Here is a 56,463-nt window from a genome sequence, read left to right on the forward strand (position 1 = left end):
CGGAACACCGGCCGCGCACCCCTGGGCAAAACGGGATCGTTGCGGTGGAACAGGTACGGCAGCACGGACAGCAGCAGGGCGGCGGCGCACAGCCAGTAGCCCACCATGAAATTTCCGGCCACCACAGCGCCGAACACCGCGCCGGTCAGGATCCCCAGCGTCTGGCCCATGGCCGCCAGGCCACCCACTCCCCCGCGCTGCTTCACCGGAACCCGGTCAGGGACGGCGGCAGTGATGGCGGCGTACGCTGCATTTGCCCCGAGCTGGAGGAGGCACCAGAAAAGCACCATCAGGGCCACAGATGCAGCTCCGGACATGGCCAGGAGCGCGGCAGTGCCCAGCACGGCACCAGCAAGGACCCATGGTGTGCGGCGGCCGAAGCGGGATGTGGTGCGGTCCGAGAGGGCTCCGAACAGCGGGTTGGCCACCAGGGACACCGCAGCACCGCACGCCGTGACCAGGGAGAGGATGGCTTCCTTGTTGGGCGCATCGATGCTGATCGCCTGCTGGCCGATCAAGACGTTGATGGGACCAAAGAACGCGGCGTTGATGCCCACGTTCACCAGCACCAGACCGGTAACCCAGCGCGCGGTGACCTTCCGCGTGGGCTCGGCGAGCGCCGCTGTCGGACCGTCCTGCCCGGCGTCGTGGTCCAGGGGAGCGGGAGTATCGGACAGGCTCATGACGTGTTCCCCCGGGTACGGCTGATTGGCGACGGAATCAGACTATCGTGGGCGGTACCGGGCCGCCTTGTCTACGGCGGCCGGACCATCCACAGCGGTAGCCCGAGCATCGAGGAGAACCATGAGCGCAGCGTCAACTCCGGCGGAATGCACCGCCGTCAACACCGCAGACCTCTACGACGAGCGCGGCGACGAACTGGCATCGGTGCCGCTGCAGTTCCAGTCCCTGGGCGGCCGTTCACACTTCAGCGGGCAGGTCCGCACCATCCGCTGCTTCCAGGACAACGGCCTGGTGAAGTCCACCCTGGCAACCCCGGGCAACGGCAACGTGCTGGTGGTGGACGGCGGCGGCTCACTGGGGACAGCCCTGATGGGGGACATGATCGCCGAAAGCGCCGTGGCGAACGGCTGGGCCGGCGTCGTTATCAACGGAGCAATCCGGGACCGCGAGGCGATCGCGGCACTGGACCTCGGCGTGAAAGCACTGGGCAGCAACCCGAAGAAGAGTGCCAAGGCCAGCGCCGGCGAGGTGGACGTGGACGTGGTGATCGACGGGGTGACCATCCGGACCGGGGCCATGATCTGGTGCGACCCGGACGGCATCCTCGTGGAGCGCTGACTACCTCACCGCAGGAATGCGCTCCGGTTCCGGCCTCGTGACCGGCCACGCAGTAGCTGAAGACGACGACGGCGGCGCATCCCGCCGTCGTCGTCTTTCCGTTGTGGGGCGCATGTTGCCCAAGTGGAACCGCGGCCGGTGACGTGCCACACTGTTTACCGCGTGTGCGCCGGCCATCTGGACCGGTACCGCAGCCGACGACGTCCGCACCGCATCCATCAGACCCCCCAAACCCAGGGAGAACCATGCCCACTGCACAGGAGCAGACGACCGCCCGGATACCGCAGCGGGTGATCTGGCTGGCCCTCGCAGGGGCGGTGGGCGGATTCCTCTTCGGCTTCGATTCTTCCGTGGTCAACGGCGCAGTGGATGCGATGAAGGATGAGTTCGCCCTCTCCGAAGCCCTGACCGGCTTCGCCGTTGCCATTGCCCTGCTGGGCTGTGCCGCCGGCGCCTACCTCGCAGGCAAGCTGGCCGACCGGTACGGGCGCATCCCCGCCATGAAGCTCGGCGCGCTGCTCTTCCTGGTCAGCGCCCTGGGCACCGGGTTCGCCTTCAATGTGTGGGACCTGATTTTCTGGCGGCTGGTGGGCGGGCTCGGGATCGGCCTGGCGTCCGTGATTGCTCCGGCGTACATCTCCGAAATTTCGCCGCGCAAGGTCCGCGGCCGCCTGGCGTCGCTGCAGCAGCTCGCCATCACCACCGGCATCTTCGCCGCGCTCCTGTCCGATGCGCTGTTTGCCACCAGCGCCGGCGGCGCCGACCAGGCGTTCTGGCTGGGTATCGAGGCCTGGCGCTGGATGTTCCTGGCCGCTGCCCTCCCGGCCGTGGTGTACGGCTGGGTGGCGTACACGCTCCCCGAATCGCCCCGCTTCCTGATGTTCCTTGGCAAGGAGGACGAGGCACGCAAGGTGTTCGACTCGATCGCTCCGGCAGAGGACACCGACCGGCACATCCGCGAAATCCGGGACGCCATCGAGGAGGACAAGCTGGCCGGCCAGAAGGGCTCGCTGCGCGGCAGGACCTTCGGCCTGCAGGCAGTGGTCTGGGTGGGCATCATCCTCTCCGTCCTGCAGCAGTTCGTGGGAATCAACGTGATCTTCTACTACTCCACCACGCTGTGGAAGGCCGTGGGTTTCCAGGAGAAGGACTCGCTCACCATTTCCGTGGCAACCTCCGTCACCAACATCCTGGTCACCCTGGTGGCCATCGCCCTGGTGGACCGGATCGGGCGGCGGCCCATCCTGCTGGCCGGTTCCGTGGGCATGGCCGTATCCCTGGCCACCATGGCCCTGGCCTTCTCCTCCGCGGTCGGGTCCGGCGCCGGGATCACCCTGCCGGGCGCCTGGGGACCTGTCGCCCTGGTGGCCGCGAACGTGTTCGTGGTCAGCTTCGGTGCCTCATGGGGCCCGCTGGTGTGGGTGCTCCTGGGCGAGATCTTCCCGTCGCGGATCCGCGCCCGCGCACTGGGGCTGGCGGCCGCAGCCCAGTGGGTGGCGAACTTCGCCATCACGCTCAGCTTCCCGGTGATGGCAGCCGGTTCACTGGCGCTGACCTACGCGATGTACGCATTGTTCGCCGCGGCGTCCTTCTTCTTCGTCATGTTCAAGGTGCCGGAAACCAACGGGATGTCCCTGGAGCAGGCCGAGACACTTTTCGTGGCCAAAGGCTCCGCAAAGGTCTAGAGGGCGAGCTTCATGCCTTCATGGCTGGCCTCGAAGCCGAGCCGTTCATAGAACCTGTGGGCCGCGGTCCGGGTCTTGTGCGTGGTGAATTGCATCAGGGAGCAGCCCCGCCGCCGCGATTCCTCTATGCTCCACCGCACCATCAGTTCGCCGATGCCGCGGTTCCGGTGGCGCGCGTCCACCCGCACGCCTTCGATCTGCGAGCGCCAGGCGCCCTGGCGTGAGATGCCGGGCAGGAAGCTGAGCTGGAAGGTGGCAACAACGGAACCCTCCGCTCCCCCGGCCGGTACCAACTCCCCCACTATGAGCAGGTGGGCCGGGTCGGCGTCGATCGCTGCGAAGGCCTGCTCGTAGGGTGCCATGTCCGCCCCCGCTTCCCGCCCGGCACCCAGGGCGTCGTCAGCCAGCAAGCCCACGATGGCCGGCAGATCATCCCTGGTGGCGGGGCGGAGGCGGAAGGTTCCGCCGTCGACGTCGGCAGCAAGCAAGGGGGACGGGGCATCAAAGTTTGTGGTCACCACTCCAGCATTCCACGCGGAAAGTGGGAGAGCGTCTGGCTCAAAAGGGCGAAAGGTGGGAGAGCGTCGGAGTACTTCGTTGCCTCGTGGCCCTGAGCCAATAGGCAAGGGAAGGCTCACACGGCACGACGCCGGCACTTGGGGAAGTGCCGGCGTCGTACTTTTGCGGTGCGTCGCGCCTGTTGCAGGCCGTTCTGCCGGGAGGGACCAGGTCAGGCGGGGGTGCGCGCCTCCTCTGCCTGCCGTTCCTCCACGAGGGTGGAGACGGCGTTGAACAGCGGGTGGCCGGGCTCCAGCCCGGTGATCCTCGCCGTGGCATCCGCCGGGCTTGAGGATGCGAGGATGCCTGCCAGTTCCGTCGCTTCGGCGTCCGAGGGATCGTTGAAGCGCAGTGCAGCAGCAATGGCACCCAGGAGCGCTTCGGGCACCACGCCACGTTCGGCGAGCTGGGCAGCGGGCCCGATGAACCGCTCGTTCCGGCTGAGCTTCCGCAGCGGGGCGCGGCCCACCCGGGTCACCGTGTCCGGCAGGTACGGGTTGGAGAACCGGACCAGGATCTTCTGGACGTAGGCTTCCTGCTCATCGTTGCTGAAACCGTGCTTGGAAACCAGGAGCTGCTTGGTTTCCTCCAGGACCGCCCGGACGTCCTCTGCCACGTCCTGGTCGGCCATGGCGTCGGAAATCTTCTCCACCCCGGCCTCGAACCCGAAGTAGGCTGCGGACGCGTGGCCGGTGTTCACCGTGAACAGCTTCCGTTCGATGTATGGGGAGAGGTCATCCACGAACGTGGCGCCCGGGATGGCCGGGGCTGCCCCTGCAAAGGCGGTCCGGTCGATGACCCACTCGTAGAAGGTCTCCACCGTGACATCCAGGCCCTGCCCTGCTTCCTGGTTGGGCACGATCCGGTCCACTGCGGTGTTCGCGAACACCGCAGCGGACTGCAGGGCGCCAAGGGCGTCGTCCCACAACGCTGCGACCTCGTCCCGCAGGATATCGGTCGCGTTGATGGCGTTCTCGCAGGCCATCACCTGCAGCGGCACGAGCCCTGCTTCCCTGGCCGCGATGCCCTTGGCGATGGCCGGCGCAACGAACTTCAGGATGTGCGGACCCACCGCTGTGGTGACGATGTCCGCCGTCGCAATCTCCGCAATGAGCTCCGCTTCCTGCGTGTTGGAATTGAGGGCCCGGAAGTTGCTCACGTTCCGCACCGCCGGGTTCTCGCCCACCTCGTGCACGGCGTAGCTGTCCGCCTTGGCCAGCTGGGAAATGAGCTCCTCGGCGACGTCGGCGAACACCACCTCATAGCCGGCGTCGTGCAGGAGCAGGCCAACGAAGCCCCGCCCGATGTTCCCCGCACCAAAATGTACAGCCTTCACTATGCGTTGACCTTTCCGAAGAGCTCCAGGACCTCGTCCTCGGACGTGGCAGCCTCCAGCCGGGCCACCTGTTGCTTATCCGTGAAGACCTTCGCGATGGCGGACAGGATGTGCAGGTGTTCGTTGTTCACGCCGGCGACGCCCACCACGAACTTGACCTGCTTGCCGTTCCAGTCGATGCCTTCCGGATAGCGGATCACGGATACCGCGGACTTCCGGATGTGGTCCTTTGCCGCGTTGGTTCCGTGCGGGATGGCCAGGAAGCTGCCCATGTACGTGGACACCGATTCCTCGCGCTCATGCATGGCCGCAATGTAGTCCTCATCCACGGCGCCGCGGGCCAGCAGGAGCCTGCCTGCTTCGTCGATGGCAGCGTCCCGGGTGGTGGCGGAACCGTTGAGCACCACACTCTCCCGGGCCAGGATCTCGGAGCTGCCGGTTTGGCCGGTGCCGGGTGCTGCGTCCACCGGCGCGTCGGCGGCATGGGCGCCGTGGGCAGCGCCTGCCGCGGCTCCTGCGGCAGTGCCCACACCGGACCCGCTGCCCGGCGTCGCGTCGTCGGGCTCTGTTCCGATGCCACCCTCGGTATTGCTCTCCCGAACCAGCTCCACGATGTCGTCGTAGCGGGGGCTGTTCATGAAGTTGTCCACGGAGTAGTGCGCCGCGCTGGACGTGACGGGCTTGGCCCGTTCGGTGAGGTCCTGATGAGTGACCACAATGTCGTAGTCATCGCTGAGGTTGGCGATGGAGGCGTTGGTGACCTTCACATCCGGGAAGCCGGCAGCCTTGATCTTGTTCCGCAGGACGGAAGCTCCCATTGCGCTGGACCCCATGCCGGCGTCGCACGCAAACACGATGTTCTTGACGGGCCCGGCAAGGACAGCAGTGCCTGCGGTGCCTGCGCCGGTCAGGGCAGTGGAAACGGAGCTCTTCTTGCCCTTCATGGTTTCCATGCGGCTGGTGGCCGCGTTCAGGTCGCCCTCATCGCTGTGCCTGGTGGTCTTCATGATGATCGAGGCCACGAGGAAGGACACCACGGTGGCCAGCAGGACCGAGAGGATCACGCCGATATAGCTGTCCCGCGAGGTCTGGGCGAGCACCGCGATAATGGACCCCGGAGCCGCCGGTGCCACCAGGCCGGAGTTGGTGACGGCCAGCGTGGCGACCCCCGTCATCCCGCCTGCGATCGCGGCCAGGATCAGCAGCGGGCGCATCAGGACGTAGGGGAAGTAGATCTCGTGGATGCCGCCAAGGAAGTGGATGATCGCGGCGCCGGGTGCTGAAGCCTTCGCAGCACCACGTCCGAACAGCATGTAGGCGAGCAGGATACCGAAGCCCGGTCCGGGGTTGGCCTCGAGCAGGAACAGGATGGACTTGCCCTGGTCGAGCGATTGCTGGATGCCCAGCGGAGTCAGCACGCCGTGGTTGATGGCGTTGTTGAGGAAGAGCACCTTGGCCGGCTCGATAAAAATGCTGGTGAGCGGCAGCAGGCCGTTGTTCACCAGGAACTGGACGACGTTGCCTGCCGCCGTACTGAAGGCCGTGACCAGCGGGGAGATGCCATAGAAGCCAAGCATCGCAAGAAGCCCGCCCCAGATGCCGGCGGAAAAGTTGTTGACCAGCATCTCGAAGCCTGGGCGGATCTTGCCGTCCCAGATCGAGTCGATCTTCTTCATGGTCCAGCCGCCCAGCGGGCCCATGATCATGGCACCGATGAACATCGGGATTCCGGCACCCACAATCACGCCCATGGTGCCGATGGCGCCCACGACGCCGCCGCGGACGTCATAGACCATCCTGCCGCCGGTGTAGGCGATCAGGAGCGGCAGCAGGTAGGTGATCATCGGCCCCACCAGGCCGGTGTTCGCCACGCCGTCCGTCTCACCGAAACCGCCCAGCTGCGGAACAGGGAACCAGCCCTTCTCGATAAACAGCGCGGTGATGAGGCCCCAGGCAATAAAGGCGCCGATATTGGGCATGATCATGCCGGACAGGAATGTCCCGAACTTTTGCACGTGCACCCGCGCGCTGGTGCGGGGTTTTGCAACTGTCTCTGTTGCCATGTGATTTCCTAACCGTGTGTCCTGCTGCTCCGCAGGATGGTCTGTTACTTACGACGACGTACTGCTGGTGGAACCGGTTACGCACAAAGTGGTGCTGGCCTACGCCGGGCTGGTGGAGATCCGGTGCAGCCATTCGAGGAAGAGTTTGAGTTCCGAGCTGGAGAGCTGGTCTGAGTGCGAGGCCTGAAGTGCGGCGTTCAGGGCGATCGCTGCCACCACCACCGAGGATCTTCCGGTGTCCTCCGGGGCCTGGCCGCTGGCCGGCTCGGCGGACACCGCAAAGATCATGGCATCCCGGGTCATGGTGGACAGTTCGAGGTTCCGTTCGGAGGCGGGCTCCGCAATCAGCATCAGCGTCACGCCCACGTTCGCCGCCAGGATGGACCTGGCCGCTTCCCGGGGCTGGACGTTCAGCTGGCCCGCCGCCGCTGCCTTGTTCAGCATCTCCTCCATCAGGGCCTCCGCATCGGCAACGATGGCGGGGCGGCTTTCAGGGCGGATGTTGCCGAACATCACCAGGTACAGTTCCGGCTGGTTCAGTCCGAACTGGACATGGTTGTCCCACATTCTCCGGATGTCCTCAAGGGGATGTCCGGAGGGGGCGAAGTCCCTTTCGCCCGCGACATATTCTTCGAATCCCGCGGCGACGACGGCGTCGAAAAGACCTTCCTTGTCACCGAAGTGGTGGTACAGCGTGGGAGCTGTCACTCCCGCCAGCTGGGTGATCTGGCGGGTGGAGACGGGGGATCCCCCGGAGTTTGCCAGCAACTCCGCGGCAGCACGGAGCAGCCGCATTTTCGGGGGAAGCTGGCCATCCAAACTCATAACCGCTACCCTAGCACCTATAGCATTGCTATATGAACTGAATCACATACAATTTTTTTCAGGCACGTTCCCGCCTCCGGATGTAGCAGTCCTCCGGCGGACCCGGCATGGCGTCGGACATATCGGCGGGCCTGGCAACCGGCAGAGAATGAGGACCTTCAGTGCAGAACTTCCCAGGAGTAGGCGTCAGCCCGGGCCGCGTTATCGGCACCATCCGCAAGATGCCCAAACCGATCAGCGAACCTCCTGCCGGCGAACAGCTCCCGGCAGGCACTTCCGCCGAGGAAGCCACAGCAGCACTGAAGGCAGCCGCCCAGTCGGTGCACGACGAACTGAAGTCGCGTGCCGCCCACGCCTCCGGCGACGGCAAGGCGGTCCTTGAGGCCACCGCACTCATGGCCAAGGACACCATGCTGATCAAGGGTGCCGCCAAGCTGGTGGCCCGGGGAACATCTGCGGAGCGCGCCATCTGGGAATCCGGCTCCTCCGTCTCCGAAATGCTCCACAACCTCGGCGGCTACATGGCCGAGCGCGCCACGGACGTCCTGGACGTGCGCGCCCGGATCGTCGCCGAGCTGCGCGGCGTGCCCGCTCCCGGCATCCCTGCCTCAAGCACACCGTTCGTCCTGGTGGCCGAGGACCTGGCTCCGGCCGACACCGCAACCCTGGACCCCAACAAGGTCCTGGCACTTGTCACAGCAGGCGGCGGCCCCCAGTCCCACACCGCCATCATCGCCCGCTCCCTCGGACTTCCCGCCGTCGTTGCCGCGGTAGGTGTGGACGAGCTCCCGGACGGCACGGAAGTGTATCTGGATGGCGCCGCCGGCGCTGTCACCTCCGAGCCGGACGAATCCTTGCATGCGGCAGCGGAGGCCTGGGCGGCCACGGCTTCCCTGCTGGCCGAGTTCAGCGGTACCGGCGCGACGGCGGACGGCCACCTGGTGCCGTTGCTCGCCAACGTGGGCGGCGGCAAGGACGCTGAGGCCGCTGCCAAGCTCGGCGCCCAGGGCGTAGGCCTCTTCCGCACGGAGTTCTGCTTCCTGGAACGGGATACCGAACCCAGCGTCGAAGAACAGGCCACTGCGTACAAGAAGGTTTTTGACGCCTTCCCCGGCAAAAAGGTTGTCCTGCGCACGCTCGACGCCGGCGCCGACAAGCCGCTTCCGTTCCTGACTGATTCAACTGAACCCAATCCTGCCCTCGGCGTCCGCGGCTACCGCACCGACTTCACCACCCCCGGCGTCCTGGACCGCCAGCTGGAAGCGATCGCGCTGGCGGAGAAGCAGTCCGAGGCGGATGTGTGGGTCATGGCCCCCATGATCTCCACGGCGGAGGAAGCGGCCCGCTTTGCCTCCATGTGCGCGGACGCAGGCATCAAGACTCCCGGGGTCATGGTTGAGGTTCCCTCCGCAGCCCTCACTGCCGAAGCCATCCTGCGCGAGGTGGGTTTCGCGAGCCTGGGCACCAACGACCTCACCCAGTACGCCATGGCAGCCGACCGCCAGCTCGGCCCGCTCGCCAACCTGAATACGCCGTGGCAGCCTGCTGTCCTGCGCCTGGTGGGACTGACGGTTGAAGGATCCCACGCGGAAGGCAACAACAAGCCCGTGGGCGTCTGTGGTGAGGCCGCAGCGGACCCGGCCCTCGCCGTCGTCCTCACCGGCCTGGGCGTGAGCACCCTGTCCATGACGGCACGCTCCCTCGCGGCGGTCGCGGCAGTGCTCAAGACGGTGACGCTTTCCGAGGCGCAACAGCTGGCGAAGCTTGCGCTGTCCGCACCGAGCGCAACAGAGGCCCGGGCCTGGGTGCGCGAAAAGCTCCCGGTCCTCGAGGAACTGGGACTCTGACGCTGCCGGACCCCGTCGTGCCGGCGGGGTCCGTCAGGCCGTTACGTCGAATCCGTTCACGGCACGGACCCAGCCGCTGATGGCCTGGGCCGCGACCTGCGGAGCGGTGTGCTGGAAGACGTGGCCCTGGCCCAGGATCTCGGCCATGGTGCCCTGGCCAGCCACTGCAGCGAGGTTTTCGCACCAGGGGCGGCGGGCAATGGGATCCCTGGTGCCGCGGAGCACAAGCACGGGCTGGCTGACACCCGCCAGCCGTTCCTCCAAGGGGTATTCCATCATCACCGGAAGCTCCGTGAGGTACCAGCGGGGGCCGGCCCGGAAGTAGTCGCTGAATACGGTGGCGTTGGAGGACAGGGACTCGCTGAACATTGCGTCCCTGGTCAGCGCCAGCGCCTGCCGGGTTACCGACTTCCGGCCGGTCTCCACCACCGGGCCCATCAGGACTGCAGCGGCAACCAGCTCCGGCTGCTGCAGTGCCAGTTCCACCGCGAACTGGGTGCCCATCGAATGGCCTATGGGTACGTAATTGGAAACTCCGGCCTGCGCCAGGACGTCCCCCACAAACGCCGCGAATTCCTCAACCTGCAACTGCCGCCCGGGGGTGGACGACTTCCCAAAACCGGGCAGGTCGAAGGAGTAGACGTCCGCTTCATTTGCCAGTTCACAGTGCAGCCGGGCAAGGTAGCGGTGGGAGACCCCGATGCCGTGCAGCAGCACATAAGTTGGCCGCGCTCCGGCCTCCGCCGGCTGGACGGAGGCGTAAAGCTTTCCCTGCAAACCGCCGGACTCCACGTCCAGGCCACCAGATAATGCCATCAGCCGAGCATACCGCGCAGCCGGGGGGCGCAAAGGTAGGCTGGGGCCATGGCACTGATTGCTCCCAGGATGGCCGGCGCCCTCCCGCCGGAGGAGGCCGGGAAACTCCAGCAGGCCCTGGCCGGCAGTGACGACATCACCGTTTTCGTGGACGGCACCGTCCACCGGCTGCCGCCTCTGGCGAGGGACGCCGTCGTGGACCTCCTGCAGCGGTTCAGCCGCGGCGAGGCGGTGACCGTCAGCAGCGTCGAGGAAATGCTCACTACGTCGAAAGCGGCGGAACTGGCCGGCATTTCGCATACCTACCTGCGCAACATGACCGACCGCGGCGAGATCCCGGTGGAATACCGCGGCAGCCACCGGCGGATTCCGCTGGCAGCAATCATGGCCTGGCTGGACCGGCAGAAACTGGAGCAGCAGAAAAAGGACGCCCAGAAGAAGCCCGACACTCAGGAAACTCCTGGCCGGCAGGACCGGGAAGGCTAGATTCTGGGGCGGGCCGACCAGCGCCGCATCTTTAGAGCGGCATGGAGCTCCAGGCGGGGCAACCCCTTGAGTGGGTCGACGCCCAGGAGCTGGCGGATCCGGCCCAGCCGGTTGTAAATGCTGCTGCGGTGCAGGTGGAGCCTGGCGGCCACGTCCTGGACCGAGCCGTCGTTGTCGTACAGGAGCTCCAGGACCGGAATGAGTTCGCCGTTGCGGTCGTGGTCCTCCAGCATCCGGAAGTAGACGGAGCCCGAGTCCGCCCACGCGCCTACCCCTCCCCCCGCCGAGGCGAGCAATTGGTAGACCCCCGTGGCACGGCAATCCACCAGCTCGCCGAGTTGCGGGTCCACCGCCGCCGCCTGCGCCGCCAGTTTCGATTGCCGGTACGCCTCGGACAGCTGCCGGGTCCGGCTGAAGCCTTCACTGAGCCCCAGGATGATGCGGTGGACCGGACGGCCCGAACGTTTGGCGAGCTCCAGCTGATAGTGCACCAGGACCTGGGCATGGCTTGCCCGCCCCGTCGATTCCCGGAACAGCACCACCGAGTGCGTTTCGGTGCCGGCGCTGAACAGGGCGGCGTCCACCCCCACAGTGGCCTGGAGAGCCGTCGAGCGGTGGATCAGGGTGGATGCAATGGGATCCGGGCCGCCTGCCCAGCCGTCGGCGTCCAGGACTGTGACCATCTGCCAGGGCCCCTTGCCCTGGACTTCCTTCCACCCGGCCACGGCGGCCACCGCGTTCGGTTCACCGGCACACGCTGCCAGGAACTCACGCTCCCGCCCACGCCGGAACTCGGACTCGGCCGTGTTGGAATCCAGCAGGAGCCCGGACAGCATTTCCAGCTCATGGCTGACGGCCGGCAGCTGGGTGAGGATCGCCGTCGGGTTTTCGTCGGCGGAGTCCTGCTGCACCCAGAGATACCCCACGCGGAATCCGCGCACCATCAGCGGAACGCACACCCTGCCCAGCATGCCCAGATCCGGATTCGCAGGGACCACCACCGGGCGGACAGCCGTTGAAATGCCATGTGAAAGCTGCCATACGCTCACATCAGCAGGCACTTTCTTGCTCAGCAGGAAATTCACGCGCACCCGGTCAGCATGGGACTGGTTTGAGCTGTAGGCCAACAACACACCGTCCAGGTCCTCAAGCGAAAGCCCGCGGCCCAGCTTCTGCGCCACCTGCTCCACGAGCTGCTCCACACCCTGCTGCTGCATGGGCCAACACTACTGCTTCGGCGCCTCCCCGTCCGAACGGACACGAGGCGACACTTGACGCTTGCCGGCTCGACACTTGTCGAGTAGAAGGATGCAAAATCCGCGGAATCACGCGATTTCCTGACGTCGTCGATCCTTTACCATGTCAGCTGGCTCACAACGGGATTTATCGTGGAAACACAAAATCCTTCCGCACCTTCCGGCTGATCCGGCCGAGAACCTGGAGTCCACGATGATCATCGGCGTCCCCAAAGAAATCAAGAACAACGAGTTCCGGGTGGCCATCACCGCCGCCGGCGTCCACGAATTCCGCACCCACGGACACACGGTCCTGGTGGAGCGCGGGGCGGGACTCGGTTCAGGCATCACGGACGAGGAATACTCCATCGCCGGTGCCGAGATCGTCAACGAGGCAGACGACGTCTGGGCCCGCGCGGACATGGTGATGAAGGTCAAGGAACCCATCAAGGCCGAGTACCACCGGTTCCGCAAGGGCCTGATCCTCTTCACCTACCTCCACCTCGCGGCCGAGCCTGAACTCACCCGCGAACTCATCAACTCCGGCGTCACCGCCATCGCCTACGAAACTGTCCAGGAGGGCCGCAGCCTGCCGCTCCTGGCCCCCATGTCAGAGGTGGCCGGCCGCCTCTCCGTCCAGGTAGGCGCCTCCTCACTGATGGCCCCCGCCGGCGGCAAAGGCATCCTGCTGGGCGGCGTTCCCGGCGTCCGCCCCGCCAAGGTGGTCGTGCTGGGTGCAGGCGTTGCAGGGACCAACGCAGCCGCCATGGCCCTGGGCCTCGGCGCCGACGTCACCATCATGGACATCAACATCCACCGCCTGCGTGAGCTGGACGCCCAGTACCAGGGCCGGCTCAAGACCGTGGCCTCGAACAAGTACGAGATCGAAAAGTCAGTGGTGGACGCCGACCTGGTGATCGGCTCGGTCCTGATACCCGGCGCCAAGGCCCCCAAGCTGGTCACCAACGACCTCGTGGCCCGCATGAAGCCCGGCTCGGTCCTGGTGGACATCGCCGTGGACCAGGGCGGCTGCTTCGAGGACACCCGGCCCACCACGCACCAGGAGCCCACCTACCGCGTCCACAACACCATCTTCTACTGCGTCGCCAACATGCCCGGCGCCGTGCCCAACACCTCCACGTACGCACTGACCAACGTCACCCTGCGCTACGCCGTGGCGCTGGCCAACCATGGCGTCAAGGCCGCCTTCGACCGCGACCCCGCCCTGGCCGCGGGACTCAACATCGCGTCCGGCCACGTGGCACACCAGTCCGTATCGGCGGCACACAACCTGCCGCTCGTAGCGGACTGGCACGAACTGGTCTCCGCGTAGCCCTGGGGCTCCGCCCCTAACGGGCCATTGCAGCCAGCTCCCGTGCTTGTTCTATTAGTTTGAGGACCTCGACGGCGTCTTCCGGATTTACAGGAAGTGGCAGCTGTGAGGCCGTTCCGCCGTCGAGGATCTTCTCGGCAAGGAGCCGGTAGAACTCGGGATATGCTCCGCGCTCGGTGGGCAGGGCATCCAGGTGGCCGTCACGGCCCAGGAGCCCTGCCCACTCCGGCGCCTCCACTCCATATTCCGCGTCCAAGGGGCTTCCGCCGGCTGCGATGTAGGGCTCCTGCGGGTCCACGCCGTGCTTGGTAAAGCCGCCCACGGAACCCAGGACGCGGAAGCGTGGGGCCTGCTGGGCACAGAGCATGTTCATGGTGAGGTGGCTGAGCACGCCTGATTCGTGCCGCAGCACCAGGAATACGTCATCCTCCGCGCGCTCGTCGGACCGCCGTGCCCGGAGCTCCGCGTGGACCACCCCGGCAGGACCGAAAAGCTGGAGGGCCTGGTCGATCAGGTGGCTGCCCAGATCGAACAGTGCACCGCCTCCGTCCGCGGCCGTGGCCCGTGCTTTCCACACTTTTGCAATCATGGGTGACCAGCGCTCAAAGCGTGACTCGAACCTCGTCACGGTACCCACAGCGTCCACTTCCAGCAGCTTCCGCAGGGTCAGGTAGTCGCCGTCCCACCGGCGGTTCTGGAAGACGGCCAGCACTCTCCCAAGCTCTTCGGCCAACTGGATCAGCTCCTGCCCCTGCGCGCTGGTGACCGCGAACGGCTTGTCCACCACCACATCCAGCCCCGCTTCGAGGGCAGCCTTGGCGAGCGGGTGATGGGTGGCCGGCGGCGTCCCCAGGACCATGAGGTCCAGGTCGTCGGCGAGGTCCAGCACAGCGGCGGCGTCGGGCACTGTTTTCACCCCCGGGAAGCTGGTGGTGGCAGCCGCCTGCCTGCCGGCGTCGGACGTGGCGATGACGTCCAGCGAGTAGTCACCGTTCGCCGCGATCAGCGGAGCATGGAAGACGCTCCCTGCCAGGCCGTATCCGACGACGGCGGTACGGATGGTGCGCTGTGCGGCTTCAGTCCCGGTCATGGGACTACGCTACTCCGGACGCTCTCTCACTTCCTGCCCCAAACACACAAACGCTCTCTCACTTCCCGTCAAGCATCATCGGGCAGTGAGAGAGCGTTGCAGAAAAACCTGCAGTAAGTGAGAGAGCGTTACAGGGGCCTGTTACTTCTTTTCCCAGCCGATGGTGGTCCAGTCCGGAACCTGGGACAGGCTCTGGAACAGGGATGGACCGTAGTTGGCCAGGCCGGTGCGGACAAAGGAGATCTGCGGGCCGTTCATGACCACGCCCATGGAGAAGTACTTCGCCATGTGCTCCTTTTCCACTTCCATGGCTGCCTTGTTGCGCTCGGCGTTGTCCTCGATGGAGGCGAGGTCGGCGATCTTCTTGTCCAGTTCGGCGTCGCCGAGCTGGTTCTCGTTGGTCTTGGAGTCGTAGTACTGCTTCACGGCGGACGTGGCGTCCGCACCCACGGTGTAGCCGGAGACGCTCATGTCGAAGTCGCGGCCGCCGATGACCTTGCCGAAGTCCGCCGAGGCACGCTGGTCGATGCCAACGTCCATGCCGCCTGCCTGCAGCTGCTTCTGCAGGGTCTGGGTGAACGCGAGTGTGGTGGGGTCGTCGCCGAAGTTGCTGATCCTGAAGGCAGCGGGCTTGCCGTCCTTCTCCATGATGCCGTTGGCGTTCTCGGTGTAGCCGGCGTCGGTCAGCACCTTCTTGGCGGCCTCCGGACCGGTTTCCTTGACGGGGTAGTTGTCCTGGTAGTACTCGGAGAAGGGCAGCAGCATCATGGAGCCGGAGCTGGGCTCTTCCCAGTTAAGGCCGTTGAAGCGCACCTTGCGGAGGGCTTCCCGGTCCACCGCGGCGAAGATGGCCTTGCGGACGGCCACATCGGTGATCTTCTGGGCGTTGATGTTCATGCCGCCGGCGAAGAGGCGCTGGCCGCGGCGGACTTCGGAGTCCTTGGTGCCCTCAAGCTGCTTGTACAGGGCGATTGTGTTGGCAGACATCGCATCGATCTCGCCGTTCTTGAAGGCGGCGATCTGTGCGCTGGTTTCCAGCTGGCGGAACACCACGTTCTCCAGCACCGGCTTGTTGCCCCACCACTTCTCGTTCGGCACCAGCGTCACGGTCTTGGCGGCGGTATCGTACTGGTCCAGCTTGAACGGCCCTGCCATCCACTCCGGGTGCAGTTCCCCGTTGAAGCCCTCGTTGAAGATCTCCGGGGTGTTGACGGCTGGGTGGATCAGGCCAAAGAAGAGGTCCTCCAGCGGGTACACCGGCTGCTTCATCTTGACGATGACTTCCTTGTCGCTGCTGCCCGCCTCGACGGATTCGACGAACTCGTAGGCACCCGACGTGACGATGTCGTAGCCGGCGTCCGGGCTCTTCAGGATGTTCCAGGTATTCTGGAACGCCTTGATATCGATGGGCGTGCCATCGTTGTAGGTGGCTTTTTCATTGACCTTGATGGTGACAGTCTGGGTGCCGTCCACCATCTCGCTCTCCACAGACTCGCAGAAGTCCTTGTTCGGGGTGGCCTTACCCTCGAAGTCGACCTTCCAGCAGCCGCCGATGCCGCCGCTGTTCACGGCCACCGGGTTCATCGGAATCTGCAGCGCGGAGTTGTCTGCGCTGTTGCCGTTGTTGGAGAAACCGTTGAAGTCCGGACCGATGTTGCCCAGCGGAAGGGTAACCTTTCCGCCCTGTTCAAGATCAGCTGCCGGCTTTTCGTTGACGCTGATGAGCTTGGACAGGTCGCTGCCTGCCTCCTGCCCCTTTGCCGTTTCGGGCCCGGTGGCACCGCCACCACCGCCGCAGGCCGTCAGCGCCAGAGCAGCAGCAATGGCCGCAGCTCCGCCGATCCTGTTCAGATTCCTCATGGTTTTCCCTTCGTTGGTGCGGGTGGTGGTGCTTGTGATGGGTCGAATAATCCTAGGGCGCATGGTGGTCCGCCGAGTCGTGGACCACCAGCATGTCGTCGTCCAGTTCACCGTCCGGGAAGAAGCAGGCAAAGCGTTGGTCCGGCGAAGGCACAGGAGCCGCTTCCAGGGCCTGCACGGCCGGGGAGGGAGCAGCAAGTTCCAGTGGTGGCTCCAGAGTGAGGCACTTTTCCTGCTTCGCTGCCGGAAGCGCAGCGAAGACCGGGCAGCGGGTGGCGAAGTTGCAGCCCTTGGGAGCGTCCAGCGGTGAGGGAAGGTCGCCCTGGAGAATGATGCGTTCCCGGGTGCGCTCCAGCTGTGGATCCGGCACCGGGATAGCGGAAAGGAGGGCCCTGGTGTAGGGGTGGCGCGGGTTGTCGAAGACGCGGTCAACCTCGCCGATCTCCACAATCTTGCCGAGGTACATCACGGCCACCCGGTTGGAGATGTGCCGGACTACGGACAGATCGTGGGCCACCAGCAGATAGCTCAGGCCCAGCTCCGCGCGGAGCTTGTCCAGGAGGTTAATGACCCCTGCCTGCACGGACACATCGAGTGCTGAGACGGGCTCGTCCAGGACAACCAGCTTCGGGTTCACGGCCAGCGCCCTGGCTATACCGACGCGCTGCCGCTGCCCGCCGGAAAACTGGTTGGGGAAGCGGTTGACGTGGTCCGGCTGCAGGCCAACGAGCTTCATCAGCTCCATGATCCGCTTTTTGATGGCATGCCTGTCCATGCCGGCATTCTGGAGGGGTTCGGCAAGGACTTCGTACACCGTGAACCGCGGATCCAGGGCTCCGGTGGGGTCCTGGAACACCATCTGGAGTTCCCTTCGCATGGCGTTCCTGGTTTTGGCATCGGCAGCCTGCTTGTTGCTGATGCCCCCGATAACCACCTCGCCGTCCTGGTCTTTATGGAATTCCATGATTTCCAGGAGCGTGGTGGTCTTTCCGGATCCTGACTCGCCCACGATGGAGAAACACTCGCCCTCGCGGATGTCGAAGCTCAGGCCGTCCACGGCCTTGACAGTGCCGATGCGGCGTTTGAGCAGCGCACCCCTGGTCAGCGGAAAGTGCTTGCGGACATCCTTGAGCTGCAGCACGGTGGACCGCTCGTCCCGGGGGATGGAATCAAAGCGCGAGACCGGCACCGGCGGAGCCGCGAACACGTCCTGGACATTCACATCGGCGCCCAGGGCTTCGGACTTGATGCACGCGGCGCGGTGTTGCGACCCTCCCGGCACCGGCAGCAGCGCAGGTTCTCCGGCAAGGCAGGCGTCCGAAGCCAGCGGGCAACGCGGCGCGAACGAGCAGCCGGTGGGTGGGTGGATGAGGTTGGGCGGCATGCCCTCGATGGGCACCAGCGATGATTTTTCCGCGACGTCCACCCGGGGAACGGCACCCAGCAGGCCCATGGTGTACGGCATCCGCGGGTTGTAATAGATGTCGTCCACGGCGCCGCTTTCCACGGGCTTGCCGGCATACATGACCATGATGTCGTCTGCCATGCCTGCCACCACGCCAAGGTCGTGGGTGATCATTACGACGGCGGCGCCTGTTTCCTCCTGCGCCGTGTGGAGCACCTCGAGGACCTGGGCCTGGATGGTGACGTCCAGCGCCGTCGTCGGCTCGTCCGCAATGAGGACCCGCGGATTGTTGGCGATGGCAATGGCAATCATCACGCGCTGGCGCATTCCCCCGGAGAATTCGTGCGGGAAGGCTTTCAGCCTCTCTTTGGGGCTGGGTATCCCCACCATGGCCAGGAGATCGACGGCGCGGGCTTCTTTGGCCTGCTTGCTCATGGTGGGGTTGTGGATGGTGAGCGCTTCGACGATCTGGGTGCCCACCGTATACACGGGCGTCAGGGAAGACAGCGGGTCCTGGAAGATCATGGCCAGTTCATTGCCGCGGTACCCGCACATGGCCTTGTCGCTGAGGCCCAGCAGTTCGCGGCCCTTGAGCCGGACGGAGCCGGAGACCTCGGCGGTGGGGGGCAGCAAACCCATGATGGCCAGGGAGGTGACGGACTTGCCCGATCCGGACTCGCCCACAATGCCCAGCGTCTTACCGGGCATCAGGTCGAAGTCCACGCCGCGGACCGCATGCACCACGCCGTTTTCGGAGTTGAACCGCACGTTGAGGTCCCGGACGGACAGCACGGCATCGGCAGGGCCATGGAGTCCGGCAACGTGCAGCCGCTCAACCGGTGACCCTGCGGGCTCTGCCGGTCCGGTGGTGGTTTCGCTGCTCATGACGCCTTCTTCTTCGCGCGGGCGGTCCTGGCCTTGGTTTTCCTGGCGTTCCCCGTGGAACTGGAGCTGGGATCGAACGCGTCACGAAGGCCGTCGTTCATCATCGCCAGCGAGCCTGTGAGGAGGAACATCACCGTCAGGGGCACCCAGAACATCCAGGGGAAGGTCTGCACCTGGGAGGTGGCACCGCCGATCAGCACGCCGAGGCTGACGTCCGGGACCTTAATGCCGATTCCGATGAAGGAAAAGGCGACCTCGGCGAGGATGGCTCCGGTGACGCCGCGGGTAATGTCCAGGACCAGCAGCGAGCCGATGTTCGGCACCAGGTGCCGCCAGACGATGCGGCGTGGCGGAACACCCATGTACTGGGCTGCCTTGACGAAGTCCCGCTGCATGAGCGACATGGAGAGCGAACGGATCAGCCGGGCGGTTCCCATCCAGCTGAAGACCAGCAGGACAATGATCAGGAGCAGCCATGAGGGCAGGTCCCGTTTGAGCCCTTCCCCGCCGCCGCTGGTGGCCACCGCCACCACCAGGAGTGCAGGCATCATGATGAGTGCTTCAAGGACGAAGAGCATCACCTTGTCCACTTTGCCCCCGAAGTAGGCCATGGTGCAGCCGTAGACCGCGGCGATGAGGACCGAAACCAGGCCGACGATCAGGCCGATCAGGATGGAGATCCGGGTGCCTTCCACGGTCATCGCGTAGAGGTCGATGCCTGCCTGGGAGGTGCCCAGGTAGTGCTCGGCGGAAGGCGGCATTCCGATATTGAAGGGGTCGATCGTTTCCTTGTCCCAAGGGGTGAAGTACCCGCCCACAAAGGAGAAGATGGTCAGGGCAAGGAAGATGGCAAGGCCCGCCACGGCTGTCTTGTTGCGCAGGAAGCGGCGGAAGATGATGGTGGATTTGCCGATGACGACGTCGGCGCTTTCCAGGTGCGCGTCCTGGGCTACGGCTGCCGGGTCAACGGCGTTGAGGTTTGTCACGGCTACTGCACCCTCACTCTCGGATCAACCAGCGTGGTGGCGAAGTCGGCCAGGATGGCACCCAGGGCGAAGATGACGGAACCGTAGGCCAGCGTGGCGGTGGCTGCGTTGACATCCTGGAGGGAAATCGCGTCAATACTCCAGGACCCCACCCCCGGCCAGGCGAAGATCTTTTCCGCGAAGAAGCCACCGGCAAAGATGGCCGGAATGGTGAAGGCGATGCTTTGGGCCACGGGGATAAATGAAACCCTGAGCGCGTGCCGGGTGATGGCCTGGTTGCGGCTGAGTCCCTTGGCGCGCGCCGTCCGGACAAAATCCGCATTCACGTTATCCAGGAGATACTGGCGCTGGGCTATCTGGTAGGTTCCCCAGCCGACGAGCGTGATGGCGACGGTGGGAACCGCATAATGCGCCAGCATGTCAACAAATTGCGCCCAGCCAGGTTCTATGCCCGGCGTGGAAATGCCGGTAACGAAAAAGATGCGTTCGCCCACGGTTTCGTTGATGTTGATGGCACCGAGCTGCACCAGGAAGTAGGCAATGGGCGCGGGCACGATGTACGCGAGGTAGCTGTAGGAGGTGATCACCCGGTCTTGGAACTTGTACTGCCTGGCCGCGGAATAGACGCCCAGGGCCACGCCGATGACAAGGGTCAGGATGATGGACGCCAGGAACAACCGGGTGGAGATCCAGACGCGGTCACCGAATTCGGCATTGATGTACGCCCCGTTGGGGCTCCTGCCCCAGTCCCACCGGGTCACGATGGCCGTAAGCCATTCGACGTACCGCTCCCAGGGGCTGAGCTCCGGGTCCAGGCCCTTCAGGCGCATTGAATTTGCCACCTGTTCAGGAGTGGGGCGGGGTATGCGCTCCTGTTCCAGCAGGGCTGGCTTGAGGGAAGTCACAGCCAGGAAATATCCGGCCGAAGTGGTCAGGAAGATCATGACCACGTACGTGAGGCCGCGCCGGGCGAGGTACCTGAGCATGGGGCGCTACTTCTGGGCCGCCGCGCGCTGTGCGAAGCGACACTCGTGTATCCGCCGGCATGCCGTAATGCGGGGCAAATCAACAATCACGCGCAGGATCCTTCCGTTTTCCCTGGATTGGCGGGGGTTGTGCCGCCTCACCGGGGTCCTGTGCCAGCGGGTAGCTGGCCTCCCGCAGCCCTGGCAGGGCGGTCCTGGTGGACTATGTCGCGGGTCACATTCCAGAGGAAACTATCACAAGCCGCAAGGCAAAATGTGGGTAACCGCACGGAAAGCTACCCGCCCGTATCAGATTGTTATGAACAATTCTGTGAAGCCGGTGTGACTGGGCGCAGGGTTCAAGAGAGCGTAATCTACGCCGCTTTGACCACCCGTGTGACAAGATCCCGCCATGATGCCGCCAGTCGCTCCGGACTGATGCCATGCCCACGGACGAGGTTCAGGAGCCGCTCCGGATCCAGGGTGGCGCTCAGCGATCCGGCCATGAGCCAGGGATCGGCGTCAAACCCTTCCTCCTGCAGCAGCACTTCGATGTGCCGCTGCCAGAGCGCTGCGGCCGGCACTTCAAACCGGCCACGCGACGCATTCTCCGCAGCGAGCACCAGGTCGCCATACTCCAGGAGGTAGGCGATCCGCTCTGTACCGAAAGCAACCAGCCGTTCAAGTCCGGGAGCGCCGGGCCCCAGGGGAGGGGGTCCAAAAAGGAAGCGGGCCTGGAACGCAGATTCCGAATCATCGAGCAGCGTCAGCATCAGCCCGGCCCGGCTGCCGAAGCGGCGGAACACGGTGCCCTTGCCGACGCCGGCCCGTTCCGCCAGCCGGTCCATAGTGAGGCCGGCGGTTCCGCACTCCTGGATCAGCTCCCGGGCAGCCGCCAGCAGCCGCTCCCGGTTACGTACGGCATCACTGCGCTCAGCGGCCGTCACCGGTGTCATTCCCGGCCGCAGTGGGATGGAACTCACAGCCACATTCTAGCCCCGGGAATATTAACCGGACCATGGTCCGTTTAGTCTGGTGAAGGCATGACAACGCTTCAGCTTTGACCGGCACGGGCCCTCCCGCTGCCCCTACCCCAGAGGAGTTCCCATGACTAAGAGCACCGTACTCACCCTCGTCGGCAGCCTGCGCGCCGAGTCCACCAACCAGAAGCTCGCCGAGGCCATCCAGCTCAACGCTCCCGAGCAGGTGGAAGTGGTCATCCACGAAAGCCTGGGCAACATCCCCTTCTACAACGAGGACATCGACGTCGAAGGCAAGGTTCCCGCCGCTGCTGCCGCACTGCGCGCCGCAGCCAACGAGGCCGACACCGTCCTGCTGGTGACCCCGGAGCACAACGGCACCGTTCCCGCAGCCTTGAAGAACGCCATCGACTGGCTGTCCCGCCCGTTCGGCGCCGGAGCCCTCGCCGGAAAGCCCACAGCGGTCGTCGGCACGGCCTTTGGCCAGTTTGGCGGGGTGTGGGCACAGGATGAGGCGCGCAAGGCCGCCGGTATCGCCGGCGCGCAGGTCCTGGAGGACGTCAAGCTCGCCGTACCCGGTTCCATGGTGCGGTTCGCCGAGATCCACCCGAAGGATGACGCCGAGGTAGTGGAGCAGATCAAGGGCGTTTTCGATGCCCTTGCCGCTGCCGCACCTGCAGCTTAAGGACATAGCGCCGCAGCGCCCGGTTCGCGGCTTTGCGTACCGGGCGCTGCTGGATCAAGGTGCCGCCGTGACCAACTCTTGTCCCAACCGGTACCTGCCGGACATACTCCGCCGGAAGGGCCAGCCGTAACGTTAATTCACGGAACGTAAACGGGATCGTGGTTCAGTGTTGGCAGCAGGATGGAGTGCCGGGAGGCGGGGCGCGGGCATGCAGGCAGCGGCAAAGGCATGCCTGGTCCTTCCACTGCTGCTCGGCGCCTGCGTCAGCCCGCCGTCGCCGGCCCCGGGCACTGAGGCCTTCCTTCCCCCCGGCCCCGGGCCCGGCCGCAGCACGCTCCCCGCGCCACCTCCCGCAGCCCCGGCACCGCAGCCGCAGCCGCAGGACCCACTGCCGGCAGAAACTGCATCAAAACCGGCTGTACCCACCCCTTCCGCTGCCCCCGGCGGGCCTTCCCCGGGCTCGTTCGCCCAGCCAGTAGCGCCGGAAGACGCGACCATCCCTGGAGCCGGCCGGGCACCCGCTACAGAAACTCCTGCGCCAACACCCCAGGCCCCGGCACCGGGTATTGCCGCACCGCGTGCGGTGACGGCGTACTACGTGCTCCTGGACGACGGCGGCAGCAACGGCGTGCGCTTTGGCTGCAACGACAGCCTGGTGGGCATGGAACGACCAGCCTCTGACGGTGAGGATCCGCTCCCTGCCGCGATGAGCGCGCTGCTGGATGGCACAAGCGGAAGCGAAGCGCCGGCGTCCGGCTCCAAGCCCGAACGCGGGATGTACAACGCGCTGGCGGGGTCCGGGCTGAAGTTCCTGTCCGGCACTTTTGATGGAACCACTGTTACGGTCTACCTCGTGGGGACGCTTAGCCCGGGCGGGGTTTGCGACGTTCCCCGCATTGAAGCGCAACTGACGCAGACTGCGGTAGCAGCATTTGACGCCATCAGGGCCGAGGTTTACGTGAACGGACGTCCCCTCGCCGAATCGCTGATGCACAAGTAGATGACCCACCCGTACATCCAGGAACAACAGATGTTGCTTTTGGGGCAACCGTCGGCTGTATCCTGAGGGTGTGAGCCACGAGACACTCGACGCAGCAGAGACGCTGCCAGCTGAAGCCATTGATGCAATTGAACGTGCTGCAACATCAGCCCACCGCCATGAGGAGCTGTTTTCGGAGCGTGCCGCCAACATCCGGCAATCTGCCGTGCGGGATGTTTTCGACATCTCCATGCGCCCGGGGCTGGTATCCCTCGCCGGAGGGAGCCCCTACCTGCAATCCCTCCCGCTGGACCGGCTTGCGGCCACGGCCGCCAAAATCATCGCGGAGGACGGCCTCACGGCCCTGCAGTACGGCACAGGGCAAGGGACGGAGGAGTTGCGCACCCAGATTTGCGAGGTAATGGCGGCCGAAGGAATCCTCGACGCTGTGCCGCAGAACGTAGTAATCACTGCCGGTTCACAGTCGGCCCAGGATGTGGCCACCAAGGTTTTCTGCAACCCGGGCGATGTGGTGCTTGTGGAAGACCCCACGTACGTGGGCGCCCTGAATACGTTCGAGGCCTACCAGGTGCAGGTGGAATCAGTGGCGATGGACGAGTCCGGCCTGATTCCGGACTTGCTGGAAGCCAAGATCGCAGCCCTTCAGGTAGCCGGTAAGAACATCAAGTTCCTCTACACCATCCCCAACTTCAACAACCCATCCGGGATCACCCTTGCGAAGGAACGGCGCCAGCAGGTTGTCGATATATGCCGCAACGCGAATATCCTGATCCTGGAGGACAACCCGTACGGGCTGCTGCGCTTCAGCGGCGAGCCCCTGTCACCCCTGCGGGCAGGGAACCCCGGCGACGTCATCTACATGGGCTCCTTCTCAAAGATTTTCGCGCCGGGCCTGCGCATCGGATGGGCGCTGGTGCCGGAACACCTTCAGCGCCGTTACTACCTTGCGGCCGAATCGGTGACGCTGTGCCCGCCCGCCCTGAACCAGATGCTGGTCTCCGCCTACCTCAGGGACTACGACTGGAATGGCCAGATCGAGACCTACCGCGGCTTGTACGCCGAGCGCTGCAAAGCGATGCTTGCTGCGCTGCAGGAACATATGCCGGCCGGAACCACCTGGACCAGCCCGGAGGGTGGTTTCTTCGTCTGGGTGACTCTGCCGGAAGGCTTGGACACCTATCCGCTGCTGCACAAGGCGATCGAGGCCGGTGTGGTGTTCATCCCCGGCGCCGCCTTCACGCCGTCGGACGAGCCGTCCAACAAGCTGCGCCTCGCCTTCAGTGCTGTTCCCCCTGAAGCGATCACCGAAGGTGTACGCCGACTGGCGCCGGTGCTTCAGGAAGCCATCGCCGCGCTGTAGCGTTGGCCTCACCAGTGCCGCGTAACCAAGCAAAGGAGCAATATATGAGCGGAATCATCGTTGTAGGGGTTGACGGCAGCGGAACCGCGAAGAAGGCAGCCGAGTCCGCCCGTGACCTCGCAGCAGCCCTCGACGCCTCACTCCACGTTGTGTCGGCCTTCGACAGCGACCGGACCGAGGTGTTTGGCAGCGGCAGCGACCAATGGATCGTGTCAGACGCCGACGCTGCCGAACACGTGGCCCGGACCGTCGCGCAATCCCTTGCCGGCGGCGTCAAGGTAACCTACTCCGCTGCCCGCGGCCGGCCGGCAGATGCCCTGATCAAGGAAGCACTCCGCATGGAGGCCCGCATCATCGTGGTGGGAAACCGCAGGATGCAGGGTATTGGCCGCGTCCTGGGCAGTGTGGCCAACAGCGTGGCCCACAACGCACCCTGCGACGTCTACATCGCCAACACCTACGACGCCGACTAGCAGTTATCCAGGACACTCCCCGTGGTGGCACAGGTCGCCCCGGGGGGTGTCCGTTCTCACGGCAAATAGGCCGCTAAGCCCATGGTGCAACGATAAAATTGAATAAACCCTCAACGGTGCGGACACCCAGCAACCACCACTATCGAGGGGCACCATTGATTATTCTCCAGCGCCGGCAGCTCGTGGGCCACGACATACTCCTGGCCCGCCACGGAAACCACATCTGCTCCATGCGGGTTGACCGCAGCAACGGCACCGTGGTGGCACTGCTGGACGACGGAAGCGTGGACAGCGCACCGAACCTCATTGCCCCCGGCCTCCAGCTCCCAGAGACGGTGGGAAGCGTCCTGCGCGAAGACTGGAAACTCCTCACGGCCTGGGCCGGCATGGCGGCCGCCATGGCTGTCCTGATGACCGCTGCGGCAGTAGGCCTCGGCGCCACCACGGATCCGGCCACCCTGGAACTGCTGAGCGCATACTCCTATTCCTCGTTCTAGGGGAACGGCCCTGCCCGCTCCAGCCGCCTAAGTGCCTGGGCGGGCGTAGTTTTGCGCTGCTACGGCACCATCATGGCCTGCAGTAGCCACCAGATTCCGGCCATCACGATTCCACCAAAGAGTGAGCCGGCCACCACCTGAGCCACCGAATGGGCCCTCAGCACCACCCGGGACCAGCCGACGGCCGGGATCAGGAGCAGCAGCGGAGTCCATGCCGCCCCGAGCATCAACACGCCAATGACAGCCGAGCAGGAGATGGCGGCGGCATGCCCGCTGATCTTCCAGAACGGGCTCACGCCCGCCAGCACCACCACTCCGCCCACCACGGCCAGGACCATGGCGACGACGCTTTCTGGTGCGTCCACCGCCTCCAGGACAAGCAGTCCCGCCAGGATCGAGCCCAAGGCCATGAGCAGCACGGGCGCCCGCTGCTTGCGGTCGCTGACGTGATGGTCGGTGACCTTCCCCAGCCGGACCAGCACCAGCAGCAGAAACAGCGGAAGCACGCAAACAAACAGTGCGGCCAGCGCCCCGTATGCCATGGTTCCCGGGAACCCGGGCTGCGGGAGCGGGCTGACCAGCAGCTGGATGCTCACCACCACGGGCGGCTGGAACGTCTCGGTCAGCCACCTGGCTGTCCTGTTCTTCGTGCGGATGGTGCTGCTGTTGGTGCCCGCGTCCTTAGTCAAGGAGGAGCGCAGGCTCTTCCAGGATGGCGGCGACGTCCGCCATAAAGCGGGCGGAGAGGTCACCGTCCACCACGCGGTGGTCAAACGAGCCGCCAAGCGTGGTGATCCAGCGCGGAATCACTTCACCGTCAAGGACCCAGGGTTTTTGCTTGATGGTGCCGAAGGCAACAATGGCGACCTCGCCCGGGTTGATAATGGGCGTGCCCGTATCGATGCCCAGGGCACCGATGTTGGTAATGGTGAGCGTGCCGCCCTGCATTTCTGCGGGCTGGGTCTTGCCGGCCCTGGCGGTGGTGGCAAGGTTGTTCAGCGCCAGCGCCAGTTCCTTCAGGGACAGATCCTGGGCGTTCTTGATGTTCGGCACCATGAGGCCACGGGGTGTCGCGGCCGCGATGCCCAGGTTCATGTAGTGCTTCACGTGGATCTCAGCGGCATCAGTGCCGTCCGCGTTGTCCACCCACGTGGCGTTAACGCTGGGGTTCCGGGCGGCCGCCCAGATCACGGCCTTGGCCAGGATGAGCAGCGGCGAAACCCTGATGCCCTCGAAGTCCCGGGAGGCTTTGAGCCGCTTGACGAATTCCATGGTGCGGCTGGCATCCACGTCCACGAAGATGCTGACGTGCGGCGCCGAGAAGGCCGATTCCACCATCGCCCTGGCAGTGGCCTTGCGGACCCCCTTGACCGGAATCCGTTCAATGCGCTGGTCCTGCGGCTTGCCCGCCTTGCCCCAGAAACCGTCCGCCTTGTCCAGTTCTGCGTCCCGCTGGGCCTGGTAGCTGACCAGGTCCTCGCGGGTGACCTCGCCGCGGGAGCCGGTGGCCACCACATCGGCGAGATCGATGCCAAGGTCCCGGGCGATTTTGCGCACCGGAGGCTTGGCCAGGACACGGTTGACCAGCCCGCTGATGGTGCCGCCCAGGGTGGGACGGTTATCGACAGGGTCGCCGGTGGTTTGGCCTGGAGCTTCCTTGCCGGCGCCTGCTGTTTCCACCTGCGTCCAAGCCGTGACGGCGTCCGGCGTATGGGGCTGGACGGGCTCCACTTCCGGGGCGTTGACCGTCAGCGCGCCGGCGGCCGGTGCAGCCTTGCGCGGACGGCGCTTGACGGCGTCGGCCTTGGGTCCGGAACCCACCAGCGGACCGCCGGCCAGGGCGCTCTCCTGGGTTCCGGCGTCGGCCGTTGCAGCGTCGGCGTCCCCGGCGGGAAGCTTGCCGTAAAGCGGCTGCACCGGAGTCTCCGGGGCACGCACGTCAGCGGGTGTGGGGTCGCCTGCGACGTCATCATTGACGCTGATGATGGCGGTGCCGACGTCGATGGTCACCCCTTCGGGTACCAGCAGTTCGGTGACTGTCCCCGCGAAGGGGGAAGGCAGTTCCACGATGGACTTTGCGGTTTCGATTTCGCACAGGACATCGTTGATCGCGACGGCGTCACCGGGCTTGACCTTCCAGGAGACGATTTCCGCCTCGGTGAGGCCCTCGCCGACGTCCGGCAGGTTGAACTTCTTGAGAGTCATGGTGTCCTCAGTAGGAGAGGGCGCGGTCCAGCGCCTCCAGGATGCGGTCGATGTCCGGAAGGTAGTCTTCCTCCACCTTCGCAACGGGGTAGGGCATGTGGAAGCCGCCCACGCGGATCACGGGGGCCTCGAGCGAGTGGAAGGCCCGCTCGCTGATCCGTGCCGCGATCTCGCCGCCGATCCCGCCAAACGTCGGCGCCTCGTGGGCAACGATCAGCCGTCCGGTTTTCTGCACGGATGCCGTCACAGTGTCGAAGTCCAGGGGCGAGATGGAACGGAGGTCGATGACTTCGACGCTGCGGCCATCTTCCTCCGCCGCGTTGGCGGCCGCGAGGGCCACGGGGACCAGCGGTCCGTAGGCCACGATGGTGGCGTCGGTGCCGGCGCGGAGAACGTGGGCCTTGAATGGATCGCTTGACGGGCCGGGGGTCTCGACATCCACGTCGCCCTTGAGCCAGTAGCGCCGTTTGGGTTCGAAGAAGATCACGGGGTCCTGGCACTCCACGGCCTGTTGGATCATCCAGTAGGCGTCGTGCGGGTTGGACGGGGTGATGATCCGCAGGCCGGCGGTATGGGCGAACAGGGCCTCGGGCGATTCGGAGTGGTGCTCCACTGAACCGATGCCGCCGCCGTACGGGATTCGGATGACTACCGGGACGGTGAGGTTGCCGTTGCTGCGGGCATGCATCTTGGCAAGCTGTGTGGTGATCTGGTTGAAGCCGGGGAAGACGAACCCGTCGAACTGGATCTCGCAGACCGGGCTGTATCCGCGCAGGGCCAGACCGATGGCGGTGCCGATGATGCCGGATTCCGCGAGCGGCGTGTCAACCACGCGGTCAGGGCCAAACTCCCCGATCAGCCCGTCAGTCACCCGGTACACGCCGCCCAGCGGGCCGATGTCTTCGCCCATCAGGAGGGACTTGGGGTTACCGGCCAGGGTGGCGCGGAGGCCTTCATTGATGGCCTTGGCAATGGTCATTGTGGTCATCAGTGGCCTGCCTTTGCTGCTGCCTGACCGGCAGGTTCCGCCGCGGGTTCCTCACCGGCAAACCCTGCGGAGTATTCCTCGAACCATGCCAGCTCCTCCGCCACCAGGGGATGCGCTTCGGCATAGGTGTTGGCGAAAGCGGAGCGGATGTCCGGCGTTTCGAGATCATGGGTGGTGCGCCGGACGTAGGCGGCGAGTTCATCGCCGTCGGCCTTGACCTTGGCGAAGAAGGCGTCGTCGGCGAGGCCTTCGGCGCGCAGGTACTTCTCCAGCCGGAGGAGTGGATCCTTGGCGCGCCAAGCGTCCTCTTCCGAGGACGGGCGGTATTTGGTGGGGTCGTCGGCTGTGGTGTGGGCGCCGACACGGTAGGTGAAGGCCTCGATCAGGACCGGACCCTTGCCCTGGCGTGCGTGCTCGAGCGCCCACTCGGTGACGGCATGCACGGCGATGACGTCGTTGCCGTCCACCCGGATGCCGGGGAAGCCGTAGCCTTTGGCACGGTTGGACAGCGGAACGCGGGTCTGCACGTTGGTGGGGACCGAAATGGCCCAGTGGTTGTTCTGGCAGAAGAACACCACGGGAGCGTTGTAGGAGGAGGCGAAGACCATGGATTCATGGACGTCGCCTTCCGAGCTGGCCCCGTCGCCGAAGTACGCGATCACTGCGGCGTCCCGCTCCCGCCCGCCGGTGCTGGAGGCAGCGGCGAGCTTCTGGTCCCGCTGGATGCCCATCGCATAGCCCACGGCGTGGAGCGTCTGCGCCGCCAGGACCAACGTGTAGAGGTGGAAGTTCGTGTCCTTGGGGTTCCAGCCGCCGTTGGACACGCCGCGGAACTGGCGGAGGAGTTCGGCCAGGTCCACATCGCGCGTCAGCGCCACACCGTGTTCCCGGTAGGTGGGGAAGATGTAGTCCTGCGGCTGGCTGGCCCTGCCCGAGCCGATCTGGGCTGCTTCCTGGCCGGTAAGGGGCACCCAGAGTGCCAGCTGTCCCTGCCGCTGCAGGGCGGTGGCCTCGACGTCGAACCGGCGGATGGCGGCCATGTCTGCGTAAAGTCCGCGCAGCGCCTCCGGCATGAGCCTGTCGGCATACTCGGTGAACACCGGATCTGCGCCCAGCTTTCCGTCGGGTCCCAGCAGTTGCACCATCGGTGCCAGGGGCTCGCCCATAACGGCTTCCGCATCAGCTTCCCGCTGGTCGTCTACCGCTGTTTCGTCGAACTCGGTGGAAGGCAGATGTGTGCCCATACCGTCTCCTCGCTTGCCGCATCCGGATCAATGCAAATGTCGCTGGGATATATGCCTCGTGAGGAATACATTCCCGACGCGGCATATACATTGGCTTACTGATCCTAACTTTATCTTCAGTAGGTATCCGCTGGATTACTTGTTAAGCGCTAGGAACCCCGCGGAGCCTTTGTATAGTCCGCACACACCTGGAGGAATCTCGTGTTGGCCTCCGACTCGCCGATGCTCACCCTGACCCCCTCGCCGGGAAAAGCGCGGACTGAGAGTGCCTGGGCACCCGCCAGCTCTGCAAACCCGGCACTGTCGGCGCCTAGGTCCAGCCATACAAAGTTTCCCTGGGCCTCAGGGACGGCCCAGCCAAGCTCACGCAGACCGGCAGTCACACGGCTCCGCTCGTCCACCAGCGTTTGTACCCTTTCTACAACCTGGGGGAAATTCTGCAGGGAAACAATGGCCGCTTTTTCGGCAATCTGCGACACGGCGAATGGGGTCGCAGCCACCCGGAGGTGTTGTGTCAGCCCGGGATTGGAGAGGCTGTAGCCGACGCGGAGGCCGGCCAGGCCGTGTGCTTTGGAGAAGGTACGGAGCACCACCACGTTGGGGTACTTGCGGTACAGGGCTATCCCGTCCACCGCATCGGCAGTGCGGACGAACTCCTGGTACGCCTCGTCAATGACCACCACTACGTGGGAAGGCACCGAACGGATGAAAGCTTCCGTCTCGGTGGCGGTGAGGGCCGGCCCGGTGGGGTTGTTGGGTGTGCACAGCAGGACCACCTTAGTCCGCGCGGTGACAGCCGCCGCCATGGCATCCAGGTTGTGCCGGCCGTCGCGGGTCACGGGAATCCGCACGCTCTCTGCCCCGGCCAGGCCCACGCTGATGGGATAGGCCTCGAAGGAGCGCCAGGCGTAAATGACTTCGTCGGGCTTGCCGTCCTCATTCTGGCCGGCAAACGTGGCGAGAATCTGGTTGAGGGCGCCCAGGCTGCCTGCGCCGGTGACGATGTCCTCCGCCGGAACGCCGAGGAAGTCCGCAAGCGCTGCCCGCAGTTTGCTGCTGAGCGGGTCCGGGTAGCGGTTGAAGTCAGTCTGGTGTGCGATCGCCTCAAGGACTGCGGGCAGCGGCGGGAGTGGGTTCTCGTTGGAGGACAGCTTGTAGCTGGCCAGTCCGTCGACGGCGGCGGGCGGCTTCCCGGCCGCATAGCGGGGCAGCCGGCCTACCACCGGCCGCGGCGTGATTCCGCCGGCCAGGGTCTCTGAGGAGGTCATGCAAGCTAGCCTACTTCTCCCCGCCGGGGCGGGTGGAAGGCATACAATGCATTGCTTTCCAGGGACCGGGCCCGCATCCAGTCCCTTATGCAAGCATGGGGGCATGGGTTCGTTCATTCTTCGTGTCTTCGTTAACGCCGCTGCGCTCTGGGTTGCGGGCTGGGTCCTGCCGGGACTGGAAATCTCCAGCTCCGCGGCGTCCGAGGCCGTAGCCAGGACTGGAGTCACGGAGGGCACGGACACCATCGGGATCATTGTGGCTTACCTGTTCATCGGTGCCATCTTTGGCATTGTGAACGCGTTCGTCCGGCCGCTGGTCAGATTCCTGGCGCTGCCCATCACCATCCTTACGCTGGGCCTGTTCACCATCGTCATTAACGCCGCGATGCTTTATCTGACGTCCTGGATCAGCAGTTACACGCCGGTGGAGTTCAGCATCGATTCCTTCTTCTGGACGGCCGTGCTTGCGGCAATCATCATTTCCCTGGTCTCGCTGGTGGCAGGAATCCTGCCCGGAGGCCGCAGGCGCTGACCCAGGCTGCGCACAACCAACGCCCGCGGTTACCGCCCGCCAAGTGCCCGTTCCCGGACCCGTGCATCCGGTGATGGAATGGCCGGAGACGGCGCCTTGGGCCGCGACAGGGAGAACCGGGTGGCTGTTGCCGCTCCACCGGCGCCCAGCACGCCCCCGAGTACGCCCGTGGACTGCACCAACGTCGGGTCCCCGCTGGCCGCGACCAGCCGCGCGCCCTCCTGGTACCCGCTGAGGCTATGACCCGGCCCAAGACCAACGTCCTCCCCCGTTTGCACATACAGGTCATCGCTCATGGTGACCGTGACCTGGTTCCTGGCGTCCGGGTTTGGTGAGCCCTCACTTCCGGGAACCCAGTCGGTCCGGTGCTCCAGGTGAAGGGTTGTGACATCGTCCGGGGGTGTTATGAGGGCAACGGGTGAGCCCGCTGTGATGACGTATTTCATGTCGTACTCGGAGCGGAACAACTCGTCGGCCGCCAGGTTCATGGCATGGATTCCGCCCTGGCTGTACCCCACTGCGACGACCGGAGATCCCTTCTCCGCCCCCGCGGACTGGAGCGCCTCCAGCACAGATGCGTTAACCCCGGAGGATTTACTGCCAAGCCCTTCCGCGATGCCGCCGAGGTCGAAGGGATTGGTGCCGGATTCGGCATCCTCCATTTGGGTGCCGGGAATAACCACAACGTAGGCTTTTCGGCCATCGTCAGCCACTTCTATGACTTCGATGTAGCCCCTGCCTCGCGCGTCGATCAGCCGAATCCGCTCGAGCAGGCCTGCCGGTGATGAATCGAGCTCGATGGGGATGCTTTCCTCCTGGCGGACGGTGGGCGGGGTCGGCTTCAGGGCCGGAATCGCGCCTTCGAGCAAGGTCTTGGCCCACGGCATGGTCGAGACGGATTTACCCGCCAGCATTTCGGCTGCTTTCCCGTTGAGGAAACCAGTCCGCCAGAAATCCGCGTGCTTCCCCAATTCCTCTTGCGGGCTCCAAACCCCCAGGCTTCTCCAGGTGCGGGCGAAGGCTTCCGCTTTTTCGTAGTCACGCCTGCAGTCGCGAACAAGGCTGCTGATCCGCTGAAATTCGGTCCTGACGGCTTGAACGCTGTCTTTTGCATCCCACACCGAGAGGAGCGCAGCGGTTCCGGTGGTCCGGGGCTCGTTCTGGTACGGGCAGAGATCCTCCCAGATGCGGTGTACCTCCCCCTCGATGGCACCGAGCCTGGATGCAAGGCCGTCCAGCCTCTCCGCTCCGGATGCAAGCTCCTCAAGTTGGAAGGTGATTCCTCCGATGCCTCCGGAAATGACAAGGCTGCCGTCCCTGGCCGGACCTGGCAGCTGAAAATTTCCTCCGGTGCCGGATGGGGTCAGGTCCGCCATCAGGCCGGCCCGCCGTACGAGCATTCGGACGACAGGATCGCCCTTGCGTGGCAAGCCGCCGCAGCGGCCGCTTCATGCAGCCGGTCAGCTGCACGGCGAATCGCTGCCGCCTGGAGGCTGAGCGAATTCCGGTAAGCCTGCCCGGCGGGCGACTGCCATTCCGCCAGCTGGATGTCCCACAGTGCGGCGAGCACCTCTTCGGTCCGGGTCTCACAAAGGGTCATCCTTGCCGCCAACTGCTGCACTTCGATGCTGCGCTGTGCGGCCACACCCCAGATGCCGCTTCCCGGATCGTTGCCCATGCCCGCTCCCCCGCCCGGGCCTCCCCGGTTGCTGATGTCATGCCCTGCCTGCTGCTGCGTCCACGCTACGAAAGACGGTGTGCAGTCTTAAGCACCGGCGCCTGCTATGTGGACAAGTAACCTGAAAGGCCACGCTTAAGGCACCGTCGGACTTCGTGAAAGAATCAGCACATGCCTGAAACTGCCGCCACAGCTGACACACGTACGCCCTCGGGACGCCTGGCCCTCGCCGCGTCACCGGAAAAAATCGCGCTCGGCCCCCTGGACGGCCGTTACCAGACTGCCGTCGCCCCGCTCATCGACTACCTGTCGGAAGCTGCGCTGAACCGGGACCGTGTGGCTGTTGAAGTTGAATGGCTCATCCATCTGGCCAGCAACAATGTCCTCCCGGGCGCCGGTCCGCTCACGCCTGAGCAGCAGGACCAGCTGCGTGCCATCGTCACCGAATTCGATGCCGCTTCCGTGGCCGAACTGGCTGAAATCGAGGCCGTAACCGTCCACGACGTGAAGGCTGTGGAGTATTACATCGGCCGCCGGCTTCCCGCCGTCGGCATTGAAAACCTGACGGCCATGGTCCACTTCGGCTGCACTTCCGAAGACATCAACAACCTCTCCTACGCCCTGGGCATCAAGGGGGCTGTGGAGGACGTGTGGCTGCCGGCAGCACGTGCCCTGGCAGGCCAGATCAGCAGGATGGCGGAGGACAACCGCTCCGTGCCCATGCTGTCCCGGACGCACGGCCAGCCGGCCACCCCCACCACCCTCGGCAAGGAACTGGCGGTCATCGCGCACCGCCTCACCCGCCAGCTGGACCGGATCGCCAGGACGGAATACCTGGGCAAGATCAACGGCGCCACGGGCACGTACGCCGCCCACGTTGCTTCAGTTCCCGGTGCGGACTGGCAGCAGGTTTCCAAGTCCTTCGTGGAAGGGCTGGGGCTGACCTGGAACCCGCTTACCACGCAGATCGAAAGCCACGACTGGCAGGCAGAACTGTATGCCGACGTCGCGCGCTTCAACCGCATCCTCCACAACGTCTGCACGGACATCTGGAGCTACATCTCCATCGGCTACTTCGCGCAGATTCCCGTGGCCGGCGCCACCGGCTCCTCCACCATGCCGCACAAGGTCAACCCCATCCGCTTCGAAAATGCCGAAGCCAACCTGGAAATTTCCAACGGCCTGCTGGACACCCTGGGCGCAACGCTGGTCACCTCCCGCTGGCAGCGGGACCTCACGGACTCCTCCAGCCAGCGCAACATTGGCGTGGCGTTCGGCCACTCGCTGCTCGCCATTTCCAACGTAGCCAAGGGCCTGGAACGCCTTGATGTTGCTGAAGACGTGCTGGCCGGGGACCTCGACACCAACTGGGAAGTGCTGGGCGAGGCAATCCAGATGGTCATGCGGGCCGAGGCGATTGCGGGCGTCGAGGGCATGGAAAACCCCTACGAACGGCTCAAGGACCTCACCCGCGGCCAGCGCGTGGACGCTGCCCGCATGCAGGAGTTCGTGCAGAGCCTTGGCCTTTCGGCCGATGCCGAAGCGCGCCTGCTCGCGCTGACGCCCGGAAAGTACACGGGCATCGCGGACCAGCTGGTGGACCACCTGAAGTAGTCCGGCCGCAGCAGGCAGGAAGGCAGCAGGAAAAGGTACGACGGCGGCGCCGGGCTTTTGAACAGCCCGGCGCCTTTCGTGTTACTGAGGTTAGGGTGGACCGGTCTGCTGTGCCGCGGCCGGAGTGCGAAACTGGAGAGCATGAAGCTGCTGCTCATCCGCCACGGACAGACCCCCGGCAACGTCCTCGGCCAGCTGGATACCGCGCATCCGGGGCCTGGGCTCACGGAACTCGGCGAGCGGCAGGCCGAAACGATGGCCCGGTCGCTGGCCAACGAGCCAATTGGTGCATTGTATGCCTCCACGCTGATCCGCACCCAGATCACGGCAGCGCCGCTTGGGAAGCTGCACAGCCTGGACGTGGAGGTCCTTGATGGCCTTCACGAGATCGAGGCCGGTGCCCTGGAGAAACTGACCGACCACGAATCGCACAAGCGATACATGGGAACGGTGATCGCCTGGGCAGCCGGAGATCTTAACCTCCGAATGCCGGCCGGACCTGACGGCCATGCATTCTTCGATCGATTCGATGCGGCCATAACGCAGGTAGTGGAACGGGCAGCCCAACAGCAGCATGACACGGCAGCGGTGGTAAGCCACGGTGCCGCTATCCGCACCTGGGCGGGGCGCCGCGCAGAGGATGCCGACCATGAATTTGCGGCGCGCCACGTCCTGGCCAACACCGGAATCGTCGCCCTGGAAGGCGATCCTGATGCCGGCTGGAAGCTGATCCACTGGGACGGCAGCCCCCTAGGCGGACTGGCTCTCGCCGATCCCACCGCCGAAGACCCCACCGGCCGGATAACGCGTCCCTAGCAGTATCCCGCCACGCTGGCGTCAGGCACACTGCCGGAATCGGCGGCTGCCGGCCGCTGCCACCCGGCAGAAACGGCCACCTTGACGGCCGGCGCAGGCGGGACAAGGCGTGCGGCAACTGCAGCCGCCTCTTCCGCCGTCGGGCGTTCCGCACTGTCCATTGCCGTCAGGGAACGGAGGAACGGACTCCAGCGGGGCCCAAGGAAATCCGGAATATCGGGGCTGCGAAGGGTCCTGGCCACAAGGGATTCGATGGCGGTCCCCGGAAACGCCTTGGATCCGGTCAGGAGCTCCAGGAGGACCAGTCCCATGGAGTAGACATCCCACGTTGGTTGCGTGGCTCCCCCTGATGCCTGCTCGGGGCTCATGTAGTGCGCTGTTCCGGAGGAGATGCCGGGTTCGGGCGCCGAGTCGGCTTCCGCCGCGATTCCGAAGTCGATGATCCGGACAGGGCTCCTTCGCAGGCCGCTCAACATCAGGTTGCCGGGCTTGATGTCGCGGTGGACCAGGCCCCGGGAGTGCAGATGCGCAAGGGCGCTGAACAGCCCGCTTGCCCAGACCGCTACTTCCGCCGGCCAGCGGCAGTTGCTGCGGACGGCCTCGGAAAGGCTGGTGCCCAGAGCCAGCTCCTGGACCAGGAACGGGCGCCCGCTGTGGGTTCCGCCGGCAGGCATGACGCCCTCGGCGACGAACCTGATGATGGAGGGGTGGTGAAGCGCGGCCAGCACGGCGCCTTCATTGCCGGTCCGCTCCCGCTGCTTGTCCGAGTGCGCAACTGCCATTTTGACTGCCACATCCGGGCCACCGGCGAGATCCGCGGCCCGGAAGACTTCAGCCGCGGACCCGCGTCCCAGGCGTTCCCCAAGTTTGAACCTGCCTGCGACGACGGCGTCCCCGGAGGGCTGCATGGCACGCCACCCCTGTTCCGGGGGTGCCAGGGCGGGCGTGCTCATGCGTGAAGTGGGGCGCCGCTGGCTGTGCCCTGGCCGGCTGCGTCCACGGCGAAGCGGACGGTGCCGGCGGCGGGCAGCCAGGCATCCAGCTGGAATCCGCACCGGCAGCGCCATACCGGCGGCAGTTCGATGGGTACCTCAGCATCCGGTTCGAAGGTGTAGTGGGCCGCAGCCGGCCCAGTTGCAGGAGTTGCAAGTTCCATGGGCGTCCCGCAGTGGACAGCGCTGTCCCGCAGCTCCTTCGCCAGGTCCGGGGCCTGGCCGGACGTTGGAGAGCCTGCGCCGTTTCCCATGTTGAAGCAGGGGTTCTGGGGTGAAACTTCAGTAAAAGTGATCAACGCGCTCACGACTCCATCGAAAAGAGACTTTCAAGGTTGATCGTAAGCAGACATATTACTAGGTGGACTAGCTAGTCCGGCTAGTTACTTCTCCTGCTGCTGGCCCTCCCGGATGCTGAGCGCCTCTGTCATGCGTTGCAGGAAATCAACGACGATGCGCGCCTGGTCGGCAGTCAGCCCTTCAGCGACCGACATCATTCTGCGGTGCATCCCGCCCAGCGTCTCGCGCACCTCCTTGTCCGACTCAGCGGTAGGAACGACGACGACGGACCGGCGGTCCGTGGGGTGCGCCTCGCGGCGGACGTGCCCGCTGGCTACCAGCCTGTCAATCAGCGACGTGGTGGAAGCGCTGGTGATGCCCAAAAACCGGCTGAGGTCTTTGGGGACAACAGTCTTCCCCGAGGCCTGGACGCGCAAGAGATAGCGCAAGGCCAGAATGTCTGTTTCGCCCATGCCCATGGAGTCCCGGGTGGAGCGGCGGACGGCCGTTTCAGCGGCCCGGTAATCCCGCAGTGACTTCAGCACGGCAGCACCATAATCCAACTGCCCGTCCGGACCGTACCAGTACCCGGAGCCTTCATTACCTGTGGAACCCATGCACCTGATCTTAGACCAGCTAATAACTAGTCAACCAAGTAACTTGGCGGGGCCGGTTCCAGGTTATCCAAGCGCTTACCAGAAGGAAACACCGGTGTAACCACCGGCTTCTAGTCTTTTACTGCATAACCCTTCGGCGAATCGAGACAGACATGCAGACCAATCCGCGGCTGAACATTCGGCAAGTGCCCTGGTCCAATCCTGTTGGCGCCGACCTGCGACGGGCCCAGCAGGCCGAACTCGACGCCCGCTTCGGGACCGTGGACCACGAGCCCGGCCCCCCGCCGTCGGGCGCCGACTGCGCCGTGTTCCTCGTGGCGTACGACAAAGGATCGGGCCAGCCCGTGGGATGCGGCGGCCTGCGGCTCCTGGATTCGTCCACAGCCGAGATTAAGCGGCTGTACGTCCTTCCCTATACCCGCGGCTCAGGGATTGCCAGCTCCATCCTTGCCGCTTTGGAGGCCGAGGCTTTCAAGCAGGGAATCACGCGGATCAAGGCGGAGGCCGGCTCTGCGCAGCCGGACGGGCGGAATTTTTACCGGAATTCGGGGTTCGAACCGGTGCCGAACTTCGGTCCGTATATCGGGGTGGAGCACTCGTACTGCTATGCCAAGAGCATCAACGCGCGAAGTGCGGCCCAGACGGCCATGGCTTAAGGGCCGCGCCGTACCAACCACTTTTGGCCAGGACTGACCTTTCACGCGGCGTTTACCCGAAGGCCGCCGACAGTTCTCCCGACTGGACCACATTGGGCAGCCGGGCTGTTTATCGAATCGATAGCAAAACGGCCCCACATTCCGCATGCCCGGTTATAGGCTGTGCGGACATGCTCCGATTCCAGTCCAGAAATGAGTCCTGATCGTGCGTAAATTGCAGACTTTGGTTGCCGCCGCCCTCGCCGTCACCCTCCTTGCCGGATGCGGCGGCGGGACCACCCCGCCCGCTGCTTCGGGCGATGCGTCCTCCGCTCCGGCCGCAGGTTCCGGCGAAACCCTGGTGGTTTACACCAACTCCAACGGCGAAGGCCGCGGCGAATGGCTGACTGCCGAGGCAGCCGAGGCCGGATTCAAGATCGAGATCGTAGGTGCCGGCGGTGCCGACGCCACCAACAAGTTGATCGCCGAGAAAAACAACCCCATCGCGGACGTCGCTTTCGGGTTGAACAACATGTACTTTGCGCAGATCAAGGCTGAGGACGTGTTGGAACCGTACGAGCCGTCCTGGGCAGGCGAGGTGGACAAAGAGCTGGGCGACGGCGAGACGTATTGGCCGCTGGTGAAGCAGGCCATCCTCCTGGGCTACAACTCAGACAAGATCTCCAAGGACGCCGCGCCGCAGGACTGGACAGACCTGTGGACGAAGGACGAATTCAAGGACCGCTACGAGCGGGTGACGGGCCTGGGCACTGCTACCGCCCAGCTCGTTTTCGCGGGGATCCTCAACCGCTACCGTGACGACTCCGGCGACCTGGGCATCTCTGACGAAGGCTGGAAGCAGGTGGAGCAGTACTTCCAGAACGGCAGCCCCGCCGTTGCAAAGACCGATCTCTTTGCCCGCATCGCCTCCGGTGAGGTGGACATGGGGCAGATGCCGTCCTCGATCATCGCCGAGCGGGAGACATCCTTCAAGGTGAACGTTGACACCGTGGTTCCCTCCGTGGGCGTCCCGCTCGCCGTGGAGCAGATTGCCCTGGTCAAAGGCACCGAAAAGCAAGAGCAGGCCCAAAAGTTCATCGACTGGTTTGGCAGCGCCGAGGTCCAGGGCGAGTTTGCAAAGCAGTTCAACTCAATGCCGGTCAACAAGGAAGCCGAAGCCCAGGCCAATCCCGAGGTGGTGGACTTCTTCGCGGACCTCAAGCAGCAGGACATTGACTGGGAGTTCGTGCAGGAGAACATGGGCGCCTGGGTGGAAAAGATCGAACTCGAATACATGACGTAGCCCGGTCCCCCTGCCAGCTTCCCGTTCCACCAGACAGGTTTGCCATGATCCGCTTGGACAACATCGAAGTTTCCTTCGGCGATTTCACCGCCATACCGCAACTGGACCTGCACGTCCGGCCCGGGGAGTTCTTCACCTTGCTGGGGCCTTCCGGCTGCGGAAAGACGACGGCGTTGCGCACCTTGGCCGGCTTCATCCAGCCGGCCAAGGGCACCGTCCAGGTGGACGGCAGGGATGTCACCCGCCTTCCCAGTGATAAGAGGCAGGTGGGCATGGTGTTCCAGAACTATGCCTTGTTCCCCAGCATGAGCGTCTGGGAGAACATCGCATTCGGGTTGCGGGTGCGGAAGGAAAAACCTGCGGACAGCGACCGCCTGGTCCGGGACATTGCCCGGCGCGTGGAACTGAGCGACGAGCAGCTGGCCAAGAACGTGGCGGAGCTGTCCGGCGGGCAGCAGCAGAGGGTGGCCGTGGCACGCGCACTGGTGCTGCGGCCCAAGATCCTGCTGCTGGACGAGCCGCTGTCCAACCTGGATGCCAAGCTCCGCCACCAGCTCCGGCAGCAGCTTAAGGACCTGCAGAGTGAGTTTGGCATTACCACCGTCTACGTGACGCATGACCAGGATGAGGCCCTGGCCATGAGCGACCGGGTGGCAGTGTTCAATAAGGGCGTGGTGGAGCAGGTGGGGACGCCGCAGGAAATTTATGACCAGGCCGCCACCGAGTTCGTCTGCAACTTCATCGGCGACAGCTCGGCCCTGACGCCGGAGTTCGTTGCGGAAGTGAACCGGCTTTCGGGTGCACAACTCAGCACGCACGCCAACTCCTACCTTCGGGTGGAAAAGGCGTCCCTGGACCGCCCCGCCAACGGGGGCGCCGCCGTCGGACTTCCCGGCACGGTGGTGTCCCGCACCTACCATGGCCTGCACAGCCGGTACATCGTGCGCAGCCACGGCGCGGACATCCGCCTCCTGGTGAAGGAGGACGGCGGGGCCCACCGCGGCCCCGGGACGGAAACCACTGTGTACCTCCAGCCGGAGCATGTGCTGCAGTACCACCCGGAAACCGGCGCTGCCCTGCAGCAGCAGGACCAGGCGGTAGCCCTGCCATGAGCAGCACTCCGGTCCGCGGGATGCTCCGCTCGCCCTTCGTGCTGATAGTGGGCGTTGTGCTCACCTGGTTCATTGCCGCGTTCCTGGTGTGGCCCAACGTGAACGTCCTCATGGCCACGTTCTTCCCGGACGGCAGCTTTTCCGGGCGGGCGGCGGAGAAGCTCTTTTCGTCCCAGCGCGCCATGAAAGCGCTGGGCAACAGTTTCCTGCTCGCAATCGCGTTGTCCATCACCGTGAACCTGGTGGGGATATTTATAGTCCTGGTGACGCATTACTTCCGCATCCGGGGCTCACGGATCCTCTTCCTTGGCTACGCCTCCACGTTCATTTACGGCGGCATCGTGCTGGCCGCGGGGTACAAGTTCATCTACGGGGACAAGGGGATTGTCACCTCCCTGCTGGTGAAGGTGTTTCCCGGCATGGATCCGGCCTGGTTCTCGGGATTTTTCGCGGTCCTGGTGGTGATGACCTTTGCCACCACTACCAACCACATGCTGTTCGTTGCCAACGCGCTGAAGGGGATCGACTACCAGACCATAGAGGCCGCGCGGAACCTGGGCGCCTCCACCTGGACCATCCTGCGGCGGATCGTGCTGCCGATGCTCAAGCCCACGCTGTTCGCCGTGACCATCCTGTCCTTCCTCACCGGGCTTGGGGCCCTCAGCGCTCCGCAGGTTCTGGGCGGGCGCGATTTCCAGACCATCACGCCGATGATCCTGACATTCACCAACAGCCCCACGTCACGTGACCTCGCCGCGCTGCTGGCCGTGATCCTGGGCGTAGCCACCATCCTGATGCTCGCGGTGATGTCCCGCATGGAGAAGGGCGGCACCTACTTCTCGGTGTCCAAGGTCTCCTCCGAGCTGCAGAAGCAGCAGATCACCAGCCCCGTGGCCAATGCTGCGGTGCACGCGGTGGCGTACCTGCTGTTCGCCGTGTATACGCTGCCGGTGCTGCTCATAGTGCTGTATTCATTCGCGGACGGTGCCGCCATCCAGACCGGACAGCTCACGCCAGGCAACCTGACCCTGGACAACTACGTGCGGGTCCTTACCCAGCAGTCAGGGCTGCGGCCGTTCATCGTCAGCGTGGTGTACAGCGCGCTGGCCGCGCTCATCGCCGTCGGCGGGCTGCTGTTCGTGGCGCGGCTGCTGCAGAAGCACAGGAACTGGGTGGCCTCGGTCTTTGAATACCTGCTCCACATTCCCTGGATCCTGCCCTCGGCGCTGCTGGCCCTTGGCCTGATCATCAGCTACGACCACCCCAACCCCCTGGTGGGCGGCGCAGTGCTCACCGGCACCACTGTGATCCTGCTGATCGCCTTTGTCACCGTGAAGATCCCGTTCACGCTCCGCATGCTCAAGGCTTCGTTTGCCTCGGTGAACTCTTCGCTGGAGGAGGCGGCAGCCATCATGGGCGCCAAGACGCTCTATGTGTTCCGGCGGATCCTCCTCCCGCTCGTGCTGCCCGCGGCCGCCGCCATTACCGCCTTGAACTTCAACAGCCTGCTGGACGACTACGACACCGCCATCTTCCTGGCCCACCCGCTGGTCCAGCCCCTGGGTCTGGTTATCAAGGCGAACACAGACGGGGCCGAGGGAGTGGAAGGCGTTGCCAATACTTTTGTCTACACCGTGCTCCTGATGGTGATCACCGGCGTCACCATGTACTTGGTCTATGGCAGATCAGCGCGCCGCAAGGGCAGGAGGGGCCTGCCGGCCGTTCCACCGGCCGCACCTGTCGCGGCGCCGCCACTCTCCGATGCCTCCGTGTCCGGCGAGGACAGCAAGCTGCCTGCGGCCCCCGTGCGTTGATCGGCGGGCGGACCGCTTCCGCCGGCGGCGCGCCCGGCCCGCCGCGCGTCAGCGGGCGCCAGGCCAGCCGGTGTAGGCCTCGGCGAGGTAGGCCAGTCCGTGCCGTGAGGAGACCACGGAGCTGAGTTCGCCGAGTTGGCGGGCGCGGGAGAAGTCGTCGGCGTCAGCCGGGGTGTGCAGCATGGTGGTCATCCAGTAGGAGAACTGCTGCGCCTTCCATACCCGTTCCAGGGCGCGGTCGCTGTAGGCCTCCAGCAGGCGGTCCGAGCCGGAGTTGTAGTGGCTGTCGAGTCCTTCGAAGAGGACTTTGACGTCATGGATCGCCAGGTTCAGGCCCTTGGCACCGGTGGGCGGAACGGTGTGCGCCGCGTCACCCGCCAGGAAGAGGTTGCCGTGGCGCATCGGGGTGTGGACAAAGCTGCGGAACGGCAGCACCATCTTCTCGATGACCGGGCCTTCCTTGAGTTCGAAGCCGTTGCCGTTCACCCGGCTGCGGAACTCGGCCCAGATCCGGTCGTCATCCCAGTTGGCAACGTTTTCCCTGGGGTCGCACTGGAAGTACATCCGCTGCACGGTTTCCGTTCGCTGGCTGATCAGGGCGAAGCCGTTGGCGGAGTTGGCATAGATCAGTTCATCGGAACTGCGCGGGGCCTCGGCGAGGATGCCGAACCATGCGAAGGGGTATTCGTGGAAGTACCATTTGCGGTGCGCCTCGGGGATCTGGAACCGGCAGTGGCTGCGGGAACCGTCCGCACCCACCAGGAAGTCGGCCTGGATCTCGAACTCCACGCCCTCGGCGTCCGTGAACCAGACCTTCGGCTTTCCTTCCAGGTCATGCACGGTGGTGTCCGTGACGCTGTAGCGGACGTCACCGCCGTCGGCCTTCCTGCGGGCGGCGAGGTCCAGGAAAACGTCCGTCTGGGGATACAGCCAGACGGACTCCCCCACCAGGTCTTTGAAGTCCACGCGGTGGCTTTCGCCGTTGAAGCGCAGTTCGATGCCGTCGTGCCGGTCTCCGTCACGCAGCACCCGGTCCGAGACTCCGCTGTCCACCAGCAGGTTGACCGTGCCGTGTTCGAGGATGCCGGCGCGGACGGTTTCGGAGATCTCCTTGTGGCTGCGGACCTCGATCACCGTGGAGTCGATGCCGGCTTTCGCCAGCAGGTGGGAGAGCATCAGCCCGGCAGGACCGGCACCCATGATGGCCACCCGGGTAGAGATGATCTTGCGTGCTGCCATGGTTCTTCTCGCTTCGTTGCGGGGCCCGCGTGGCGGTGCCGGGGGAATTGGTCTGCCCCCAGTGTGCGCTTGAAGAAGTGGCTGACGTTACGCCAATTCCGTTGAATGGGAGCGGCGTCAGGAATCACCTAGGCTGCGGGAAATGCCGCGGGCGGCAGTCTGTAGCGCGGGCACCAGTGCTTGAAGGCGCACCTCGCGCAAGGGAACCACGACGCCGAGGGACGCCACCGCCCGTTGCCTGCGGTTGAGCACGGGGACGGCGATGCCCCAGGTGTCGGGATCCACGACGCCAGCCAGCTGGGCGAAGCCCTGGCGGGAAGTTTCGCTGAGCAGCGCCCGGATGGCTTCCCTGGTGACCTTCCCGTCGGGGTCCGCGAACTGCCCAAGATATTCAGCCTGCAGGGCCTTGTCCTGGTGCCCCATAAGCGCCAGCCCTGCCGAAGAGATGTGGATGGGCATCCTGCCGGCCACCTGGGCACGGTTGGCCACGGATCCCCGCCTTGACAGCCTTTCCACGAAGAGCGCCTCCCACCCGTCCAGCACCGCCAGGTTCACGTTCTGGTTGAGCACCTGCTGGATGTCTTCCATGAACGGCATCGCCGCCTGCCTCAAGGCAAGGGTTGGGGAGGTCCGGTTCACCAGCTCCCACAGCCGCAGCCCGGGCCGCACCATGCCGTCGGGGCCGGCCTCCAGGAGGCCATGCCCCGCCAGCTGCCGGACCAGCCGGTGGGTGGTGGTGAGTGGCAGGCCCGCACGGACGGAAAGCTCGGACAGCTGCAGGGCGCTCACATCCTGCGGAAAGGCTGAGATGAGCCGGACGATCCGGTCCACCACCGAATCACCGGACCTCGAATTCGCCACACCTCACCAGCTTCCGTTGAATGGTTGTGGCCTCAGGGTACCTTCCGACGCGAAAGGCGGCTAGGCCATCGTGGTCCGTTGCCGAAGCCGGCGCCGCACGTCCGGCGCCAGCACCACGGCGATGCCGACGGCGGCCCCGATCACGGTTTCGATGATGCGGTCCCGGAGCAGGATGGCAGGTGCCGACGGGACCACCAGCAGTGTGGAGATCAGGGCCAGCGGCGTGACGAACACCTGGGCCAGCAAATACTGGCGGATGATAAACAGTTCGGCACCGAACTGGCACAGTGCCATGACGAGCACCGTCTGCCATGGCTGCAGTTCCAGCAGCACTATTCCGGCCAGGATCACCAGGCCCAGCACAGTGCCAATGATCCTTTGGATTCCACGGCGTACCCGGTGGCGGGTCGTGTGACCCACCAGGGGAACGACGGCGGCCACCATCGCCCAGTAGTTGTGGCCGAATCCGAGCCGTTCCCCTGCCCACGTAGCCAGGGACCCGGCCAGCCCCGCCGCCACCAGGTAGCCGAGGCCTTCCAGCCATGCAGCCCGCTTCTCATCTGGTGTGCGCCGGATAGGCGGGGGCCGTACCCACGGCGTGCGGTGGCTGGGCAGCACGCGGGAGGAGAACCCGATCACCAGGCAGAAACCGGTGGTGAGGACCGATACCAGCATGCCCTGCCACAACGGTGGTTGATTAGGGATGGATGCTATGGCCGCAAAGGCAAAGATGTGGAAGAGGGAACCGGCCGGGCGCAGGCGCAGCCAGGAAATCGCCACTGAGCAGCCGCCGGCAACCACGGTGGTGGCCAGGACCAGCAGCCACGTGGTGGTGGAGCGGTCCAGCCCCCAAGCAGCTTCGATCCTCGCGGCAAGGGACGCCAGGAGGATCACCAGCAACATCAGCAGCCCGGCCCGCATCTGCAGGGCGAAGCGGGCGGCATGGGGTTCGCCGCGGCCGTAGATTCCGGTGAAAGCGCCGAAGGACGCGAAGATGGCCAGGTCCAGCCGCCCCAGGAGTACCAGCGAGAAGAGCGGTACAAATACTCCTACCGCGCAGCTCAGGGCAGGATGGTGGTCCTTGTTGGCGGGAGCAATGCTGAACATCTCAGCGAGCATCTTCACGTGGCAATAGCACCTTTCCTGCGGTACCTGGTGCTGGTCTGACGGGCGGCCGCGCTGACGTTCCTTCAGAATCCTACGCCCGGCGTGCTTCCCACGATCGGAACGGCGGCGCAACACAACTTCGTCCGTCCCGGTGAACCGTTCACGCCCGCGGAATCAGCCGCGCCATCGGCTCGCAGCCAGTCATCCCAACCAGGTCGCAGCAGGTGTCGTTTTGAGGCGTGATAACGACACCTGCTGCTACTTAGTTGGGATTTGAGGGCAGGCAGGTACCACCGCGCGCAGTCACAATCCGTTTGCGGGCCACCTGAAGACTGGACTTCGCCAAAACCCTTGACAGTGGCGCGGGTCACTCTTATCTTTGATTTGGGATCCCAAAATGGGATCCCAAACGACAAGGCCGGGGACACGGCGCTCCGGATCGCCCACCACGGCCTTTGTACTAACGGATTCGCAGACTCAAACCCCTGCATTTCCGGCCCGCACCCTCCCCCCCATACCTCCCCCACCCGTAAACTTCCCCGTGAAGGAGAAGCTGTGTCTATCCCAAATACTGAAACAGCAGCGGCGTCTGCCGCTGGCGACGCCACCGATGCAACAACGGGACAGCCCCCGAAGGACGGCGTGCAAAGGCGCACCACCGTCCGCTGGAAGCTTTTCCTGCTGCTGTTGGTCCTGGTTGCCGTCAACTACATCGACCGGGGTTCCATCTCGGTTGCGCTCCCCATCATCCAGAAGGAATTCAACCTCGCCCCTGAGCTGGTGGGACTCCTGCTCTCAGCCTTCTTTTGGACCTATGCCCTGATGCAGATCCCTGTTGGCTGGCTGATCGACAAGTTCGGCCCCCGCAAGGTCATGACCGCATCCTGCGTCGGCTGGGGCGCTGCCACTGCGGCCTCAGGCATGGCAGGAGGGTTCCTCAGCATGTTCATTGCCCGCATGGGCATTGGCGTTACCGAGGCCGGAGTAATGCCCGCCGGCGGAAAGCTCAACGCCATCTGGATGCACAAGTCCGAACGTGGCCGCGGCGCAACCATCCTGGACGCCGGTGCACCGCTGGGCGCGGGCCTGGGCGGCATCATCATCGCCGGCCTGATCGCCTCCACCGGCAGCTGGCGCATGGCCTTCGTGATCGCCGGCGCTGCCACTGTCCTCATGGGCCTGGCGGTCTGGTGGTACGTCCGGGACAATCCCCGTGAACACCGCGGCGTCAACGAGGCAGAGGCCGCCTATATTGAAGCCTCCCATGCGGCCGAGGATGCCGAGGCGAAGGCAGACGGCAGCCAGGGCAAGCGTGCACTGCTCCCCTACCTGCGGTTCCGCTCCTTCTGGGCCATGTGCTTCGGCTGGCTGGGATTCAACGGAGTGTTCTACGGCCTGCTGACCTGGGGCCCGCTCTACCTGGCCCAGGCCAAGGGCTTCGACCTGAAAACCATCGGCTGGTCCACCTTCCTGATCTTCGGCGCCGGGTTCGTTGGTGAAATCATCGGCGGCACCATTGCCGACAAGTGGCGCGCATCCGGCGCCTCAGCCAACCGCGTCATGCGGACCCTGCTGGGCATCTCCAGCGCGGTGGTCATTGGCGGCCTCATCGGCGTCACGGTGGTCCCTGACCCCACCACGGCCGTAGTACTGCTCTCCCTGGTCATGTTCTTCCTGCGCTGGGTGGGCCTCTTCTGGAGCATCCCCTCCATCCTGGGCGGGCGCACCAACGCCGGCGTGCTGGGCGGGGCCATGAACTTCAGCGGCAACATCTCCGGCTTCGTTACTCCCATCGCCGTCGGGCTCATTGTGGGCGCAACCGGGTCATACACCTGGGCGCTGCTCTACTTCGTGGGATCCGCAATCGTCATGGGCGCCTCGGTCCTGACCCTGAATTACAACAAGCGGCTTCCTGTCTAAGCTAGCCATCCAAGGCAACACTCACTCCACGCTTCCGCTGCCGGGAGCAGCGTCACACGGAAATCCGAATGGAGCACCATGCTTACTGCAGAAGACACCCAGGACAAGGAACGCCCGCTCCGCGAGGCTGTCCGGGATACGCTCCGCACCCGGATTTTCGAAGGACACTACGCTCCCGGCACGCGGTTGGTGGAACGCGACCTTGCAGCAGAATTCTCCGTTTCCCGGCTGCCGGTCCGTGAAGCCCTTCGCATGCTCCGCCAGGAAGGCCTCGTCAGCGACCGGGGTGCGAGGGGGGCCGAGGTCAGCACGCTCAGCCCCAAAGACGTGGAGGACCTCTTCGATGTCCGACAGTCCCTGGAAGTCCTGGCATGCCGGCTGGCCGCCATACGGGCCACCCGGGAGGACCTCACTCACCTGAAAGACCTCCTGGACAGCGCGGAGAGCCTCCTTGCCAAAGGCGCGGTTATGGAAGCCCACCGAGCCAACAGTGAGTTCCATGACGCCATCACCGGCATCGCTGACAACAACTTCCTCAAATCAGCACTCGAACCCCTCCAGGGCCGCATGCACTGGCTCTTCCGGCATGTCGCCGACCTGCCGGAACTCATCCAGGAACACCGTGAACTGTATGCCGCCATCGCAAGCGGCGACCCCGACCGGGCAGCCGCCAAGTCTGCTTCCCACATCGGCAAGTACCGCGAACAGTTCCCCGAGGACTTCAAGAAGACCGAACCAGAATTTCACCGGAAGAAGAAATGAAACTTCTCGTCATCAACCCCAACATCAGCGACGATGTCACTGCCCTTATTGAATCGGAAGCACTTCGTTCCGCCGCTCCCGGCACCGAACTTTTGGTCCGCACCGCCGGCCACGGCGTGGAGTACATCGAGACCCGCTTCGAGTCACTCATCGCCTCCGCAGCGGTAGCTGAACTCGTCGCCGAATACACCCGCCCCGGCGGCGAATCCGTGGACGGCGTGGTGGTGGCCGCGTTCGGCGATCCGGGAATGCCTGCCCTTAAGGAACTGGCGGACGTTCCGGTCATCGGCATCACCGAGGCCGCGCTCTGCGCCGCCTCGCTTCAGGGCCACCGCTTTTCCATCATCGCCATCTCGGACCGGATCCAGCCCTGGTACCGCGACTGCGTGGAGCGGTTCGGGCTGGCCGGACGGCTCGCCTCCATCCGGTCCATCAACGAGTCCCTGAACAGCATCGGCTCCGTCCAGCAGGACTTCAAGGACACCCTCCTGGCACTAAGCCGGCAGGCCGTAACCGAGGACGGGGCAGACGTCGTCATTCTGGCCGGCGCCCCGCTGGCCGGGCTTGCCCGCGAGCTCAGGGAACAGATTCCCGTGCCGGTGGTGGACGGCATCTCTGCAGGAATCCGGATGACCGAAGCTGTTGTGGGCCTGCAGTCCGGGTCCCACCGCGCCGGCGCCTTCGCTCCCCCACCCGTCAAGGGACGTAAAGGGCTCTCCGAAAACCTCGGCGCCGCGCTTGCCGCAGCACAGGAGAAGGCCCACGATTCCGCACCCACTGCCTAGAAGCCGCTTTTTTCAAAGGAGGACACCGATGTCCAACCAGCCAGACCTTGTCATCACCAACGCCACCGTGGTCAACGCCCTCGGCCGCCAAGAGGCCCACATTGTTATCCGGGAGGGGCGCATCACCGCGCTGGTTGACGCAGCTGAGGCCGCCCCGGACGCCGCCCGAACCATCGACGCCTCGGGGAAGCTCGTGATCCCCGGCGGCGTGGACGGCCACTGCCACGTGGCCCAGGTGACGGGCCGCTTCCGGACCCTGGACGACTACCGGACCACATCCACCGCTGCCCTCTGGGGCGGGACCACCACCATCATCGACTTCGGGATTCCCCGCGATGCCCAGGAAACACCGCTGGCAGCCGTCCTGCACAAAAAGGAACTCGCCACCGAATCCAGGTGCGATGTTGCGCTCCACGGGGCCGTGATCAGCTGGGACGAAACCGTCCCCTGGCAGCTGGAGCAGCTTGCCGCCGAGGGCGTGCGCTCCGTGAAGATGTACACCACCAACCGTGGCACCACCATGGCCGACGGCGGCACCATCCTGAAGGTCATGCGTGAAATGGTCCGGCTGGACGGCTTGACCTACATCCACGCCGAGCATGATGCGATCATTGCCGACTGCACCGAGCAGCACGCCCAGGACGGCCGTATCGGCATCGGCCACCTGCACCGGACCCGGCCCGAGCTCGCTGAGGAGGTCTCCGTCAAGGAAACGTTGGCCATGGCCGAATACACCACGGCGCCCGTCTACTTTGTCCACCAATCAACGCCGGGGGCAGTTGATCTTGTCACCGAGGCCCGGCGCCGCGGGCTTGAGGCCTACTCCGAGACCTGCCCGCATTACGTCACGCTGGCTGACTCCGTCTACGGCTCGAAATTCCCCGAGTGGTTTGCTTGCTGCCCGCCCATGCGCAACGCCGAAACGGTGGCGGCACTCAAGTCACGGCTGGCTGCCGGGGCAATTCACACCATGTCCTCCGACCACTCCTGCTACGACCTTTCACAGAAGCGCGAGCGCACGGACGACGTACGGGCCATGCCCCATGGCCTCCCTGGCGTGGAAACCCGGATGCCGGTCACCTTCACCACCATGACCTCCTCCGGTGCCAGCGTGGAAGACTTCGTGGAAGTTTTCTCCGCCGGCCCGGCACGAATCAATGCCGTACCAGGCAAAGGCCGCATCGCCGAAGGGTTCGACGCCGACCTGGTGATCTTCGACCCCGCGGAAGAGCGCACCGTGGACGGCCCGGCCCTGCACATGGGGACCGACTTCTCGCCGTTCGATGGACACGCCCTCACAGGCTGGCCCGCCGTCGTCATTTCGAACGGCCGGGTGGTGCTGGATGCCGAAGGTTTCCACGATCCCGGCGCCGCCGGGCGCTTCATCACCCGCAACGGCTTCCGCCAGCACCAGTCCGCCATCCCCGCCGCCGCCGCGCACGCCGCCGCTGCAACACTTTAGGAGTCTTGATGCCTTCAACAACCCGCCCCCGGCGGATCGGCATGATCGTCCCGTCTTCCAACACCTGCCTGGAGCCGCAGACGTACCGCATCCTGGGCGGCCGAACGGACGTCACCGTCCATTTCACCCGCATCCCCGTCACCCGGATCGCCCTGGACCACTCCTCTGACCGGCAGTTTGATCCCGCCGTCATGCGCGACGCTGCACGGCTGCTCGCGACGGCGGACGTGGACGTCATTGCCTGGAACGGCACCTCGGGGTCATGGCTGGGACCCGGCCACGACCGTGAGCTGGCGCAGGAAATCACGGATGCCACGGGGATCCCGGCGACCACCTCCACGCTGGCGTACCTCGAAGCGTTCCGGAGCTTCGGCACGGAGCGAATCAGCCTTTTCACGCCGTACACCGAGGACGTGAACCACCGGGTGATGGCCTGCTATGAACGGGAAGGGATCAAGACCGTGGACCACCGGGCCTTGGGCCTGAGCGACAATGAATCCTTCGCCCGGGTCACCGACGACGAGATGCGGCCCGGTTCAAGGGAACTCGCACAGGCTGCCCCCGACGCCCTTGTCTACCTGTGCACCAACCTCTACGGGGCCAACATCACGGCGGAAATCGAGGAGGACACCGGCATTCCCGTGCTGGATTCCGTGGCCGTCACGCTCTGGCACGCGCTCAGGCTCGCCGGAGCGCCGCTGCTGGACCAGCGGTGGGGCAAGCTGCTGACGTAGGAAAACTACATCCGGAGGGTGAGTGCGGACGGCACCATGGTCATCAGGACGTGCTTGCCCTGGCCCTCGTGGTCACCGTCCAACTGGTAGTCGTCCTTGTGCTCCAGAATGATTTCCACGGTCTTGCCTTGGAAGTACTCCACCGAGGTGTCCTTGTTCCGCCCCTTGCCAATGATGCCGGCAAGCACGGAGAGCCAGCCCAGCCGGCCATGGTGGGGAGCCAGCACCGCCACGTCGAGCAGGCCGTCATCCATTTTGGCTTCCGGGAAAATCTCCAGGCCGCCCTGGACCTTGCCGCAGTTCCCCACCATCACGCTGCGGACTCCGCGCCGCACTACCGTTTTTCCATCGATCACCACTGTCGCCTTCACCGGCTTGCCCGGCAGGTTCCGGATTCCGGCGTCCACGTAGGCAAGCCAGCCCACCTTGTGCTTAAGCTCCTGGTTGGTATCGGCCATGATGGTCGCGTCGTATCCCACACCGGCCATGACCAGGAACAGCTGCTCGTCGTCGGGGTCGCTGCGGCGGGCGCGGACCACATCGATCTTCCGTTCGGCACCGAGCAGCGCCCCGGCCATGGCGCCGTCGTAATCCGTGACGTCCATTCCCAGGTTGCGGGCCAGCAGGTTGCCGGTACCCAGGGGAAGCAGGCCCATTGGGGTGTCCCCGCCGGCGAGGACTTCGGCGACGCAGCGTACGGTGCCGTCACCGCCGGCAGCGATGACGATGTCGGCGCCCTGGGCGAGGGCTTCCTTCGCCTGGCCGACGCCGGGGTCCTCCAGCGTGGTTTCGAACCAGAGCGTCTCGCCCCAGCCGTTTTCGACACAGTGCTTCGCGACGAGTCCACGTACGTCGATGTCCACCGGCTTGGCGGGGTTCACGATGATTGCAGCGCGCTGGGGTTTAGTGGAGCTGTGGGCAGTCATGGTGTCCTTCGGTGGCAAATGGAAAGGCTACTTATGAAAAAAGAGTAGCCTGCCCGGGGACGGGTTCGAAGCAGCCCGGCAGGGTTACAGCGCCTTCACTGCCCCCAGCACCTGGGCCAGCGAGTCCTTGGCGTCGCCGAACAGCAGCGACGTCTGCGGCTCGTACAGCAGTTCGTTTTCGATTCCGGCAAACCCCGGACGCATCGAACGCTTCAGGAACACCACCTGCCGCGCGTCAGCCACCTCCAGGATGGGCATGCCGTAGATGGGCGAGCCGGAGGAGGTTTTGGCTGCCGGGTTCACCACGTCGTTGGCGCCGACCACCAAGGCCACATCCGCCGTCTTGAACTTGGGGTTGATCTCCCCCATCTCCTTGAGCGACTCATAGGGCACGTTCGCCTCGGCCAGCAGCACGTTCATGTGCCCCGGCATCCGCCCGGCCACCGGATGGATGGCGAAGTCGACGTCGATGCCGCGGGCTTCCAGGGCCTGCGCCAGCTCCGCCGCAGTGTGTTGCCCCTGCGCCACGGCCAGGCCGTACCCGGGAACAATGATCACGCGCTGCGCGTAGCCCAGGAGCACGGCCACATCCTCGGGGCTGGAAGACCGGACGGGACGCTCGCTCACAGCGGTGGACCCCGCCGTCGAACCTCCCCGGAAGGCGCCGAACAGGATGCCGGCCACGCTCCGGCCCATGGCTGCTGCCATGGCACGGGTGAGGATGGTGCCCGAGGCGCCCACCAGGGTGCCGGCGACCACCAGCAGGACGTTGCCGAGCACCACGCCGGATGCGGCGACGGCCAGGCCGGTGAAGGCGTTCAGGAGGGAAATGACGATCGGGACGTCAGCGCCGCCCACGGGCAGCACCAGCAGGATCCCGGCCGCCAGCCCCAGGACCAGCAGCAGCACCGCGAGCGCCGCCGAACCGGTCAGGATAACGCCGACGGCGGTGGCGACGGCGGCGAGCAGCACCGCCGCCATCACCACGGGGAGCCCGCGGAACACCACCGGCCGGGTGGTCATCAGTTCCTGGAGCTTCGCAAACGTGACTCCTGAACCTGCGAAGGAAACGGCACCAACCAGGAGCGTGAACACGATGGCCAGCCGCACCCAGGGATCGCCTGCGTGGCTTAGTTCCAGAAGCGCCACCAGGGCAGCGGCTCCGCCGCCCACGCCGTTGAAGACGGCAACCAGCTGCGGCATCTGCGTCATCTTCACGCCCCGGGCCACCGGCGCCGCCACCACCGTGCCCACGGCGATGGAACCGAGGATCCAGGGGACGTTGTCCAGCTGCGCTGACAGGAACACCGTAACCACGCCGATCAGCGCACCCAGCGCCCCGATGAGGTTGCCGCGGCGGGCAGTCCGGGGAGAACTGAGTCCGCGCAGCGCCAGGATGAAGAAGACGGCGGCGAGGAGGTACAGGAGCGAGGTCCAGACGGGATCGAGGATGCTCACTTGCTGTCTGCCTTCGTCCACGGGGTCCTGGCAACTTGTTTTTTGGCGTGGAACATATGGAGCATCCGGTCGGTGACCACGAAGCCGCCCACCAGGTTGGCGGTGGCCAGCACCACCGCGAGGAGGGCCACCGCCAGGATCAAGGGCTCGGATGCCTGCCCGGCCACGATGATGGCGCCCACCAGGATGATCCCGTGGATGGCGTTGGCGCCGGACATCAGGGGGGTGTGCAGGGTGCTGGAGACCTTGGACACCACCTCGAACCCCACAAATACCGCCAGGACCGTAATGGTCAGCAGGCTCATCCCGTCCATCAGAGCACCCCTTCCTGCCGGGTCCTGGTTCTGGCAGCGAGGAGTTCCGCCGTGGGCTGGTGCCGGACCGCGCCATCGTGGGTCAGGCAGGCCCCGGCCACCACCTCATCATCGAAGTCGGGTGCCATGGTGCCGTCCCGGACCATGAGTGCCAGGAGGTTGGCCACGTTCTTTGCGTAGAGGCGTGAGGCGTCCGAAGCCATCGCAGAGGCGGGGTCCTTCAGGCCCACCAGGGTGACATACCCGGCGCCGTCGGCGGTGGGGACGGCAATGTCCTGGCCGGGTGCCACACCCTCCACGTTGCCGCCTGACTCCGCGGCGAGGTCGACGACGACCGAACCCGCGCGCATGTCCTGCACCATCTCACGGGTCACCAGGAGCGGGGCACGCCTGCCAGGGATGGCCGCCGTCGTGATCAGGACGTCCGACTGCGCAACGTGCGGTGCCAGCAGCTGGCGTTGCCGGGTGCCGGCGTCGGAACTGAGCTGGCGGGCGTAACCGCCGGCAGCCTCCGCAGTTTCGAGGTCCAGCCGGATGAAGGTGCCGCCCATGGAGGCCACCTCGTCGGCAGATGCGGGGCGGATATCGTTGGCGAAGACCCGGGCGCCGAGCCGTTTAGCGGTGCCGATGGCCTGCAGGCCCGCAACACCGGCGCCGAGGACCAGCACACGGGCCGGCGGCACCGTGCCGGCCGCGGTCATGTAGAGCGGGAAGAACCGCGGAAGCCGGATGGCCGCTTCCAGGACGCAGCGGTAACCGGCCACCAGGGCCTGGGAGCTCAACGCGTCCATGGACTGGGCGCGGGAGATGCGGGGCACCAGTTCCAGTGCGAAGGATGTGACTCCGGCGTCGGCGAGCGCCTCCACCGTGGGCAGCTCGGACGACGGCGACCCGAGCCCCACCGTCACTGCCCCCCGTTTGAGGGACCGGACATTGTGCGGGTCAAGCGGGCGGACATGCGCCAGGGCATCCAGTTGGGCAAGGTCCAGCTCGGGGACCAGGCGCGCACCGGCCTGCCGGTAGTTGTGGTCAGGATGGCCGGCGGCGTAACCGGCACCTTCCTCCACCAGGACTTCTGCGCCGAGCGCTGCCAGTTGCTTGACGGTTTCCGGTGTGGCGGCAACTCGCCGTTCACCCTCCCGGCGTTCCCGCGGAATGCCCAGTTTCACCCGCTGACTCCCCTCGCAGACAAGTGCGGCGGCGGCCTGCGAAGCCCTGCCCCGGTATTAATCCGGAGGGCCGGGCTTTGCGGAGCAACGCTGCTGCACGTAATTGGCTTGAGTCTATGGCCCGCACTGCTGCGGCGGGAGTAGGTGGGCTGCCTTCTGTGGGAAACAGTTACATTAGGAGCTTCGCCCGGGATGCGGACGGGATGGCCTGCCCCCTGCAAGCAGGTAGGAATCCTGCAGCAGTTCCCCGAGGAGCCCGGCATCGATCCGGTCAAGCCGCACCAGCACCAGTTGGGGTGAACGTTCGTGGTGGGGAGTCCAGAAGTAGATGCCAGGTTCGGTGCCGGCGAGGGCCTCGCGCTCCTCCGTCTTGACCGTGAGGACCCCCGGCTCCCAGATCCTCGCCATCAGGGTCCTGGCGAACCACGCGGGCTGGCCCCAGCTGGACCTTTCGGTGACGCCGGGCAGCTCAAGGGCGGCTCGTCGCACGTCGTCTTCAGTGACCATGGGCCACACTTGCACGGTGGGCCGCCGAAGACAAGGGACCGGGCGGTGCAGGGACCAGCCGTACTGGCCGTCCGCTTATCCGCGGGCAGTAAGATCCGCCGAGACCAGTTTGGCTGTGGCCATAATTTCCTGTGCCACCGAGGACAGGTAGGCGTCCGGGTCCGGCTTGGCGGCGACGGACTGCGCCTGCAGGGAAACGTTGACGGCGGCCACCACCTTCGTGGGTCCGTCATAGACAGGTGCTGCCACGGACATCAGTCCCAGCTCCAGCTCCTGGTCCAGCAGGCACCAGCCCTGGGCCCGGACGGTCTCCAGGACGGCCAGCAGCTCGGGGACGGTTCCCAGCGCGCGCGGGGTCAGTGGTTTGATGTCCGCCGCGGCCAGGTAGGCCTCCAGTTCGGCCGGCGGAAGGTGTGCCAGCAGGACCCTGCCCATGGAGGTGGCGTATGC

At 65.3% G+C, this 56,463-nt stretch carries 54 protein-coding genes (2 of these 54 running past the window's edge); 22 read left to right on the forward strand and 32 right to left on the reverse strand.

What is annotated here, in order from left to right; genetic code table 11:
* A protein-coding gene (locus tag NXY83_RS20035; RefSeq protein ID WP_258803937.1) for an MFS transporter crosses the window boundary here: on the reverse strand, window positions 1–683 show its 5' portion. Its footprint begins 604 nt before the window's first position; only the first 683 of its 1,287 coding nucleotides appear in the window; it begins with the start codon at window positions 681–683; its stop codon lies off the left edge, out of view.
* 121 nt (window positions 684–804) lie between these two features.
* On the opposite strand from NXY83_RS20035, the gene rraA reads away from it, so the two are divergent.
* On the forward strand, window positions 805–1,302 hold the full coding sequence (gene rraA / locus NXY83_RS20040; protein WP_258803938.1) for a ribonuclease E activity regulator RraA: 498 nt from the start codon (window positions 805–807) through the stop codon (window positions 1,300–1,302).
* Window positions 1,303–1,547: 245 nt separating this feature from the next.
* Window positions 1,548–2,987, forward strand: a complete 1,440-nt coding sequence (locus NXY83_RS20045; protein WP_258803939.1) for a sugar porter family MFS transporter — start codon at window positions 1,548–1,550, stop codon at window positions 2,985–2,987.
* Here the strand turns inward: NXY83_RS20045 and NXY83_RS20050 are convergent.
* The 4 genes from NXY83_RS20050 to NXY83_RS20065 form a co-directional block, all read right to left on the reverse strand.
* Window positions 2,984–3,508, reverse strand: coding sequence for a GNAT family N-acetyltransferase (locus NXY83_RS20050; protein WP_397427538.1), 525 nt, complete (start codon window positions 3,506–3,508; stop codon window positions 2,984–2,986). The two genes, NXY83_RS20045 and NXY83_RS20050, sit on opposite strands and share 4 nt — an antisense overlap.
* 209 nt (window positions 3,509–3,717) lie before the next feature.
* Window positions 3,718–4,881, reverse strand: coding sequence for a mannitol-1-phosphate 5-dehydrogenase (locus NXY83_RS20055; RefSeq protein ID WP_258803941.1), 1,164 nt, complete (start codon window positions 4,879–4,881; stop codon window positions 3,718–3,720).
* Window positions 4,881–6,944 carry a PTS mannitol transporter subunit IICBA gene (locus NXY83_RS20060; protein WP_258803942.1) on the reverse strand — a complete coding sequence of 688 codons (2,064 nt, stop codon included), beginning with the start codon at window positions 6,942–6,944 and terminating at the stop codon, window positions 4,881–4,883. The genes NXY83_RS20055 and NXY83_RS20060 overlap by 1 nt, the downstream gene beginning before the upstream one ends.
* 99 nt (window positions 6,945–7,043) lie before the next feature.
* Window positions 7,044–7,769 (reverse strand): TetR/AcrR family transcriptional regulator, encoded by a 726-nt coding sequence (locus NXY83_RS20065; protein ID WP_258803943.1) that lies wholly within the window; start codon window positions 7,767–7,769, stop codon window positions 7,044–7,046.
* Window positions 7,770–7,930: 161 nt separating this feature from the next.
* On the opposite strand from NXY83_RS20065, the gene ptsP reads away from it, so the two are divergent.
* Window positions 7,931–9,616, forward strand: a complete 1,686-nt coding sequence (gene ptsP / locus NXY83_RS20070) for a phosphoenolpyruvate--protein phosphotransferase (protein WP_258803944.1) — start codon at window positions 7,931–7,933, stop codon at window positions 9,614–9,616.
* Window positions 9,617–9,649: 33 nt separating this feature from the next.
* Here ptsP and NXY83_RS20075 read toward each other — a convergent pair whose 3' ends face one another.
* Window positions 9,650–10,432 (reverse strand): alpha/beta fold hydrolase, encoded by a 783-nt coding sequence (locus NXY83_RS20075; RefSeq protein ID WP_258803945.1) that lies wholly within the window; start codon window positions 10,430–10,432, stop codon window positions 9,650–9,652.
* A 48-nt stretch (window positions 10,433–10,480) separates the two neighbouring features.
* Here NXY83_RS20075 and NXY83_RS20080 point away from each other — a divergent pair, with 48 nt between their 5' ends.
* Entirely contained in the window at window positions 10,481–10,918 is a 438-nt protein-coding gene (locus NXY83_RS20080) for a helix-turn-helix domain-containing protein (RefSeq protein WP_258803946.1), read from the forward strand.
* On the opposite strand, the gene NXY83_RS20085 is transcribed toward NXY83_RS20080, so the two are convergent.
* Window positions 10,915–12,135: a PucR family transcriptional regulator gene (locus tag NXY83_RS20085; RefSeq protein WP_258803947.1), complete on the reverse strand. Its 1,221-nt coding sequence runs from the start codon at window positions 12,133–12,135 to the stop codon at window positions 10,915–10,917. The two genes, NXY83_RS20080 and NXY83_RS20085, sit on opposite strands and share 4 nt — an antisense overlap.
* 232 nt (window positions 12,136–12,367) lie before the next feature.
* Here NXY83_RS20085 and ald point away from each other — a divergent pair, with 232 nt between their 5' ends.
* Window positions 12,368–13,486 (forward strand): alanine dehydrogenase, encoded by a 1,119-nt coding sequence (ald, locus tag NXY83_RS20090; RefSeq protein WP_258803948.1) that lies wholly within the window; start codon window positions 12,368–12,370, stop codon window positions 13,484–13,486.
* Window positions 13,487–13,502: 16 nt separating this feature from the next.
* Here the strand turns inward: ald and NXY83_RS20095 are convergent, their stop codons facing one another.
* The 6 genes from NXY83_RS20095 to NXY83_RS20120 form a co-directional block, all read right to left on the reverse strand.
* Window positions 13,503–14,576 (reverse strand): Gfo/Idh/MocA family protein, encoded by a 1,074-nt coding sequence (locus NXY83_RS20095; RefSeq protein ID WP_258803949.1) that lies wholly within the window; start codon window positions 14,574–14,576, stop codon window positions 13,503–13,505.
* Between the two features lie 141 nt (window positions 14,577–14,717).
* Window positions 14,718–16,436, reverse strand: a complete 1,719-nt coding sequence (locus tag NXY83_RS20100; protein WP_258803950.1) for an ABC transporter family substrate-binding protein — start codon at window positions 16,434–16,436, stop codon at window positions 14,718–14,720.
* 52 nt (window positions 16,437–16,488) lie between these two features.
* Complete coding sequence (locus tag NXY83_RS20105) at window positions 16,489–18,726, reverse strand: ABC transporter ATP-binding protein (RefSeq protein ID WP_258803951.1); 2,238 nt, start codon at window positions 18,724–18,726, stop codon at window positions 16,489–16,491.
* Entirely contained in the window at window positions 18,723–19,712 is a 990-nt protein-coding gene (locus tag NXY83_RS20110) for an ABC transporter permease (protein WP_258803952.1), read from the reverse strand. The genes NXY83_RS20105 and NXY83_RS20110 overlap by 4 nt, the downstream gene beginning before the upstream one ends.
* 2 nt (window positions 19,713–19,714) lie before the next feature.
* Window positions 19,715–20,698, reverse strand: a complete 984-nt coding sequence (locus tag NXY83_RS20115; RefSeq protein WP_258803953.1) for an ABC transporter permease — start codon at window positions 20,696–20,698, stop codon at window positions 19,715–19,717.
* 353 nt (window positions 20,699–21,051) lie between these two features.
* Window positions 21,052–21,660, reverse strand: coding sequence for a TetR/AcrR family transcriptional regulator (locus tag NXY83_RS20120; protein ID WP_258803954.1), 609 nt, complete (start codon window positions 21,658–21,660; stop codon window positions 21,052–21,054).
* A 124-nt stretch (window positions 21,661–21,784) separates the two neighbouring features.
* Between NXY83_RS20120 and NXY83_RS20125 the strand changes: the two genes are divergently transcribed.
* From NXY83_RS20125 to NXY83_RS20145, 5 genes are all read left to right on the forward strand, one after another.
* The gene (locus NXY83_RS20125; RefSeq protein WP_258803955.1) at window positions 21,785–22,342 is read left to right on the forward strand and encodes an NAD(P)H-dependent oxidoreductase; all 558 of its coding nucleotides are present in this window, start codon (window positions 21,785–21,787) and stop codon (window positions 22,340–22,342) included.
* A 208-nt stretch (window positions 22,343–22,550) separates the two neighbouring features.
* A complete protein-coding gene (locus NXY83_RS20130; RefSeq protein WP_258803956.1) occupies window positions 22,551–23,342 on the forward strand; it encodes a GerMN domain-containing protein in 792 nt (263 codons plus the stop codon).
* 70 nt (window positions 23,343–23,412) lie between these two features.
* Window positions 23,413–24,702 (forward strand): PLP-dependent aminotransferase family protein, encoded by a 1,290-nt coding sequence (locus tag NXY83_RS20135; RefSeq protein WP_258803957.1) that lies wholly within the window; start codon window positions 23,413–23,415, stop codon window positions 24,700–24,702.
* Between the two features lie 44 nt (window positions 24,703–24,746).
* Window positions 24,747–25,175 carry a universal stress protein gene (locus tag NXY83_RS20140; protein WP_258803958.1) on the forward strand — a complete coding sequence of 143 codons (429 nt, stop codon included), beginning with the start codon at window positions 24,747–24,749 and terminating at the stop codon, window positions 25,173–25,175.
* A 155-nt stretch (window positions 25,176–25,330) separates the two neighbouring features.
* Window positions 25,331–25,672, forward strand: a complete 342-nt coding sequence (locus NXY83_RS20145) for a hypothetical protein (protein ID WP_258803959.1) — start codon at window positions 25,331–25,333, stop codon at window positions 25,670–25,672.
* Window positions 25,673–25,731: 59 nt separating this feature from the next.
* On the opposite strand, the gene NXY83_RS20150 is transcribed toward NXY83_RS20145, so the two are convergent.
* From NXY83_RS20150 to NXY83_RS20170, 5 genes are all read right to left on the reverse strand, one after another.
* The gene (locus NXY83_RS20150) at window positions 25,732–26,361 is read right to left on the reverse strand and encodes a phosphatase PAP2 family protein (RefSeq protein ID WP_258803960.1); all 630 of its coding nucleotides are present in this window, start codon (window positions 26,359–26,361) and stop codon (window positions 25,732–25,734) included.
* A complete protein-coding gene (locus tag NXY83_RS20155) occupies window positions 26,354–27,877 on the reverse strand; it encodes a dihydrolipoamide acetyltransferase family protein (RefSeq protein ID WP_258803961.1) in 1,524 nt (507 codons plus the stop codon). The genes NXY83_RS20150 and NXY83_RS20155 overlap by 8 nt, the downstream gene beginning before the upstream one ends.
* A 7-nt stretch (window positions 27,878–27,884) precedes the next feature.
* Window positions 27,885–28,865, reverse strand: a complete 981-nt coding sequence (locus NXY83_RS20160; protein WP_258803962.1) for an alpha-ketoacid dehydrogenase subunit beta — start codon at window positions 28,863–28,865, stop codon at window positions 27,885–27,887.
* A complete protein-coding gene (pdhA, locus tag NXY83_RS20165) occupies window positions 28,865–30,109 on the reverse strand; it encodes a pyruvate dehydrogenase (acetyl-transferring) E1 component subunit alpha (RefSeq protein WP_258803963.1) in 1,245 nt (414 codons plus the stop codon). Before pdhA ends, NXY83_RS20160 begins: the two co-directional genes overlap by 1 nt.
* Window positions 30,110–30,258: 149 nt before the next feature.
* Window positions 30,259–31,377: a histidinol-phosphate transaminase gene (locus NXY83_RS20170; RefSeq protein WP_258803964.1), complete on the reverse strand. Its 1,119-nt coding sequence runs from the start codon at window positions 31,375–31,377 to the stop codon at window positions 30,259–30,261.
* Between the two features lie 103 nt (window positions 31,378–31,480).
* Between NXY83_RS20170 and NXY83_RS20175 the strand changes: the two genes are divergently transcribed.
* On the forward strand, window positions 31,481–31,909 hold the full coding sequence (locus NXY83_RS20175) for a phage holin family protein (RefSeq protein WP_258803965.1): 429 nt from the start codon (window positions 31,481–31,483) through the stop codon (window positions 31,907–31,909).
* Window positions 31,910–31,938: 29 nt separating this feature from the next.
* On the opposite strand, the gene NXY83_RS20180 is transcribed toward NXY83_RS20175, so the two are convergent.
* Window positions 31,939–33,309 carry a hypothetical protein gene (locus tag NXY83_RS20180; RefSeq protein WP_258803966.1) on the reverse strand — a complete coding sequence of 457 codons (1,371 nt, stop codon included), beginning with the start codon at window positions 33,307–33,309 and terminating at the stop codon, window positions 31,939–31,941.
* Window positions 33,285–33,587 carry a hypothetical protein gene (locus NXY83_RS20185; protein ID WP_258803967.1) on the reverse strand — a complete coding sequence of 101 codons (303 nt, stop codon included), beginning with the start codon at window positions 33,585–33,587 and terminating at the stop codon, window positions 33,285–33,287. The genes NXY83_RS20180 and NXY83_RS20185 overlap by 25 nt, the downstream gene beginning before the upstream one ends.
* Window positions 33,588–33,758: 171 nt before the next feature.
* Here NXY83_RS20185 and purB point away from each other — a divergent pair, with 171 nt between their 5' ends.
* Together purB and NXY83_RS20195 are read left to right on the forward strand one after the other, a co-directional pair.
* A complete protein-coding gene (gene purB / locus NXY83_RS20190; protein ID WP_258803968.1) occupies window positions 33,759–35,201 on the forward strand; it encodes an adenylosuccinate lyase in 1,443 nt (480 codons plus the stop codon).
* Window positions 35,202–35,342: 141 nt separating this feature from the next.
* Entirely contained in the window at window positions 35,343–36,017 is a 675-nt protein-coding gene (locus NXY83_RS20195) for a histidine phosphatase family protein (protein WP_258803969.1), read from the forward strand.
* Here NXY83_RS20195 and NXY83_RS20200 read toward each other — a convergent pair.
* The 3 genes from NXY83_RS20200 to NXY83_RS20210 form a co-directional block, all read right to left on the reverse strand.
* The gene (locus NXY83_RS20200; protein ID WP_258803970.1) at window positions 36,014–36,970 is read right to left on the reverse strand and encodes a serine/threonine-protein kinase; all 957 of its coding nucleotides are present in this window, start codon (window positions 36,968–36,970) and stop codon (window positions 36,014–36,016) included. The genes NXY83_RS20195 and NXY83_RS20200 overlap by 4 nt on opposite strands.
* Window positions 36,967–37,317: a hypothetical protein gene (locus NXY83_RS20205; protein WP_258803971.1), complete on the reverse strand. Its 351-nt coding sequence runs from the start codon at window positions 37,315–37,317 to the stop codon at window positions 36,967–36,969. The genes NXY83_RS20200 and NXY83_RS20205 overlap by 4 nt, the downstream gene beginning before the upstream one ends.
* Before the next feature lie 75 nt (window positions 37,318–37,392).
* Window positions 37,393–37,905, reverse strand: coding sequence for a MarR family winged helix-turn-helix transcriptional regulator (locus NXY83_RS20210; protein ID WP_258803972.1), 513 nt, complete (start codon window positions 37,903–37,905; stop codon window positions 37,393–37,395).
* 152 nt (window positions 37,906–38,057) lie between these two features.
* Here NXY83_RS20210 and NXY83_RS20215 point away from each other — a divergent pair, with 152 nt between their 5' ends.
* From NXY83_RS20215 to NXY83_RS20230, 4 genes are all read left to right on the forward strand, one after another.
* Window positions 38,058–38,561, forward strand: a complete 504-nt coding sequence (locus NXY83_RS20215) for a GNAT family N-acetyltransferase (RefSeq protein ID WP_309484106.1) — start codon at window positions 38,058–38,060, stop codon at window positions 38,559–38,561.
* 205 nt (window positions 38,562–38,766) lie between these two features.
* Window positions 38,767–39,843: an extracellular solute-binding protein gene (locus tag NXY83_RS20220; RefSeq protein WP_258803974.1), complete on the forward strand. Its 1,077-nt coding sequence runs from the start codon at window positions 38,767–38,769 to the stop codon at window positions 39,841–39,843.
* A 44-nt stretch (window positions 39,844–39,887) separates the two neighbouring features.
* A complete protein-coding gene (locus NXY83_RS20225; RefSeq protein WP_258803975.1) occupies window positions 39,888–40,955 on the forward strand; it encodes an ABC transporter ATP-binding protein in 1,068 nt (355 codons plus the stop codon).
* On the forward strand, window positions 40,952–42,769 hold the full coding sequence (locus NXY83_RS20230; protein WP_258803976.1) for an ABC transporter permease: 1,818 nt from the start codon (window positions 40,952–40,954) through the stop codon (window positions 42,767–42,769). The genes NXY83_RS20225 and NXY83_RS20230 overlap by 4 nt, the downstream gene beginning before the upstream one ends.
* 48 nt (window positions 42,770–42,817) lie before the next feature.
* Here the strand turns inward: NXY83_RS20230 and NXY83_RS20235 are convergent, their stop codons facing one another.
* The 3 genes from NXY83_RS20235 to NXY83_RS20245 form a co-directional block, all read right to left on the reverse strand.
* A complete protein-coding gene (locus NXY83_RS20235; protein WP_258803977.1) occupies window positions 42,818–44,008 on the reverse strand; it encodes a 4-hydroxybenzoate 3-monooxygenase in 1,191 nt (396 codons plus the stop codon).
* Window positions 44,009–44,125: 117 nt separating this feature from the next.
* Window positions 44,126–44,869, reverse strand: coding sequence for an IclR family transcriptional regulator (locus tag NXY83_RS20240; RefSeq protein ID WP_258803978.1), 744 nt, complete (start codon window positions 44,867–44,869; stop codon window positions 44,126–44,128).
* A gap of 60 nt (window positions 44,870–44,929) precedes the next feature.
* Window positions 44,930–45,994, reverse strand: a complete 1,065-nt coding sequence (locus NXY83_RS20245) for an FUSC family protein (protein WP_258803979.1) — start codon at window positions 45,992–45,994, stop codon at window positions 44,930–44,932.
* A gap of 537 nt (window positions 45,995–46,531) precedes the next feature.
* On the opposite strand from NXY83_RS20245, the gene NXY83_RS20250 reads away from it, so the two are divergent.
* From NXY83_RS20250 to NXY83_RS20270, 5 genes are all read left to right on the forward strand, one after another.
* Window positions 46,532–47,896, forward strand: coding sequence for an MFS transporter (locus NXY83_RS20250; RefSeq protein ID WP_258803980.1), 1,365 nt, complete (start codon window positions 46,532–46,534; stop codon window positions 47,894–47,896).
* A gap of 78 nt (window positions 47,897–47,974) precedes the next feature.
* Window positions 47,975–48,658 carry a GntR family transcriptional regulator gene (locus tag NXY83_RS20255; protein ID WP_258803981.1) on the forward strand — a complete coding sequence of 228 codons (684 nt, stop codon included), beginning with the start codon at window positions 47,975–47,977 and terminating at the stop codon, window positions 48,656–48,658.
* Window positions 48,655–49,443, forward strand: a complete 789-nt coding sequence (locus NXY83_RS20260) for an aspartate/glutamate racemase family protein (RefSeq protein WP_258803982.1) — start codon at window positions 48,655–48,657, stop codon at window positions 49,441–49,443. The genes NXY83_RS20255 and NXY83_RS20260 overlap by 4 nt, the downstream gene beginning before the upstream one ends.
* Before the next feature lie 28 nt (window positions 49,444–49,471).
* Window positions 49,472–50,905 (forward strand): amidohydrolase family protein, encoded by a 1,434-nt coding sequence (locus tag NXY83_RS20265; protein ID WP_258803983.1) that lies wholly within the window; start codon window positions 49,472–49,474, stop codon window positions 50,903–50,905.
* An 8-nt stretch (window positions 50,906–50,913) separates the two neighbouring features.
* The gene (locus NXY83_RS20270) at window positions 50,914–51,639 is read left to right on the forward strand and encodes a maleate cis-trans isomerase family protein (RefSeq protein ID WP_258803984.1); all 726 of its coding nucleotides are present in this window, start codon (window positions 50,914–50,916) and stop codon (window positions 51,637–51,639) included.
* Window positions 51,640–51,644: 5 nt separating this feature from the next.
* Here NXY83_RS20270 and NXY83_RS20275 read toward each other — a convergent pair whose 3' ends face one another.
* The 6 genes from NXY83_RS20275 to NXY83_RS20300 form a co-directional block, all read right to left on the reverse strand.
* Window positions 51,645–52,565, reverse strand: a complete 921-nt coding sequence (locus NXY83_RS20275; RefSeq protein WP_258803985.1) for a diacylglycerol/lipid kinase family protein — start codon at window positions 52,563–52,565, stop codon at window positions 51,645–51,647.
* An 84-nt stretch (window positions 52,566–52,649) separates the two neighbouring features.
* Window positions 52,650–54,023, reverse strand: a complete 1,374-nt coding sequence (locus tag NXY83_RS20280) for an NAD(P)(+) transhydrogenase (Re/Si-specific) subunit beta (RefSeq protein ID WP_258803986.1) — start codon at window positions 54,021–54,023, stop codon at window positions 52,650–52,652.
* Entirely contained in the window at window positions 54,020–54,337 is a 318-nt protein-coding gene (locus NXY83_RS20285) for an NAD(P) transhydrogenase subunit alpha (protein WP_258803987.1), read from the reverse strand. Before NXY83_RS20285 ends, NXY83_RS20280 begins: the two co-directional genes overlap by 4 nt.
* On the reverse strand, window positions 54,337–55,506 hold the full coding sequence (locus NXY83_RS20290) for a Re/Si-specific NAD(P)(+) transhydrogenase subunit alpha (protein ID WP_258803988.1): 1,170 nt from the start codon (window positions 55,504–55,506) through the stop codon (window positions 54,337–54,339). Before NXY83_RS20290 ends, NXY83_RS20285 begins: the two co-directional genes overlap by 1 nt.
* A gap of 174 nt (window positions 55,507–55,680) precedes the next feature.
* Window positions 55,681–56,013: an MmcQ/YjbR family DNA-binding protein gene (locus NXY83_RS20295; protein WP_258803989.1), complete on the reverse strand. Its 333-nt coding sequence runs from the start codon at window positions 56,011–56,013 to the stop codon at window positions 55,681–55,683.
* Between the two features lie 75 nt (window positions 56,014–56,088).
* A protein-coding gene (locus tag NXY83_RS20300) for an IclR family transcriptional regulator domain-containing protein (RefSeq protein ID WP_258803990.1) crosses the window boundary here: on the reverse strand, window positions 56,089–56,463 show its 3' portion. 432 nt of this gene lie beyond the right edge of the window; only the last 375 of its 807 coding nucleotides appear in the window; the start codon falls outside the window, past its right edge; its stop codon occupies window positions 56,089–56,091.

This window comes from Pseudarthrobacter sp. NS4 (assembly GCF_024758005.1).
Lineage (GTDB): Bacteria > Actinomycetota > Actinomycetes > Actinomycetales > Micrococcaceae > Arthrobacter.

Bases quoted from the DNA above. Each gene is read 5' to 3' on its own strand.
- rraA (WP_258803938.1), top strand. From the start codon at position 805: ATGAGCGCAGCGTCAACTCCGGCGGAATGCACCGCCGTCAACACCGCA.
- NXY83_RS20045 (WP_258803939.1), top strand. From the start codon at position 1,548: ATGCCCACTGCACAGGAGCAGACGACCGCCCGGATACCGCAGCGGGTG.
- NXY83_RS20060 (WP_258803942.1), bottom strand. From the start codon at position 6,944: ATGGCAACAGAGACAGTTGCAAAACCCCGCACCAGCGCGCGGGTGCAC.
- NXY83_RS20065 (WP_258803943.1), bottom strand. From the start codon at position 7,769: ATGAGTTTGGATGGCCAGCTTCCCCCGAAAATGCGGCTGCTCCGTGCT.
- NXY83_RS20075 (WP_258803945.1), bottom strand. From the start codon at position 10,432: ATGGCATTATCTGGTGGCCTGGACGTGGAGTCCGGCGGTTTGCAGGGA.
- NXY83_RS20080 (WP_258803946.1), top strand. From the start codon at position 10,481: ATGGCACTGATTGCTCCCAGGATGGCCGGCGCCCTCCCGCCGGAGGAG.
- NXY83_RS20085 (WP_258803947.1), bottom strand. From the start codon at position 12,135: ATGCAGCAGCAGGGTGTGGAGCAGCTCGTGGAGCAGGTGGCGCAGAAG.
- ald (WP_258803948.1), top strand. From the start codon at position 12,368: ATGATCATCGGCGTCCCCAAAGAAATCAAGAACAACGAGTTCCGGGTG.
- NXY83_RS20095 (WP_258803949.1), bottom strand. From the start codon at position 14,576: ATGACCGGGACTGAAGCCGCACAGCGCACCATCCGTACCGCCGTCGTC.
- NXY83_RS20100 (WP_258803950.1), bottom strand. From the start codon at position 16,436: ATGAGGAATCTGAACAGGATCGGCGGAGCTGCGGCCATTGCTGCTGCT.
- NXY83_RS20105 (WP_258803951.1), bottom strand. From the start codon at position 18,726: ATGAGCAGCGAAACCACCACCGGACCGGCAGAGCCCGCAGGGTCACCG.
- NXY83_RS20115 (WP_258803953.1), bottom strand. From the start codon at position 20,698: ATGCTCAGGTACCTCGCCCGGCGCGGCCTCACGTACGTGGTCATGATC.
- NXY83_RS20125 (WP_258803955.1), top strand. From the start codon at position 21,785: ATGACTAAGAGCACCGTACTCACCCTCGTCGGCAGCCTGCGCGCCGAG.
- NXY83_RS20130 (WP_258803956.1), top strand. From the start codon at position 22,551: ATGCAGGCAGCGGCAAAGGCATGCCTGGTCCTTCCACTGCTGCTCGGC.
- NXY83_RS20140 (WP_258803958.1), top strand. From the start codon at position 24,747: ATGAGCGGAATCATCGTTGTAGGGGTTGACGGCAGCGGAACCGCGAAG.
- NXY83_RS20155 (WP_258803961.1), bottom strand. From the start codon at position 27,877: ATGACTCTCAAGAAGTTCAACCTGCCGGACGTCGGCGAGGGCCTCACC.
- NXY83_RS20160 (WP_258803962.1), bottom strand. From the start codon at position 28,865: ATGACCACAATGACCATTGCCAAGGCCATCAATGAAGGCCTCCGCGCC.
- pdhA (WP_258803963.1), bottom strand. From the start codon at position 30,109: ATGGGCACACATCTGCCTTCCACCGAGTTCGACGAAACAGCGGTAGAC.
- NXY83_RS20170 (WP_258803964.1), bottom strand. From the start codon at position 31,377: ATGACCTCCTCAGAGACCCTGGCCGGCGGAATCACGCCGCGGCCGGTG.
- NXY83_RS20175 (WP_258803965.1), top strand. From the start codon at position 31,481: ATGGGTTCGTTCATTCTTCGTGTCTTCGTTAACGCCGCTGCGCTCTGG.
- NXY83_RS20180 (WP_258803966.1), bottom strand. From the start codon at position 33,309: ATGCTCGTACGGCGGGCCGGCCTGATGGCGGACCTGACCCCATCCGGC.
- NXY83_RS20185 (WP_258803967.1), bottom strand. From the start codon at position 33,587: ATGGGCAACGATCCGGGAAGCGGCATCTGGGGTGTGGCCGCACAGCGC.
- purB (WP_258803968.1), top strand. From the start codon at position 33,759: ATGCCTGAAACTGCCGCCACAGCTGACACACGTACGCCCTCGGGACGC.
- NXY83_RS20195 (WP_258803969.1), top strand. From the start codon at position 35,343: ATGAAGCTGCTGCTCATCCGCCACGGACAGACCCCCGGCAACGTCCTC.
- NXY83_RS20200 (WP_258803970.1), bottom strand. From the start codon at position 36,970: ATGAGCACGCCCGCCCTGGCACCCCCGGAACAGGGGTGGCGTGCCATG.
- NXY83_RS20210 (WP_258803972.1), bottom strand. From the start codon at position 37,905: ATGGGTTCCACAGGTAATGAAGGCTCCGGGTACTGGTACGGTCCGGAC.
- NXY83_RS20215 (WP_309484106.1), top strand. From the start codon at position 38,058: ATGCAGACCAATCCGCGGCTGAACATTCGGCAAGTGCCCTGGTCCAAT.
- NXY83_RS20225 (WP_258803975.1), top strand. From the start codon at position 39,888: ATGATCCGCTTGGACAACATCGAAGTTTCCTTCGGCGATTTCACCGCC.
- NXY83_RS20230 (WP_258803976.1), top strand. From the start codon at position 40,952: ATGAGCAGCACTCCGGTCCGCGGGATGCTCCGCTCGCCCTTCGTGCTG.
- NXY83_RS20235 (WP_258803977.1), bottom strand. From the start codon at position 44,008: ATGGCAGCACGCAAGATCATCTCTACCCGGGTGGCCATCATGGGTGCC.
- NXY83_RS20255 (WP_258803981.1), top strand. From the start codon at position 47,975: ATGCTTACTGCAGAAGACACCCAGGACAAGGAACGCCCGCTCCGCGAG.
- NXY83_RS20260 (WP_258803982.1), top strand. From the start codon at position 48,655: ATGAAACTTCTCGTCATCAACCCCAACATCAGCGACGATGTCACTGCC.
- NXY83_RS20265 (WP_258803983.1), top strand. From the start codon at position 49,472: ATGTCCAACCAGCCAGACCTTGTCATCACCAACGCCACCGTGGTCAAC.
- NXY83_RS20270 (WP_258803984.1), top strand. From the start codon at position 50,914: ATGCCTTCAACAACCCGCCCCCGGCGGATCGGCATGATCGTCCCGTCT.
- NXY83_RS20275 (WP_258803985.1), bottom strand. From the start codon at position 52,565: ATGACTGCCCACAGCTCCACTAAACCCCAGCGCGCTGCAATCATCGTG.
- NXY83_RS20285 (WP_258803987.1), bottom strand. From the start codon at position 54,337: ATGGACGGGATGAGCCTGCTGACCATTACGGTCCTGGCGGTATTTGTG.
- NXY83_RS20295 (WP_258803989.1), bottom strand. From the start codon at position 56,013: ATGGTCACTGAAGACGACGTGCGACGAGCCGCCCTTGAGCTGCCCGGC.